Origin of the sequence: Roseburia sp. 1XD42-69 (genome assembly GCF_003612565.1) — a bacterium.
In the GTDB taxonomy this organism is placed as follows: Bacteria; Bacillota; Clostridia; order Lachnospirales; family Lachnospiraceae; genus Roseburia_B.
Window position 1 is genome coordinate 1 of the sequence record NZ_RAZG01000007.1, and the last position, 55,118, is coordinate 55,118.

Below are 55,118 nucleotides of genomic sequence, written 5' to 3' on the forward strand. Positions count from 1 at the left end.
GCTAAGTATGTACGATTATGTGTAGAGGAAGAGACAAAGAAACTTTCATACCCCGCTTTCATTCCCGCTTTAGCAGGAATGAAAGGCAAGTGCTGTGAGCGGCGACGTAGGAGCCGAGCACAGTGCTTGAGTGCTTGCACCGGGGTAGTTGATTATGAACCATATTGTCTCCATGGAGCGGGAGGAGATTACCATGGATAATAAAAGTACCGTGTATATTTCCAGAAGCAAAGTGGCTGAATTTAAAAAAGAATATTTTTCCTACTATTTTGACACAGGGGCAGCCATATAGCGGGAGCGGGAAACCAGAGGACAATCCCTGGTTTTTTGTCCCCAATTCTTTAGGAATTATCCCAACATATAGAATTCGGTTATGGACAATGGTATATTTGTATTAAAATATTATTAGGGAGGCAGATATTATGCAAAAACCAAAATTTTCAGGTCTCTCCCATGTCTGTATTTTTGTGGATGATGTGTTGGAGGCTATTCGGTATTATGAAAGGATTTTGGGGGCGGTGCCCAACCAGCATATTCCCCACTGGAAAAATAAAGGTTTTTTTCAGGCGGGAGGTTTTATTGAGGAGGCAGAGGAAGGGGAGGTTTCCATTGGGTTTATGGATGTGCCGGGAACGAGATTTACCATTGAGCTTATGTGTTACCACAATCCCAAAGGGCGCCAGGAGCCTGTGATTTTTAAAGCAAACGATATTTCCGGGGCCAGGCATGTGGCTCTTAAGGTCACGAATATTGAGGAGGCTTTTGAGTATATAAAATCTCAGCCGGATGTGATGATGATTAATACCACAGATGACTACAGGGTATACCAAATAAGCGAGACATCTTACACGGATTTTTACTTTTTTGACCAGGAAAGGCAAAATGACAAGGAAGAGAAGAAGAAATCAGCGGAGATTTTAAGCAATACAAAGTATTTTTATTTTATTGACAAATACGGCCTGCAGTGGGAATTTGAACAGGGGCATACGGATATCGGGGATTAAAGGGAAGTATTTCATAATAATGATAAGGATTCCAGGGGAGTTTATGGAATCCTTATCATTTTTGCCTGCCTTTTTTCAAACACCGTATAGTAACGGAATCCTGCCTTTTTTAGGAGCCCCGTCAGCCTGCAGTAGTCAAAAGCCACATGTTCCGGGGCGTGGGCATCTGCCCCCAGGGTTAAAATTTCTCCCCCTAATTCCCGGTATCTTAAGAGAATTTCTTCGGTGGGATTTGGGTGGGAAAGTCCGTATTTGTAGCCGGACATATTGAGTTCAATGCCTTTTCCCTTTTGGATGATTTTTATTAAAATTTCGTCAATAATATCCTGGTATTTCTTGTAGGTGTAATTGGCATTTTTATTGGGGCCGTAGCGCACTACGTAATCCAGGTGTCCATACACGTCAAAATCTTCAAAGATATCCAGATTTTCCAAGACACATTCAAAATACTCCCGGTAGGCCAAATCTTCGGTTTTTCCCACATAATATTCCGGGTAATAAGGGTCAAAACCGTGCACTACGTGGGAAGAGCCGATCACTTGGTCAAAATCGAATTGGGACACAAAAGCGGCGTATCTCTCTTTTAAATGGGGCTGCAGCCCAAGCTCCACGCCGATATGGATGTTTAATTGCTTTTTATATTTTTCTTTTAAAGCCCCCAGGACGTTAAAATATATTTCCCCGTCAAAGGAAAATGGGGTAGGGCCGGGGTAATCCCAGTCGATGTGGTCGGTAAAACAGATTCCATCCAGATTTTTTTCTATGGCGGAACGAATCATATCCTCCGGGTCTGCGGAGCTGTCCCCGGAAAAGTTACAGTGTAAATGGGTATCCCAAAACATAAAAAAATCCTCCTTACAGGGCAGTTTTCACAGTTAGCGCCCATGGTTCACAAATTTTTCTATGGCAAGGCCCACGCCCTCCCTCTCGTTTGTGTCGGTGACATAGTCCGCAAGTGCTTTAATTTCCGGGTCTGCATTTCCCATGGCAACGGAAAACCCCGCCACGCCCATAATATCTTTGTCATTTTCGCTGTCCCCGCAGACCATGGTGCATTCCAGGGGAATATTTAAATGTTCACACAAAAACGCCAGTCCTGCGCCTTTTGTCACCCCTGCACTGGTAAATTCCAGATTATTGTAGCCTCCGGAAACCACCTGGATTTCAGGATAGGAGAGAAGAAGCTCCTTTGTCTCCTCTCTGTCCACAAAATGGCCGTCAGATTCCACCTCGAAATTTATGGTAGCTTTCTCAAGGCGGAGGCGGTTTTTCCGAAAATAGCCACAGATATCTTCCACCTGTTCCCTGGTGGTTAAAATGTAATTTCTGGTGGATTCCGGCAGGGAGGAGTGGCGGATTACCTCTAAAGTGGAGGTCTGGGTGTAGGCATCACCGTGGACGAAAGCGTCTAAATGCACATGCTTTTTTAAAACTTCTTTTAAAATTTCACAGGAGAAATCCTCTGACATACATTTTTCATAGATACATGTCCTGGTGGGAATCTCATAGACAGCAGCGCCGTTTGTGGTAATGGCATAGCGGATGCCAAGTTCCCCTGCCTCTTCTAAGGGAAGCCCCACATAGGGACGGCCGGTGGAAATGACAACGGTAATGCCAAGGCTTACGGCTTTTTTTATCTGCTCTCTGGTAAACGGGGTAATCTGACGGTCGCGGTTAAAAAGGGTACCGTCTAAATCAAGGGCAATCATACGGATTTGTGGATTCATCTTAAGGTTCTCCTGTCGTTGTTTTTTGATGTGGGAAGTATAGCACAAAACAGGGAACAGCACAAGATTATCTGGTATTTCTGTTAATAAATGTGGTATGCATTTTGGAGTATACAATAATCTGGCTGTGATACAAACTGAAATATCCCGACAGTGCATAGCTGAATGCGCAGGCCAGGAGATAAAAAGGCATTCCCTCATAGCCGAACATTTCAAAGCTGATAAGGAGAGAGGAAATGGGACAGTTTGTTACACCGCAAAAGACGCTGACCATGCCAACCGCCGCACAGAGGCTGGGGGAAAAACCGATTAGATTCCCAAAGAGACATCCGAAAGTTGCCCCTACAAAGAAGGTGGGGACAATTTCTCCCCCCTTAAATCCTGCACCTAAGGTCACGGAGGTGAAAAGGATTTTTAGCAGGAAAGCGGCGGGAAAAGCAGTGCCGGCGAGGGCTTTTACAATAATCTGTACCCCTGTGCCGTTGTAGTCTTGTCCCCCTGTGAGGAGGGTGAGGACTGCAATGATTGTCCCGCCTGCAAAAGCTCTGTAATAGGGATTTTGGAAATACTTTTGAAACAGGGCGGAAAAGGTGTGCAAAGAGATGCACATAAGTCCGCTAACCAGTGCACAAAGCATTGCAAGAATCACAACGATCAGCCCTGTTTTTAAGGTGAAATCAGGCAGATTGGAGATACCGAAAATATGCTCGGACAACCCAAAATGGCTGGCAATGGCGTACCCTGCAAAGGAGGCCACCACACAGGGAACTAAAGCAGAGTAGTGCATAATGCCCACGCTGATAACTTCCATGGAAAAAACAGTGGCAGCCATAGGGGTGCCAAACAGCGCGGAGAAGGCGGCGCTCATGCCGCACATCATAATGAGATGGGTGTCAATATCCCGAAGTTTCATGGCGTGGCCCAGGGAGCTTCCGATGCTGCCCCCAAGCTGCAGGGCAGCGCCCTCCCGCCCGGCGGAACCCCCGAAGAGGTGGGTGATAATCGTGCCGATAAAGATGGAGGGAGCCATTTTTAAAGGCACATCATCTTTGGACTGGAGGGCGGCAATCACCAGGTTTGTTCCTGTATCCTGTTCATTGTGGAGCAAATGGTAGAGACCCACGATGAGAAGCCCTGCCAAGGGAAGAAACAGAATCAGCACCGGGCAGCTTTGGCGGACCGTGGTTACAAAGTTCATCAAAGCGGCAAATCCGCAGCTTACAAAGCCTACGATAATACCGCAGAGGATAGAATAAAAGAGTATTTTTATCATGCGCCGGCTGCTGGCCAGGACGTGATGGAATTCGTCTTTTAACAATTCATTCATAACTTTTCTCCTGATATGTAAATAATTTTATTTCTGCAGTCATGGTAGCATATTTTCCATTTTTTCTCAAGATAACTTAACATTTTATGAGCCGCTGGAAGTGTACCGTCTTACACCCAATTTCCACAGTGCCAGGGAGGGAAAGAGAAACCATGCGGCGGCAAGGGGGAGGACTACATACAGCGGGGAGGTGCGCCTTTCCAAAATATACAGGAGAGGATAATATTGGACCAGGCTGTAGGGGATAAGAAAAGTGGTAAATAAGAGCATTTTCCTGCCGTAAACTTCCATGGGATATTTGCCGAATTCCCTTGCCCCGTCTGTAAATATATTCATAATTTCAAGTCCCTCTAAGGTAAAAAAACATAGTCCCGCCTGAAGGATAAAAAGTCCGGTAAACAGGGACGTGCCCCCTAAAATCATAAAAAAGACGGTGAGGATTTTCAGAAGATTCCAGTCAATCCCGCTTTTTGAGACGCCGTAAACAAACATGACAAGGGCCTGCAGCATCCGGCCGATTCTTGTAAGCTCAAAGTTACTCCCTAATACCTGCAGGATTTCCCCCCGGGGGCGCACCAGGATGCGGTCAAATTCTCCCTGCCGGACCATTTCCGAAAAGGTGTCAAAGCCCCGTGCGAAAGATTCCGCCAGAGAAAATTCCAAAAGGAGGATGGAAAAACATAACAGGACCTGGCTGTAAGTAAATCCTTCCACTTTGGAAAATCTTTGAAACAGAAAGAAAATCCCCAGAAAAACATTGAAGGATATAAGAAACTGGCCCATGGCAGACAGAAAAAATGAGGTTTTGTACTGCATCATGCCCCGCAGGTTTATGGAGATATAGTGTTTATATAATTTTATGTCTGAAATTATTTTTTTCATTTTCTACCCCCCCTGCACCGTTATTTTTTTCTCTGCCCGGCGGCAGAGGATTTTTCCGGTAAAAATTAGTATGAATAGCCAAAAAAGCTGCAAAAGTATGGCTTTTTTCATCTCATCCGTCTCCATGCTCCCGCTGTAAATCCGCAAAGATACGTTCTGCATTGCCGCAAAGGGTAAAAGTTCCATAATTTTCTGCACAGGCTCCGGGAAAAAGGGGAGGGGAATCACCCCGCCGGAAAAGAAATCTGCGGCAGAGGTAAACAGTATCCGAAGCCCCTGAGGGGATATGGTATAAAAGGTCAATATGTAAATAAGCATACAAAAGGCAGCCGTCACCAAAAGTCCTAAGGCAAGGGTTAGGATAAAAAGGAAAAAATGCAGGCAGCTCTCTGGTTTTGCCAGGCCGTATGGGTCAGGGAGAAAGGCGGCCACAAGCAAAATGGGGAAACACCGAAGCATTGCCCGGGACAGCCTTACAGCCACGCTTTTTGAAAACCAGATGTTGTAAATGTCAATGGGACGGCAGAGTTCGTAGGCAATGTTTCCCTTTAAAATGGAGTCAAAAATTTCATTGTCCATCATCCAGGTGGCAAAAAAGGCCAGGAATCCCTGTCCCAGCCATATGTAGGAACATGTGGCGGATAAGCTCATGGGAAAGGCATTTTTATCACCCCGGTAAAAGGCGGCAAATATCATAACTTCCATAAAGCCCCAGGCAAACTGGGTGGCGATTCCTGCCAGTGCTGCCACACGGTACTGTAGGCCCAGGGTAAAACGCAGCCGGAAAAAAGAGAAATATTTTTTCATTACACCACCTCATAGGAGTGGTAAAGCTCCGCCACTGTTTCGTCAATGGCTGCACTCCCTTTCTTAATAGAATCAATATTACCGTCCATTAAAATCTGCCCTTTTCCAATCAGGATAATCCTGCTGGCAAGGGCTTCAATGTCCTGCATATCGTGGGTGGTGAGAATTACGGTAGTTCCCTTTTCCTTATTCAGTTGTAAAATAAATTCCCGGACGGCCAGCTTGGAAACTGCGTCTAAACCGATGGTGGGCTCGTCTAAAAATAATATCCTGGGATTGTGCAGCAAAGATGCAGCGATTTCGCATTTCATGCGCTGTCCCAGGGAAAGCTGCCTTACTGGGGAGCGCAGCAGTTCTTCCAAATGCAAAAGCGCTGTGAGTTCTTCCAGGCTTTTTTTATACTGGGGGGTGGGAACAGAGTAGATATCTTTTAAAAGTTCAAAAGAATCCATTACGGGAACATCCCACCAAAGTTGGGAGCGCTGGCCGAACACCACGCCGATTTGCCGTACATGCTCGATTCTGTTTTTCCAGGGGACTCTTCCGTCCACAGAAACAGTGCCCCCCTCCGGTGTCAATATTCCGCTTAGAATTTTAATGGTGGAGCTTTTTCCAGCTCCGTTGGGACCGATGTAGCCTACCATCTCACCATCGCTAATGGTAAAGCTCACATCCTTAAGAGCATGGATGATTTCATACTCACGGTGAAAAAGGGCTTTACATGCCGCTGTAAAGCCAGGGTTTCTTTTTGCAATTCTGTACGATTTGCACAGGTGATTCACGGTAATCATAATTGCTTCCTCCTGGTAGTTATATTTTCATATCTTGCCAAGCCGGTCTGGTTCCGCTGGATTTTGCCAGTCAGATACCGAAGGTAAAATATTCAGTTTGCTATTAGTATACTTCATAATTATCTTACAGTAAAGATGATTTTTTTATAGACTTTTTAATAAAAAAGATATATTATTATTAAGTACAATTGGGATGGAATTCAGAAAATATGGATAGATGTTAGAGCAACAGCAGGTATAGGAGGTAATATTATGGCAGAAAAAGAATTACAAATTTACGGACAGGCAGACACGGTGCATATCAAACCTTACGAACACCATGCGAAATATTATGAGACAGACCAGATGGGGATTATCCATCACTCCAATTACATCCGGTGGATGGAGGAGGCAAGGATGGACTTGATGGAGCAGATTGGGCTTTCCTATAAAGGGATGGAGGAGATGGAGATTATAAGCCCTGTGCTGTCTATTTCCTGTGAGTACAAAAGTATGGTGCATTTTGACGACACCGTTGTGATAGAAGCTAAAATTGTATCCTATAATGGAATAAAGATGACGGTGGAGTACAAAATGACAGATAAAAAGACAGGGGAGCTTAAGTGCGTTGCCGAAAGTGAGCACTGCTTTTTAAACCGCAGCGGAAAACCTCTTTCCCTGAAGCGCTCTTACCCCGAACTGGATACGAAATTTTTTGAATTTTATGAGGAGAATTAAGTTATGAATCCTGTAGTGAAAAGACTGAAAGATCTAAGAGAGTTAATGGAGCAGCGGGGCATTGATATCTATGTGGTGCCCACCTCGGATTTCCATGAGTCCGAGTACGTGGGGGAATATTTTAAGGCGAGAAAATTTATTACCGGATTTACCGGCTCTGCGGGAACGGCGGTGATAACAAAAACTCAGGCGGGGCTTTGGACGGACGGGAGATACTTTGTCCAGGCCAAAAACCAGTTAAAAGACAGCACCGTTACCCTGTTTCCCATGGGGGAGGAAAATGTGCCCACGGTGGCGGAGTTTGTAAAGGAAAATCTGCCCCCAAAGGGCTGCATTGGTTTTGACGGCAGGGTGGTAAACGGGAAAGCCGGGGAAGAATACAAAAACATTGCAGATGAGAAAAAAGGACGGCTCTATGTGGAGGAGGATTTGGTTGATTTGATTTGGGAGGAGCGGCCTCCCATGTCAAAAAAGCCCTTCTTTATCCTGGAAGAAAAGTACTCCGGAAAAAGCACAAAGGAAAAATTGCAGGAAGTCCGGGGGGAAATGGAAAAAGAAAAGGCTGACATCCACATTTTAACCTCCCTTTACGATATTGCCTGGCTTTTAAATGTCCGGGGGGGAGATATCGATTACGTCCCTGTGGTGTTATCCTATCTTGTCCTTTCAAAAGAGGAATGTGTCTGGTTTTTGCAGCAGGAGATTTTGACAGAAGAGCAGAAAAGCTATCTTAAGGATAACGGGATTGTCACAAAAGAGTATGAGGAAATTTATTCCTACGTCCCGGAAATCCCGGGGGATAAAAAGGCGCTGCTCCATAAAAGCGAAGTGAATTACCGGATTGTAAACGCCCTTAAGGATACGGTGGAAATAATCGATAAAGAAAATCCCACGGAGCTTATGAAGTCTGTGAAAAACAAGACGGAGGCAGAAAATACCATAAAGGCCCATGTCAAGGACGGGGTGGCCTTTACCAAATTTATGTACTGGCTGAAAAATTCCATCGGGAAAGAGGAGATTACGGAAATTTCCGCCTCTGATGTTTTGGAAAATTTCAGAAGGCAGCAGGAAAACTTTCTTGACTTAAGCTTTGACACCATTTCCGCCTACGGCGCCAATGCCGCTATGATGCATTACAGCGCCACGGAGGAGACAAATGCCCTGTTAAAGCCGGAGGGATTTCTTCTGGTGGATTCCGGGGGGCACTATCTGGAGGGGACAACGGATATTACAAGGACCATGGCCCTTGGGCCCATTACGGAGGAGATGCGCCTTCATTTTACCACGGTATTGTGTTCCAACTTAAACCTGGCTTCGGCCCGGTTTTTACATGGGTGTACTGGGAGAAACCTTGACATTTTATCCAGAGGCCCTTTGTGGAAACTGGGAATTGACTATAAATGCGGGACAGGACACGGGGTGGGACATATTTTAAATGTCCATGAAGGGCCCAATTCTTTCCGCTGGCAGAAAAGGGAGGGAGTCCCGGAAGCTGTTTTGGAGGAAGGCATGATTACCACGGACGAGCCCGGGGTTTACATTGAGGGAGCTTACGGCATCCGCACGGAGAATGAACTTTTGTGCAAAAAAGGGGTAAAAAATGAGTACGGGCAGTTTATGGAGTTTGAGACCATTACCTATGCCCCCATTGATTTGGACGCCATAGACCCAAATCTTATGACAGAGGAACAGCGGGCGGTTTTAAATGAGTACCACAAAAAGGTGTATGAGGTGTTATCTCCTTATATGACCCAGGAAGAAAATAAGTGGCTGAAAGAATATACGAGGGCAGTATGAGTAAAAAATTAGTATTGATTGACGGACACAGCATTTTAAACCGGGCTTTTTTCGGCCTGCCGGATCTGACCAATGCAGAAGGGCTCCACACTAATGCAGTGTACGGTTTTTTAAATATCATGTTTAAAATCTTGGATGAGGAGAAACCGGATTATTTTACTGTGGCATTTGACGTCCATGCCCCTACCTTCCGGCACAAAATGTTTGATGCCTACAAAGGCACCAGAAAGCCTATGGCGGAGGAGTTAAGGCAGCAGGTTCCTCTGATAAAAGAGATGCTTTCCGCTATGGGAGTTGTCATTGTGGAAAAAGAGGGATATGAGGCAGATGATATTTTAGGCACCATCTCCCGCATGGGGGAGGAGGCAGGGCTTGAAGTTTCCGTGGTATCCGGGGACAGGGATTTATTACAGCTTGCCACAAAGCATGTAAAAATCCGTATTCCAAAGACAAAGAAAACCGGTACGGAGATTGAGGACTACTACGAGGAAGAGGTAAAAGAGCGGTATCAGGTGACGCCAAGAGAGTTTATAGACGTAAAGGCCCTTATGGGGGATACGGCGGACAATATTCCCGGGGTGCCGGGGATTGGGGAAAAGACTGCCACAAATATTATTGCAGCCTATAAGACGATTGAAAACGCCTATGCCCATGCAGATGAGATAAAGCCCAAACGGGCATCGGAAAACTTAAAGGAATATTATGATCAGGCCAAACTTTCCAAAACCCTGGCCACCATTGATGTCCACGCCAAAATTGACTATGATGTGGAAAAGGCGGCCCTTGGGAATCTTTACACAGAGGAAGCCTTTCTTATGTGCAGGCGCCTGGATTTTAAAAATATCTTAAAGCGCTTTGAAACAGAGGTGCCGGGAAATCAGGCGGAAGAGAAGTTTTTGCTTCTTGAGGATTCTGATAAGGCGAAAGAGATTCTCGCAAAGGCGCAAGATGGGGCGGGGCTGTTCCTTGCTGCAGATTCCGAAAAACTCCTTGGGATTTCCTTAAGTTTTTCGGAGGAAGAAAATTATTTTCTTGCGGTAACAGGGGATTTTACAGAAGAGTTTGTGAAAAGGGAACTTAAGGATAAAATTTTAAATGGATTTTCTTTTTCCGTGATAGATTTAAAACAGGTGGTAAAGATTCTCTTACTGGCAAGGGAGACGGAAGAGATTAGGCACAATGGGTTTGACTGCGGCATTGCGGCTTACCTGTTAAACCCTCTTTTAAACAGCTATAATTATGAGGATATTGCAAAGGATTACCTGAATCTTTTGCTGCCCTCCGGTTTTGAACTTTTGGGGAAGCTTTCTCTCTCTGAGGCAATGGAGAAAAAGAGGGATGAATTTTTAAAATTCGTGTGCTACCATGCCTATGTGGCAAAAAAGTCCAGGGAGGAACTGCTCTGCAAACTGGAAGAGACAGGGATGAGAGAGCTGTATGACACCATAGAGCTTCCATTGGTCTATGTGCTCTCCGATATGGAGCAGGAGGGTATCCGGGCAGACAGGAAGGCACTAAAGGCATACAGCGAAAGCCTGGATGCAAGAATTGCCGAACTGGAAAAGATAATTTATGAAAAGTCCGGGGAAGAGTTTAATATCAATTCCCCCAAACAGCTTGGGACAGTGCTCTTTGAAAAACTGAAAATGCCCTATGGAAAAAAGACGAAGACCGGGTATTCCACGGCGGCGGATGTTTTGGAAAAGCTGGCCGGGGAATATCCCATTGTGGCGGATATTTTGGAGTACCGCCAGCTCACCAAGCTAAAGTCCACCTACGGGGAGGGCCTGGCGGGGTATATTGACGATACGGGGCGGATCCACAGCAGCTTCCATCAGACCATAACAGCCACCGGGCGAATCTCAAGCACAGAGCCTAATCTCCAGAATATTCCCATCCGCATGGAGCTTGGCAGGTTAATCCGAAAGGTATTTTTGCCCAAAGAGGGGTATGTCTTTGTGGACGCGGACTACTCCCAGATTGAGCTTCGGGTGCTGGCCCACATGTCCGGGGATGAAAGCCTAATACAGGCTTACCGGGAGGCAAAAGATATCCACAGAACTACCGCTTCCCAGGTGTTTCACATTCCCTTTGAGGAAGTGACAGATTTGCAGAGGAGAAACGCCAAGGCCGTAAACTTTGGGATTGTGTATGGCATCAGCTCCTTTGGCTTAAGCCAGGATTTAAGCATCAGTAAAAAAGAGGCGGCGGATTATATTGAACGGTATTTTGAAACTTATCCCAAGATAAAAGCATTTTTAGATTCCCTGGTAGGGGATGCAAAGGAGAAGGGGTATTCTGTTACCATATACGGCAGAAGGCGCCCCCTGCCTGAGCTTTCCTCCAGCAATTTTATGCAGCGTTCCTTCGGGGAGCGGGTTGCTATGAACGCCCCCATCCAGGGCACGGCGGCGGATATTATTAAAATTGCCATGATAAGGGTTCACGACAGAATGCAGCGGGAAGGGTTAAAGTCCAGGCTTTTACTCCAGGTACACGATGAACTTTTAATTGAGGCCGAAAAGAGCGAGCTTGAAAGGGTGCAAAAGATTTTGAAAGAGGAAATGCAGGGGGCGGCAAGCCTTGCGGTTTCCTTGGAAGTAGACATGCACACGGGAAATAACTGGTACGAGGCGAAATAATGGAATTTATAGGGATTACAGGGGGAGTCGGGGCAGGTAAGTCCCGGATTCTGCAATATATAGAAGAGAATTACAATGCGAAAGTCCTTTTGGCGGATGAGGTGGCCCATGGACTGATGAAGCCGGGGGAGGACTGTTATGAGAAAATTGTAAAGGCCTTTCCCGGGGAGGACATTTTTACCGGGGAAGGAACTTTCCTTGGGGAAAAGCTGGCGGAGGTCATTTTTTCTGACAGGGAGAAAAGAGAGCGGTTGAACGGTATTGTTCACCCGGCGGTAAAAGAAAATATTCTTGACATCTACCAAAAAGAGAAAGAAAAGGGAAAATTTTCTTATTTTATTTTGGAGGCAGCCCTTTTAATTGAGGAAGGTTATGATAAAATATGTGATAGATTGTGGTACATAGATACCAGCAGGGAAATCCGCAGGCAGAGGTTAAAGAAAAACCGAGGGTATTCCGACGAAAAGATTGACAGCATATTTGAAAGCCAGCTTCCGGAGGATACTTACAGGAAATATGCTGCGCTTGTTATTGACAATAACGGAACTTTAGAGGAGACAATATATCAGGTGAAACAGGCATTTGCCAGGTAAGGGATGGAGGAGATAAGCAAATATGGAGCGAAGAGAAGCAGGAGATGAATTAGTATTTGGTCTTGATATCGGGACCAGAAATGTGGTTGGGACGGTGGGCTTTAAGCAGGACAAGGAATTTATTGTCCTGGCCCAGTATTCCATGGAACATGAGACAAGGGCTATGCTGGACGGCCAGATTCACGATATCGGCAGGGTGGGAAATACCATCCGCATTGTGAAGGAAAAACTGGAAGAGCAGATTGGCCAGGAGCTGACTTCTGTGTGTATTGCAGCGGCGGGACGTGTGTTAAAAACCGTAACCACCCATATTGAGTATGAGTTTGAGACTGAGAGCGTTGTCCGGGCGGAGGATATCCATACATTGGATTTGCTTGGAATTGAGCGTGCCCAGGCGGAACTGAAAGAGAAAAACGATACAAAGTACAAATTTTACTGCGTGGGCTACTCTGTGGTGAAATACTATTTAAATGATGAGATTTTTTCCAATTTGGAAGGACATAAGGCGGAGAAAATTTCCGAGGATATCATTGTTACATTTCTGCCGGAGGATGTGGTGGACGGACTTTATGCCGCCGTTGCCATTGCGGATCTTAGCGTTGCCAATATGACCTTGGAGCCTATTGCCGCCATTGACGTTGCTATTCCTGAAAATTTCCGCATGTTGAATATTGCCCTGGTAGATGTGGGGGCGGGAACCTCCGATATCTGTATTACAAGGGACGGCAGCATTATCGCCTACGGCATGATTCCTTTGGCTGGGGACGAGCTGACAGAGCTCATTGTTCAGAGCTATCTGGTGGATTTTGCCATGGCGGAGCACATAAAACTTGCTTCCACAAAGGAAAAAGAGATTGAATACACGGATATTATGACATTAAAGCACACCCTGAAATCTGAGGAAGTTTGGAAATTGACGGAGGGGCTGGTGGATAGAATCACCACCGATGTGGCCAATAAGATTAAAGAGTTAAACGGGGATACCACAGTAAGCGCTACCTTTGTGGTAGGAGGGGGCGGAAAAATCCACGGATTTACGGAAATGCTTGCGGATAAACTGGAACTTCCCAATGAGAGGGTGGCTTTAAGGGGTGAGGAAGTGTTAAAAGAAATCACCTTTGAACAGCCGGATATCCAAAAAGACCCTCTTTTGGTAACGCCTGTGGGTATCTGCCTGAATTATTATGAGCAGAGAAACAGCTTTATTATGGTGCATTTTAACGGGGAGCGCATCAAGCTTTATGACAACGGCCGCCTGACTATTGTGGACGCAGCTATGCAGGCAGGTTTCCCCAACGAGTATTTATTCCCCAAACGGGGCAAAGAAATTAACTTTACGGTAAACGGAAGCCCCAGGATTGCCAGAGGGGAGGCGGGGGATTCCGCTATTGTTAAAGTAAATGACAAAGAGACAAATATCAATGCGCCTCTGGTGGCAAACAGCTATATTACGGTGGAGCCTTCCACAGCCGGGGAGGCGGCGGTGATAACCATTGACGATTTGGCGGAATATACCCAGGAGATAGTTACTTTTGAGGTAAACGGCAAAACCATCCATTGTCCTAAATTTGTGGAGGTAAACGGAAGTATTGAAGTTTCCTCCTACCATGTGCAGGAGGGGGATGTGATTGAGACAAGGAATTTCTACACGGTGGAACAGTTGGCGGAGTTTATGGATGTGGAGATTGACCAGGACCATGTAATCCGTGTAAATAACCGCCCTGCAGAGTTAAACACCCTTTTGTATGAGAACTTTACCGTGGAGTGGACGGCGCAGGCAAAGGGTACGGTGGATTTTGTGGAGGAGGATTCCGAAATTCCCTTACAGGAGCCGGAAGAGGAATATGAGGCTTTGCCGGAAAAAGAAGGGGAGGAAGGGGAAAGCGGCAGGGAGCTTAAGCTGCAGGAACCAGAAAAAGAACCGGAATCGGAAAAAGAGCAGGAACCCCAAATGTCGCCTTTTGAGTGGGCAAGCCAGGGAGGATTTTTTGACGAAGGGCCAAAACAGGAGGATGTGCCTTTGACGGAGGGAACCCAGGAGTCGGAGGAGAAAGACGAAAAAGAAGAACCCCAGCCAAAACCGGAAGAAAAACCGGCTGAGGATGTGCCAAAGCCAGCGCCGGGGCCTTTGCCCAAAGGGGCTATCCAGGTGGAGGTAAACGGAAATGAAATTCTCCTCACAGGGAAGAGGGAATATATTTTTGTGGACCTTTTTGACGCAATTACCTTTGACCTTAACGCCTCCAACGGACGTGCCATTGTCACCACGGTAAACGGGGAGGATGCAAGTTACATGCAGAAGTTAAACAATGGGGATGTCATTGAAATATATTGGGAAGAGAAGTAATGGATATGGAATTATGCAGTATTGCCAGCGGCAGCAGCGGAAATTGTATTATGACAGGGTATGACGGGTGCCGTCTCTTAATTGATGCGGGGGTCAGTGGAAAACGGATTGAACAGGGCTTAAATTCCCTGGGCTTAAAAACCTCGGAGATGGAGGGAATTTTAGTCACCCATGAGCATATAGACCACATTAGCGGCCTCGGCGTCCTTGCCCGAAGGTATGGACTGCCCATATATGCCACAGAAGGAACTATCCAGGCAATTTTACATACAAAATCCGTGGGAAAAATTGATGAGTCTTTATTTCATCCGGTAAGGGCCAATGAGACGTTCCTTATTGGGGAAATGGAAATCGAGCCGGTAAAAATTTCCCATGACGCAGCGGAGCCTGTGGCTTATATTTTAAGGCGCGGGAGCAAGTCTGTGGGGGTGATTACAGACCTGGGAAAATATGATGAGTATATGATTGAAAAAATAAAAGGGGTCAACGTCCTTCTCTTAGAGGCGAACCACGATGTAAATATGCTCCAGGCGGGGCCTTATCCCTATCCTTTGAAACAGAGGATTTTAGGGGAGAGGGGGCATTTGTCCAATGAGCTGTCGGGACAGCTTTTGGGGAGGATTCTCCACGATGGTTTCCAGGCAGTGGTATTAGGACATTTGAGCAAAGAAAACAACTATGCAAAACTGGCTTACGAGACGGTAAAACTGGAAATTACCTTGGGGGAAAACCCCTATAGGGGAGATGATTTTCCCGTGTATGTGGCAAAGCGGGATGAGGTTTCCGGACGGATACAGGTTTTGTAACCATTAGGATGCTGCGTGTTTGGAGAGGAGATAACCATGGAAAAAGCGGGAAAAACAATTATCACCGTTGTGGGAAAAGACACGGTGGGAATTATTGCCAGGGTGTGCACGTATCTGGCAGAAAATAAAATTAACATATTAGATATTTCACAGACCATTGTTCAGGGGTATTTTAATATGATGATGATTGCCGATATGGCAGGGGCGACAAAGCCCTTTGGAGACTGTGTGAGAGAGTTAGAGGAATTAGGCGGGGAGATTGGCGTTTCCATAAAATGCCAGAAAGAAGAAATCTTCCAGAAAATGCACCGCATATAGTGCATCTGTTAAGGAGAGACATATGATTAATATTGGAGAAGTCATAGAGACCAATGAGATGGTGGAACAGGAAAACCTGGATGTGAGGACCATCACTTTAGGAATCAGCCTTTTGGACTGTATAGACCCGGACCTTAGCACGTTAAAGAAAAAAATTTTTGAGAAAATTACCAGGGTGGCAAAAGATTTGGCAAAAACCGGGGAAGAAATTGAGCAGGAATTTGCCATTCCCATTGTAAATAAGCGGATTGCCGTGACACCCATAGCCCTTGTGGGGGGCAGCGCTTGTAAAACCCCGGAGGACTTTGCCTCTATAGCGGATATTTTAGACGAGGCGGCAAAGGCTGTAGGGGTGAATTTAATCGGAGGGTATTCCGCCCTGGTGTCAAAGGGAATGACAAAGGCGGACGAGCTTTTGATACGCTCCATTCCCATGGCCCTTACAAGGACAGAGCGGGTGTGCAGTTCCGTAAACCTTGCCTCCACCAAAACAGGGATAAATATGGACGGAGTCAGGCTTATGGGGGAAATCCTCTTAGAAGTGGCGGAAAGGTCAAAGGACAGGGACAGTGTGGACTGCATGAAGCTGGTAGTCTTTTGCAATGCCCCGGACGACAACCCATTTATGGCAGGGGCCTTCCACGGCGTCACGGAAGCAGATGCTGTGATTAACGTGGGCGTCAGCGGCCCGGGAGTGGTAAAGACGGCTCTGGAAAAAGTCCGGGGGGAGAGTTTTGAGGTTTTGTGCGAGACAATTAAAAAGACGGCATTTAAAGTCACAAGGGTAGGCCAGCTCGTGGCGAAAGAGGCATCAAGGATGCTTCAGATTCCCTTTGGAATTATTGATTTATCCCTTGCCCCAACCCCGGCGGTGGGGGACAGCGTGGCGGATATTCTCTGTGAGATTGGCCTGGAATATGCAGGGGCTCCGGGAACTACCGCAGCCCTTGCGCTCTTAAATGACCAGGTGAAAAAGGGGGGCGTGATGGCGTCCTCCTATGTGGGAGGCTTAAGCGGGGCGTTTATTCCCGTAAGCGAGGACCAGGGAATGATTGATTCTGTTTCTGCGGGAGCCATTACCTTGGAAAAACTGGAAGCTATGACCTGTGTGTGTTCCGTGGGCCTTGATATGATTGCAATTCCAGGGGATACAAAAGCAACCACAATTTCCGGCATCATTGCAGACGAGATGGCCCTTGGCATGGTAAATCAGAAAACCACTGCGGCCCGCCTGATTCCCGTTATCGGAAAGGGAGTGGGAGATACGGTGGAGTTCGGCGGCCTTTTTGGATATGCGCCTATTATGCCGGTGAATCAATTTTCCTGTGATGATTTCATTAACCGCAGGGGCAGGATTCCAGCCCCTATACACAGTTTTAAGAATTAAATATTAAAGGGTATATACCATATGGAGAGAGTGCATAGACGCTCTCTTCTTTTTTTGTACCATCTAAATCTTAATTTAGATTTAATGAACCATCTATACAATGTATCAGGATATAAAAGAAGTATGGGAAAGAAAGAGGTATCAGATTTGCAGACGATGAATCATTTAGAAGAGCTGGAAGCAGAATCTATTTATATTATGCGGGAGGTGGCGGCGGAGTGCGAAAAGCCGGTGATGTTATATTCTATCGGAAAAGACTCTTCCGTTATGCTGCATCTTGCCATAAAAGCTTTTTATCCGGAAAAGCCCCCCTTTCCTTTTCTCCACGTGAACACAACTTGGAAATTTAAGGAGATGATTGCGTTCCGTGACAGGAGGGCGGCGGAGCTTGGGATTGAAATGATAGAATATATTAACGAAGAAGGGGTAAAGCAGAACATCAATCCTTTTGACCACGGCAGCGCCTACACGGATATTATGAAGACCCAGGCGTTAAAACAGGCACTTACCAAGTATGGTTTTACCGCAGCTTTCGGGGGAGGCCGCCGGGACGAGGAAAAGTCCAGGGCAAAGGAGCGGATATTTTCTTTCCGGAACAAAGAACATGCCTGGAACCCCAAAAGCCAGAGGCCGGAGATGTGGAAACTGTTTAACACGGAAATTTATAAAGGAGAGAGTATCCGGGTATTTCCCCTGTCAAATTGGACGGAAAAAGATATCTGGCAGTATATTAAACAGGAGGAGATTCCAATTGTTCCATTGTATTTTGCCGCAGAGCGGCCGGTGGTCATGCGGGATAACAATATCATTATGGTGGATGATGAGAGGATGCGCCTTTTGCCCGGGGAAGTTCCTGTCATGAAAAAAGTAAGGTTCCGCACCCTGGGATGTTATCCCCTTACCGGGGGAATAGAATCGGAGGCGGAAACTTTAGATGAGATTATTGAGGAGACGCTGGCATCTGTGGAATCCGAGCGCACCAGCCGTGTAATTGATTCCGATGGGGGAGGGGCAAGTATGGAAAAGAGAAAGAGAGAGGGATATTTCTAATATGAACGGTTTACTTAAATTTATTACCTGCGGCAGTGTAGACGACGGAAAATCAACTCTTATCGGTCATATGCTCTACGATGCAAAACTGATTTTTACAGACCAGGAGAAAGCTCTGAAACTGGACTCTAAAGTTGGCTCCAGGGAGGGGAAAATTGATTATTCCCTGCTTTTGGACGGGCTTATGGCGGAGCGGGAACAGGGAATCACCATTGATGTGGCGTACCGGTATTTTACAACGGAAAAGCGCAGCTTTATTGTGGCGGACACTCCCGGGCATGAGGAGTATACCAGAAACATGGCGGTGGGAGCAGCCTTTGCGGATTTGGCGGTGATACTTGTGGATGCATCCCAGGGGGTTATGATACAGACGAAGCGCCATGCCAGAATCTGTTCCCTGATGGGAATCCGGCATTTTGTCATTGCCGTAAACAAAATGGATCTGGTAAACTATAGCAAAGAGCGGTTTGACAAAATAAAAAAGCAGATTCGCATTCTTCTGGCGGAATTTGAGTATGACTCTGTGGAGATTATACCTGTATCCGCAACAGAGGGGGATAATATTACAAAACCTTCCCGTTCTATGGTATGGTATAAGGGAAAAATTCTTTTGGAATACTTAGAAGAGATAAAAGTAAGGCAAAAAGACGGCACAGGATTTTTAATGCCGGTACAGAGGGTGGTTAGGCCAAACCATGCTTTCCGGGGGTTTCAGGGGCAGATTGAGAGCGGCAGCATTGCCCTTGGCCAGGAGATCACGGTTCTGCCGGGAAAAGAGAAGGCAAAGATTGGACGGATTTTAAGAGGGGATCAAGATGTGGAAAAAGCATTTTCGGGATGGCCTGTGACTCTTTGTACGGACAGGGAAGTGGATATTTCCAGAGGCTGCGTACTCTGCCGGGGGGAACTGCCCATGACGGGGAATATGTTTGAGGCGAAAATCCTGTGGATGGAGGATTCCCACCTGGTAGCGGGAAAGAATTATCTTTTAAAACTTGGGACAAAGACAATACCCGCAGCGGTAATGGCCATTCGGTGCCGGATTGACGTGAATACCGGGGAGGAAATTCCCGCCGACGAGATATTTAAAAATGAGATAGCGGAATGTGAGATTTCCGTGGGGGATACCCTTGTTTTTGACAGGTTTGATAACATCCAGGTTCTTGGCTCTCTGATACTCATTGACCGGGTGAGCCATATGACGGCGGCCTGCGGCGTAGTGGAAAATGCCCTGAACAGAAGCGGAAATGTGATTTACCATCAGATGGAGATTACCAAGGAGATCCGCTGCCAAAAATTAGGGCAGAAGTCTGGGGTAATCTGGTTTACCGGGCTTTCCGGGGCCGGAAAATCCACCCTTGCCAATGAGCTGGAAAAGCGCCTGGTGGCAGCGGGGAAACACACCATGCTTTTAGACGGGGACAATGTGCGTCTGGGCCTTAACAAAAATCTTGGATTTAAAGAACAGGACAGAATTGAAAATATCAGAAGGATTTCCGAGGTGGCAAAGCTTATGACAGAGGCGGGGCTCATTGTGCTGACGGCATCCATTTCCCCATACGCCTCCGACAGAAGGAAAGCCAGGGAAATTATCGGGGATGAATTTGTGGAAGTCTATGTGTCCACTTCCCTGGAGGAATGTGAGAAACGAGACGTGAAAGGTCTTTATGAAAAGGCAAGAAGAGGTGAAATCCCTAATTTTACAGGGATAACAAGTCCTTATGAGGTGCCGGTGAAACCGGAGATTGTGATAAACACAGAGGGAAGGACACTTTTGGAATGTGTGGATGAGCTGTATGAAAAGCTTTTAAAATTTTTGTAAGCAGGTGAGAACATGAAACTGTTAGTGGTGGAAGATGAGAAGGATTTAAACCGTATCATTGTGAAAAACCTTATAGCGGAGGGGTACAGCGTGGACTTTTGTTTTGACGGGGAAAGCGCCCTTGACTATCTTTTAGCCGCTGAATACGACGGGGTGGTGTTAGATGTTTTGCTTCCCAGGATGAACGGGTTTCAGGTTTTGAAGGAAATCCGGGGGAAGGATATCCAGACCCCGGTGCTGTTTTTAACTGCCTGTACCGACACGGAGGATGTGGTGACAGGGTTAGACGCCGGGGCGGATGACTATGTTACAAAGCCTTTTTCCTTTAGCGAGCTTTTGGCCAGAATCCGGGTGATGACAAGAAAGAAGGTGGAGATACGGGAAAATATGTATCAGTGCGGGGACCTTATCTTAAATTACAATGACAGGACAGTAAGGCGGGGGGAAAAGGAAATTAATTTATCCGCCAGGGAATTTGCCATATTGTTTTATATGATACGGAACCAGAATATTGTACTAACCAGAGACCAGATTGAAAATAATATCTGGAATATGGACTATGAAGGTTCTTCCAATATTATTGACGTTTATATCCGTTACCTGCGGAAAAAGGTGGACGACGGATATGATGAGAAACTGATACACACCATCCGGGGAGCGGGGTATATGTTGAAATGGGAAGACAAAAACAAAATTCAATCGTAAAATATGTGGCCAACTATTTTTTTGCATTATTAATGGTTCTGGCTTTAGTAATGATATGCTTTGTGGTATTTTTATCCAGGCAATTAACATTCAGCAGCATCCGCAGGGAGATGGGCGTTGAGCTGCGGCAGAACGCCAAATATATGCATGTGAAAGACGGCGGTTATGAGTTGGATGAGGAATTTCTATTCCAGGAAAGTGATTATATTTTTGTGATTCTGGACGATAAAGGAAAACTTTTAGAGGGGAGGTATCCCAAAGGCTTTCCGGAGGGGCTTGAGGTGAACAGCGGAAAGCTTCGCACAATGAAAGCCGGGGGCATAGATTACTACTTTCAGGACAGGCAGTCCCTGCATTCTTCCCTGGTTCTCCGGTGCGTGATAGAGCAATCTAAGGTGGACAGTGATTATGACAAATTTGTGTATTATACCTGGGGATTTGTGCTTTTTATTATGGGAATCAGCATTGGGATGTGGAAACTGCTGGAGAGACGGGAGATGCGTCAGATCAACCAGGTGGTAGAAGTGGTAAGGCAGATTGGCAGGGACAAAAGCTTGTCAAAACGTATTGAGTACGATGGCAGATTTGCGGAGATTGTAAGTCTTGTGCAGGCAAATAACAGGATGTTAGGGCAGATTCAGGAAATGTTTGAGACACAGAAGCGCTTTACCTCCGACGTGGCCCATGAACTGCGGACGCCAATTACCGTACTTATGGCTGAGTGTGAATATGCGGGACAGATGATGCCCAGAGACGGGGAAGTGTGGGAAGCCTTCCAGGTGATTGAGCGGCAGATTAGCAAAATGAATTGTATTATCGTTCAGATGTTAAACTTGTCTAGGCTGGATCAGGATAAAATGAAAGTGAATCTGGAATGGATTGACCTTGGGGAAATCGTGGAATCAGTCTGTGACGATATCAGCCTTCAGAATAAAAAAGAGGTGGAATTTAAAATAGACATTGCCCCTGAGTTTAATGTATATGCGGATATTGGGCTGATGACCATACTCATTCAAAATCTTTTGGACAATGCGGTAAAATACGGGCCTGACAGGGGAAGGGTATGGATATGGTCCCAGGAAACCGGGGAGGAATACCTGCTTCATGTTAAGGATGAGGGAAAGGGTATCAGCAAAGAAAACCAGGAAAAAATTTTCCAAAGATTTTTCCGTGTGGAAAAAAGCGAACTTATCGAAGGCTTTGGGCTGGGGCTTTCCCTGGTGAAAAGAATTGCAGAAAAGCATCATGGGATTGTCACCGTGGAAAGCGTCCTTGGCGGGGGAAGTACATTTACGCTCCACCTTCCCAGACATGTTGAGGAAGATTAAGAGTTTAATATTTCAGAAGGAGAAATGCATATGAGAAAATTTATACTCACAGGAAAATACAGAGACAGGAAGATTTTGGCTGCAGGGCTTTTGGCCTTTACCCTTGTTTTGGGGGGCTGCGGGGCAAAAGGAGGTTCCGATGCAGAGCTTACCCTGCATATGGGGTATTTCCCCAATGTAACCCATACCCAGGCATTGGTTATGAAGGCGGATAAAAGCCTTGAGGAAGCTTTGGGGGATAAGGCAAAGGTGGAGTGGGTTTCCTTTAACGCAGGTCCGGCGGAAGTGGAAGCTTTGTTTGCCGGGGACATCGATATAGGATATATCGGCCCTGTCCCTGCCATCAATGCCAATGTAAAATCCCAGGGGGAAGTGCGCATCATTGCCGGTGCTACAAAGGCCGGGGCGATTTTAGTGAAAAGACAGGGGGCAGAGATTTCTAATGTGGGGGATTTAGACGGTAAAAAGGTGGCTGTCCCCCAGTTTGGCAATACCCAGCATCTGTGCCTTTTAAGCCTTCTTTCCGAAAACGGCCTAAAACCCCTCTCGGATGGGGGCACGGTGGATGTGGTGGCTGTGGCCAATGCGGATGTGGCGAATATGATGGATTCGGGAAATATCGATGCGGCTTTGGTGCCGGAGCCCTGGGGAGCCACCCTTCTTTCCAAAGGGGCTCAGATGGTGCTTTCGGAGGATGAAGTGTACCTGGATGGAAATTACAGCGTGGCAGTTGTGGTGGTGCGGGAGGAATTTAAAAAGGAACATCCCGATATTGTAAAAATCTTTTTAGAGCAGCATGAAAATGCCACTCTTTATATCAATGAAAAACAGACGGAAGCCAGGGAGAAGGTAAATGAGGAGATTTATAAGGCTACCCAGAAAAAACTGGAGGATTCCATATTAGAGGATGCCTTTCAAAGAATCCGGGCAGATTCCGGCATGAACAGGGAATCTATGGAAGGATTTGCAGATATCGGCTTAGAGCAGGGATTTATCTCAGATTTGCCCGGAGATGACATGATAGAAGAGGTGAAGTAATGCTGGAATTAAGAAACGTGGGAAAAACATATCCCCACACGGTAAAGAGGACGTTAAAAGACATAAACCTTACGATAGAGGAGGGGGAGTTTATCTGTATTGTAGGGCCTTCCGGCTGCGGCAAGACTACTCTTTTAAATCTTGTGGCGGGACTGGAAGAGCCCACAAAGGGAGAAATCTTTTTGGACGGCATTCCGGTGAAAGGCCCCGGGGCAGATCGGGTAGTAATGTTTCAGGAGGCGGCCCTCTACCCCTGGCTGAATGTACTTGACAATGTAATGCTTGGCATGGAATTTTTGGGCATACCAAAAGAAGAGCGGAAAAACAGGGCCTTAAAATATTTAAAAATGGTGCATCTCTCCCAGTTTACAGAGTATCCTATCCATCAGCTTTCCGGGGGGATGCGTCAGAGAGCAGCCCTTGCAAGGGCGCTTTCCATGGACAGCAAGATTCTGCTTATGGACGAGCCTTTTTCTGCCCTGGACAAACAGACCACAAATATGCTCCGGGGGGAGCTGGAACAGATTTGGATGAATGACCACAGTAAAACGGTGCTGTTTGTCACCCACAGTGCGGAGGAAGCCGTGTATTTTGCGGACAGGATTGTGGTGCTTTCAGAAAATCCGGGACAGATAAAAGAAATCATATCCTGTGATTTAAAACGTCCCAGGCAGATTGACCAGGAAGAATTTGTCCATATGCGGCACAGGCTGTTAGAGTCCGTGAAGAAGGAGGTAGAAAAGTTTGCAAAAGAAGAGTACGACAAAAATTAAAAAGGGGCTGGAACTGGCCCTGTTTTTATTTCTGCTTGTTGTTTTGTGGCAGATTCTTTATATGCTCTTTGTAGATGTATTTAAAATCTGGAAACCTTACTCCGCCCCTTCCCCGGCTGGGGTGGCGTTTAGCTTTGCAAGTCTTTTAAAAAGCGGTGTTTTGCTGTCGGCCCTTTTAAAAAGCCTTGGCCGGGGGGTGGCGGGCTTTGCCATTTCGGTGATTGCAGGACTGATATTGGGGATACTTATCCATCATTTTTCCTATCTGAACAGGAATTTAAAGCCTGTGATTATGGGGATGCAGACTCTGCCCAGTATCTGCTGGGTGCCCTTTGCCATTTTGTGGTTCGGGTTAAATAACAGTGCTATTTTGTTTGTGGTAGTAATGGGCTCTGCTTTCAGCATAGCCCTTGGGGTGGATGACGGTATTAAAAATGTGCCTCCCTTATATATTAAGGCGGCGAAAACCATGGGGGCAGGCCAGGGGGATTTGTATTTAAAAGTGATTCTCCCGGCCTGTGTCCCCTCCTTTCTTGCGGCTTTAAGACAGGGCTGGTCTTTTGCATGGCGGGCCTTAATGTCCGGGGAAGTTATGTCCTCCACCATTGGCCTTGGCCAGACATTAATCATCGGAAGGGATATGGCGGATATCAATCAGGTCATGCTTGTGATGCTGGTGATTATATTTGCGGGGGTTGTGATTGATAAGTGTATTTTTACGGCTTTGGAGAACCGGGTGCTTCGGAAAAGGGGGCTGATGTAGTGTTGTTATAAAGCTGATTTTAAGCACAAGAAATAAAATGATTTTCTCTACTTGTAAAATAAAATATACTATGCTATACTCTTAACAAAGCGTAATAAATTTCTATTTTTCTAATTATTCCAATATCATTCAAAAATCAGAAAATCTATGCTTGAAACCCAATACAAAGCAGTAGATTTTTTCCTGGGTATATGGTATGCTTTTCCAAAAGGGGGGGGATATATCATGGATAATAACGAAAAACTTGATATTATCATTGCTAAACTTGATGAGGCGTTAAAGATAGACAATGAAAAAGAAATGATAGCTATCCGTGTAACCATTTTGGAGAATGAATTGCGGAGAGTAAAAGAGCGGGTAGAACAAATAGCGTAGCGGCAGGAGATATGGCACAGTGGGCTTACAGAAAGAAAATCATACATATATAAGAAACGAGTTTTTACAGGGCATAGGGGATGGCAGCGCCATAGGCATCGGCTATCTCTCTGTGTCCTTTACTTTTGGAATTGCGGCGGTGTCAAGCGGCCTTAACTGGTGGCAGGCCTTTGTGGTATCACTTATGAACCTTACATCTGCCGGTCAGTTTGCGGGGATAACCATTATGGCCTCCCTGGGTACCTACATAGAGATGGCGGTGTCCCAGTTTGTTATAAATCTGCGGTATGCCCTGATGAGCATATCCTTATCCCAGAAAGTGGACAGGAATTTCGGATGGCAGAAAAAAATGATTTTGGGATTTGCAGTGACAGATGAGATCTTTGCGGTGGCCCTTAGCCGTAAGGGGGAAGTTTCCGGCCGCTATTTTGCGGGGCTTACGGTTTTGCCCCTTTTGGGGTGGAATCTGGGAACTTTGGCGGGAGCGGTGCTTGGGGACATTTTACCTGAGAATCTGGTTTCCGCCTTGGGGCTTGCCATTTACGGAATGTTTATCGCCATTGTGGTTCCTGTGGTAAAAGAAAATAAAAAGATAAGAATCATTGTATTTTTTGCTGTGTTTTTAAGCTTCTGCCTTTACTATCTGCCGGGGTTAAAAAATATTTCCAGTGGGTTTGCCATTATCATAGCAAGCGTGATTGCTTCCGGGGCCGGGGCATGGCTGTTTCCTGTGGAGGAGGAAGAGGAGGTTAAGGGATGAATCATTTTTGGATTTATGTGATTATCATGTTTGGAGTTACTTATCTGGTGCGGGTGCTCCCTTTTGTGGTTTTCCGGGAGAAGATAAAAAGCAGGTATATCCGTTCTTTTTTGGCCTATATTCCCTATACGGTTTTGGGGGCTATGACCTTTCCGGCGGTGTTTTATGCCACAGGCTCCCTGCCGGGGGCAATGGCTGGCGTTTTTGTAGCACTTGTACTTGCCTACCGGGGGAAGGGACTGTTTCCCGTGGCAGTCTTTGCCAGCGGGACGGCTTTTCTGGCGGGGTGGTTTTTCATGTAATAGTTACTTGACTTTTCCCACAATTCATGATTAAATAAGAACAGTTATATGACTGACGGAACGTGGAAAGAACCACATGGAGTATAACGGAAATAAGCCGACCGTCTGGGCGATGTGCTCGGACGGTGGGCTTTTCTTTATCTTGTGGAAAGTATTCTGCATGTTCCGCCCACAAAATTACAGGAGGAATGTATCTATGGAAATAATGTCTCTGGCAGAACAGTTAAGTAAAAATCCTTATCCTGGGAGGGGGATTGTCATCGGCAAAAGTGAGGATGACAAATATGCGGTAACTGCTTATTTTATTATGGGAAGAAGCGCCAACAGCCGCAACCGGGTTTTTGTGGAGGATGGGGAGGGAATCCGTACCCAGGCATTTGACCCGGCGAAACTGGAAGACCCCAGCCTGATAATTTACGCTCCGGTACGGGTTTTGGGAAATAAAACTATTGTGACAAACGGGGATCAGACAGATACGGTGTATGAGCTGATGGACAGGCAGCAGACTTTTGAGCAGTCTTTGCGCACCCGGGAATTTGAGCCGGACGGCCCTAATTTTACCCCCAGGATTTCCGGTATTATGCATGTGGAAAACGGTATGTACAACTATGCCATGTCTATTTTAAAGAGCAACAACGGGGATTCGGATTCCTGCAACCGCTATACCTTTGCCTATGAGAATCCCAAAAAGGGCCAGGGACGTTTTATTCATACCTACATGGGTGACGGCAATCCTCTCCCAAGTTTTGAAGGGGAGCCAGAATGGGTAAACATAGAGGGGGATATCGATACCTTTACCAATATGATTTGGGAAAATTTAAATGAGGAAAATAAGGTTTCCCTTTTTGTACGCTACATTGAAATTTCCACAGGAAAATATGAGACGAGAATCGTAAACAAAAACCAGTAGGAGGCAGAAATACAATGAGAGAATTAGAGTTAAAATACGGGTGCAATCCAAACCAGAAACCTTCCCGGATTTATATGGAAGAGGGGGAACTGCCCATTGAAGTGTTAAGCGGAAAACCGGGATATATTAATTTTTTGGATGCTTTTAACGGCTGGCAGTTAGTGCGGGAGCTGAAAAATGCCACAGGACTTCCGGCGGCCACATCCTTTAAACATGTTTCACCAGCAGGGGCGGCAGTGGGACTTCCCTTATCGGATATTGAAAAAAAGATTTACTGGGTGGATGATATGGATATGGAATTTACCCCCCTTGCCAATGCATATGCCAGGGCCAGAGGTGCAGACCGCATGTCCTCTTTCGGGGATTTTATCGCCCTCTCCGATGTGTGCGATGAGGCCACGGCAATGATTATCAAACGTGAGGTATCCGATGGAGTGATTGCCCCGGGATATGAACCGAAAGCACTTGAAATCTTAAAATCCAAGAAAAAAGGCAATTATAATATTATTCAGATTGACGAGAATTATGTGCCGGAAAATATTGAGAAGAAACAGGTTTTCGGCATCACCTTTGAGCAGGGTAGAAATGAGCTGAAAATTGACGATGAATTTTTTGGAAATATTGTGACAGAAAACAAGGAGATTACAGACCAGGCGAAAATTGATTTGGCCATTTCTATGATTACTTTAAAATATACCCAGTCCAATTCCGTGTGTTATGTAAAGGACGGCCAGGCAATCGGCATCGGTGCAGGGCAGCAGAGCCGCATCCACTGTACCAGGCTGGCAGGGCAGAAAGCGGACAACTGGTTTTTGCGCCAGTCCCCAAAAGTTCTGGGACTCCAGTTTGTGGACAGTATCCGCCGCCCAGACAGGGACAATGCCATCGACCTCTATATCGGGGAGGATTATATGGATGTTTTGGCGGAAGGGGCATGGCAGAACATTTTTAAAGTAAAGCCGGAGGTTTTTACCAGGGAGGAAAAGCGGCAGTGGCTTGACCAGATGGAAAATGTCACCCTTGGCTCCGATGCGTTCTTCCCCTTTGGGGATAATATTGAGCGGGCGCATAAGAGCGGGGTGAAATATGTGGCTCAGCCGGGAGGATCTATCCGGGATGATAATGTGATTGAGACATGTAATAAGTATGGGATGGTGATGAGTTTTACGGGGATTCGGCTGTTTCATCATTAAAAGGGAGATAAAACCATAAATAAATTCCTTAAGCAGAAAAGGTTTGAAGGGAAACAAGCCTTTTCTGCTTTTTATGTACAGGCCCTCATAAGGAAATTTGACCACTTTTGACACATGTGCTATGCTTTAGCAGGAAAATTATAACATTAAAATAAGACGGAAGCATTTGGGAGAATAACAGTATGATAGCTTTAAGCGCCATCCCCACGGAGGAAGACAGGAATAAGTTTCGGGAAATTTATGAAGAAAATTATCTGAAAATGTACCATGTGGCTCTTGGAATGATAAAAAACCAGGCGGACGCGGAAAACGCCGTCCAGGAGGCTTTTTTGTCCCTGGCGGAAAAATTTGAAAAATATTTGCACTTATCTGGTAGTGAAATGACAGGTTTGTGCGTTTCTATAGTGAAGAACAAAATAATAGACATAATCCGGAGGGCGAATCACTACAGTGAGGAGGAATTGGAAAATCTAATACTTTATGATGAGTGCCAGGAGCACAATGCCTCTTTTATGGCGGAAAAGAAGGAGGAGGGAGCCTTTGTGCATCGGGCTTTAAGTCAGATACCGGAGGTTTTTCGGGAGGCATTGATTTTAAAATACTGCTATTGCCTGAGCAATCTGAAAATTTTTTGAAAAATTTGGTAGTGATTTAGCATCTTTCTGCGTTTACTATATAGGAACGCAGATAAGTTCCAAATATTGAGCGGAAGGAGGAAAAAGTTATGAAGAATTTTTGGAAGAGATTTTTGTGTTTGATGATGCTTGGGGCAGTGCTTTGCTTTTCACAGCCGAATCTGGTACAGGCACAGGAAAATATGGTTTCGATTATGTCTGTCCAGAATAACAGATGTATGCTTAATTTGTCATTTAATAGTAAGACTGCAAGTTGTCAGTTAGTTGTGAAAGGCAGAAACGGTACGTCCAGCATTTCCGGTACATTGAAACTGTATGATTCTACAGAGGGAAAAACCGTGAAGACCTGGAGCATTTCCAAATCGGGCAGTGTTTACAGCGGAACAAAAACCGCAGCGGTGAAAAAGGGACATAGTTATAAGCTGTCATTTTCCGGAAAAGTGTATGGGAAAAATGCTAAGTACGGCGAATCGGTATCGGCATCTGCCAGCAGGAAAAACTAAAACAAAGAACAGGGAAAAGATAGGAGGATTATAGCTATGAATATCAAAAAATCATTGGCATCTTTATTAGTGGCAGCAACTTTGGCAGGAACATTTTCAGCGCCGGTAAATGCAGCGTCTATAAGTGCCGTGGAAACAGGGGCAGGGATTACTGCTGTTCAGGCGAATTTGAACGGCGAACCTATTTCCTATGGGAAACCAATTTTGGAATCTACATATACGGATAAAGAGGGTACAGAAGTTACAGAAAAAATCTATTTTGTTCCAGCGAAGCCATCGAATAACATACAGAATTATACTACAAGATTTAATGACATGCCAGTGATGAGTGGGGAGGGCTGGTATAAAAAGGAAAAAGTGCATAAATGGAAGGGCGGTGCAGGCGAGACAAAATATTGGGTAAGAGGATATTTTGTATGGGGTAATGGCGAATCGAAATTAAAAACACCGCAATACGGTTATAAGAATACAGGCAAGTATATAAAGATTACAAATGAAAGTAAAACCAAAACAGGTAATAGCCTTAAATATAGTTTTACAGCTTCAAATGTAGTGTCACGAAAGCAGAAACTTTCTGTAAGTCTTAAAGTAAATAGCAGAGGAAGAGCAAGTTAATTTCGTATAGCCTGTTAATTGAAGATATTTAGCAAGGAGGATAATATGGAAAAAGAATCAATCGTTATAAGGATAAGCAAACATAACCTTTACAGGGGAATAGAAATTGCCCTTTCCCTGGCGGTTTTTATTTACTTTAGTTATTCATTATGGAACAAATATGAATATGGATTTTCCGATGATACGGTATATTTGTTATATATTGCAGGAAGCGGGGCCGCTTTAGCCCTTGCCGTCCTTTTGGGATTCTGCTTTGGCTGTTTTGATACTAAGGATGACTGGGACAGAAAAAAGCTTATGCTGGGGCAGGGATATATGTTTGCCGGGGCGGTTATCGTTCAGATTATGATGTATCTTATTTTATATTCTATGGGAAATTCCCTTTGGGTCTGGGAGAAATATGGGGCGTTTTTTTTCAAGGTTTATTGGGCAGTGATGCTGGCTGCCTTGCTGGGATTGGCTTTCCTTGTATTTAAGATGCGGAATAAGAAAGAATGGTTTTATATTTATCTTATACAGGGAATCGGCATTCTTTACAGCATGGTGATTTTTGATATGTTTATAGGAAATATGGATGTATATGAGCCATTTCATTTTATTGTCATACCTTATATTTGCTGTTTCCTTTTCAGCAACATGATTTACAGCTTAGTAAGAAGAAAAAAGAACTAATATCTTTATGTGCAGGTTTGCAACCGCATAGATTTTAAAGCACCTTATTCATATTTGGAGGACAGCGGTATGAAAGTATTAAATTGGAATGTGAAAAGGATTGACAGGCTGTATTTTTGGATAGCATGGATTACCCTGATGATTCTGGAGCATATGTTTCTGGCATTTTGGTTTGCTGTATGGCAGTCATATGGGTTTGGCGTATTCTTTTTTGCGCTGGCAGGTTTAAATGTATTTTTAGCCGTATACCGTTTTTTGTTGAGTGCGAAACGTTTCCATGATGCGGGATATAGTACCTGGTATCTTATTTTGTGCATATTGCTGTCCTTTGTTGTAGCGGGGATTGGAATGTGGTTTATGGTGGCAATAAAAGACAGTGCTCCAGATAATGAATGGGGCGTCAATGCTGAACGGGAGAAGTTTGAAAAAAACAGAGGACATTATGCAGATTGATAGGAAAAAGGAAGTTATTATTTCAACTCAGGAGGTACAGATAGATTATTTAGACAATGGAGGATAATTATGGAAAAAGAATCAATCGTTTTAAGGATAAGCAAACATAACCTTTACAGAGGAATAAAAATCGCCCTTTCCCTGGCGGTTTTCATTTTTTTTAGTTATGTATTGTGGAACAAATATGAATATGGATCTTCTGATGATACGGTATATCTGTTATTTATTGCAGGAAGCGGGGCTGCTTTAGCCCTTGCCGTCCTTTTGGGATTCTGCTTTGGCTGTTTTGATACTAAGGATGACTGGGACAGAAAAAAGCTTATGCTGGGGCAGGGATATATGTTTGCCGGGGCGGTTATCGTTCAGATTATGATGTATCTTATTTTATATTCTATGGGAAATTCCCTTTGGGCCTGGGAGAAATATGGGGTGTTTTTTTCAAGGTTTATTGGGCAATGATGCTGGTTGCTGCTGGTTTGGTTTTGGGAATTCGCTCCCTGAAAGCTGTTGAAAATGCATGAATAGGTGAAAGAATTTTATAAATTACCCTTGACATTCCCGTACATATACTGTATATATAATTATATACAGTATATGTACGGGAATTGTTTTATCTGAAATTTACATAAGGGGGATCCATGGTACAGCTGACAAATGTAAAGAAAAAAATAGGCCAATTCTTTTTGGAGGACATTACCTTTTCTCTGCGGGAAGGTTATATTATGGGCCTGATAGGGGAAAACGGCGCAGGGAAATCCAGCATTTTAAAACTTCTTTTGGGAATACTTACGCCGGAAGAAGGCCAAATCTCTATCTTTGGCACAACTTATGAGGAAAATGAAAAGGGAATAAAGAACAATGTGGGATATGTTCTTGCCGAGGACGGATTGTTTTTAGGGGAAATGAATCTTTTGGAAAATGCCAGGCTGTTTGGCAAATATTATGAAAATTTCAGTGAGTCTCTCTTTTGTAATTATGCCAGTGAGTTCGGGTTAAAGAATATAAAAGTAAAAAAACTTTCCAGAGGAGAATATCTGAAATTTCAGTTTGCTTTTGCTCTTTCCCATAAACCTAAGCTTTTGCTTTTAGATGAGCCTACGGCCAATTTTGACCCGGAGTTTCGCAGAAAATTTCTATGTATTATAACGGATTTTATCAAAGACGGCAGAAAAAGCGTAATTCTTGCCACGCATCTCACAGAGGATTTGGAGCAGATTGCAGATTATGTTACTTTTATAGATCATGGAAGGCTTTTATTTTCTATGGACAGGGAAAGTATCAATAAGTATTTTCGTATGGCCGCAGGAGAGGAGTATAAGATTAACCTCCTGCCAAAGGAAAATATAATCTATAAAGAGGCCGGGAAGTATGGAACCAGGGCTTTGGTAAAGCATGGCAGGTGGAGCCAATATGACGATGCATTAAATATTACCTATCCATTGTTGGAGGAACTGATGTACTTTATTCTGAAAGGAAAACACTAAAATGAGAAATAACAATAAAAATTTAACTATTTTGCATCTCGTGATTTTAGACTATGCAGGGGAAATCAAAGAGGGATGGAAAAGGGTGAAAGGTGCGGATATAGTACTGTGGTTTTGGGACTTTTTATTTATTGGTATTATGTGGGCGCCTTGGTTTATGGACTTTGCATGGGAATATTTTCTCCAGGCAGAATTGTTTGTGTACGGGTATACCATTGGCGTTCTGTCTCTGGGTTTTTTCATCTCGCGGATGTATCCGGAAAAATTGGAAAAGACGCTTCTTTTATGCCCTCTTACCCAGGCAGAAAAAATTCAGTATGTCAAAACAGGGTATCGGTTAAAGGTTGGGGTGCCTATGCTTTTTTATGTCCTGGCAGGGACTGTCTGGCTGTTTTTGCAGGTGATATCTCCGTTTTTTATAATAGAAATTGGCTTGTGGATGTTTTTTTATTTTAGGTGTATCAATATTTATTGTATGCCGGAAACAGGAAGGGATGATTCTATTCGCCGGTATCCGGTAAAAGGAATGGAAATTTTCCAGATTGCAGTCCAGCTTTTGGAAGTTGGTCAAATTATGGGTATGGCTCTCTATTTTGAGGGAAGCCGATGGGTACCGATTTACATATATGAGGGGACAATTACTCTGTTACAAGTTCTGTTGTATATAATTATGAAAAAGAACTTATATCCAATAATTATGGAGCGTGCACTATGTTATGAAGATAATTATTAATCCCAAGGGGACTCTGGCTATTTATGAACAAATTGTAAACCACATTAGAAATTCCATTCTGACAGGGGAACTTTCCCCCGGAGAGTGCCTCCCCTCCATCCGTTCTCTGGCCAGTGAATTGGAAATCAGCGTAATAACAACAAAACGTGCCTATGAGGAGTTAGAAAAAGAAAACCTGATTCACTCTGTGGCAGGAAAAGGTTTTTATGTCTGCGAAAATAACAGGGAGTATTTGAAAGAGAAAAACTACCGACTTTTGGAAAAGCGGATGGAAGAACTTTTAAGGGACTGCACCAGTGCCGGTATGAGTAAAAAAGAGATACTTACCATGGTGGAAGAACTTATTTTTTGAAAATTAAATCATCATAAAATTTTGTGGAAGGAGAAAGTAAATGTATATTGAATTTTCTCATGTGACTACGCATTGCAAGGGGTTTTCCCTGAAGGATATTTCTTTTCTTGTGCCTGAGGGGTTCATCACAGGGCTTGTAGGGGAAAACGGTGCGGGAAAAACCACATTATTTCATCAGATTATGGATGAAAATGCCAGATATTCCGGAGAAATATACATAAACGGAGTGCCGCTGCGGGAGCACAGACAGGAATTTATGCAGGAAATCGGGTTTATCTCCCAGGAACAGAAATTTTTTAAAAATTATACGCCAATGCAGAATGTTGATTTATTAAAGGGATTTTACGATAAGTTTAATTGCGATTTGTTTTGCTCAAAATTGGAGGAGTACCACGTGCCTGGAAGAAATTTATCCGGCCTTTCCAGGGGGGAGTTTATAAAATTTCAGATGGCCTTTGCACTGGCCCATGAAAGTAAATTGTTTCTTATGGATGAGGTTACGGCGGGGATGGACTCGGTTTTCAAAAAGGAATTTTTTAAAGAGCTTCACCGATTGATTGCCGGGGAAGACACGGCAGTTTTCATGAGTACCCACATTGAGGAGGAAGTTATCCGTCATATGGATTATGTGGTGGGACTTAGCCGGGGAAAGGCGGAGTACAGAAAGGAGACGGAGAAATGGAAGCGGTAAGAAAATTTGATGCGGAGTGGAAAAAGCAAAACGCCTGGGAGTTTTTGATGAGGCGTGTTTGCCTTGTGCTGTTTTATTCCATCGGTTCCTGCCTGATGCTTTTGCCTTTCGGTTCGTCTGCCTGGGCCCTGGTAAGTTCCGTGATGCTTTTTCTAGGGGCAATGCACTTTTACATCGCCCCTTATATGAGATGTGTGGAAAACGGAAAAAGCGTCAGCCTTTACGTGAAATTAAAGTGGATGCCGGTTTCCAAAAGGGAATTTTTGGCAGTGCGCAGGGGGTATCTGCGTAAGTTTTGTGTGGGGACAGGAGTATTCCTCTGGATTTTACAGCAGATTGGTGCATGCCTTGCCCGTACCTGGGGGGCGGAAAATGCATTGTTTCCACTGGCTTTTACCGCTGCTTTATATTTGGTAGGCATTTTTGATATTAATAGGAAATTGTTTCAGTAAAATTTAGACAATATTAACAATTTAATCCTTGCAAAGAAGCTTGAAATATGCTATTCTTTTAAAGTACAAGCAGTTCATGAGGTTTTATTTTTTTTTAACACTTTGTTAAAAAATTAACAGCTTTAGAACAATTAAGAATGATAAGGAGACGAGAAAATGGCAAAGAAAGTAGTTTTAGCAGGCGCATGCCGTACAGCAATCGGAAAAATGGGCGGAGCTTTGGGAAGCACTCCAGTAGCTGATTTAGGTGCTATTGTTATCAAAGAGGCATTAAACAGAGCCGGTGTGAAACCTGAGCAGGTAGACGAAGTTATGATGGGATGTGTTATTCAGGCTGCACAGGGACAGAACGTTGCACGTCAGTCTGCAATCAAAGCTGGTTTACCCATTGAAGTACCTGCATTTACATTAAACGTAGTATGTGGCTCAGGTTTAAAATGTGTAAATGAAGCTGCTAATATGATTATGGCCGGTCAGGCAGATATCGTTGTTGCCGGAGGTATGGAGAATATGTCAATGGCTCCATATGCAATGACAAAGGCTCGTTTTGGATATCGTATGAACAATGCAACTATCATTGATACCATGGTAAATGACGCTTTGACAGACGCATTCAACCATTATCACATGATGATTACAGCAGAAAATGTTTGTGATAAATACGGAATTACCCGTGAGGAATTAGACGAGTTCTCAGCAAACAGCCAGCAGAAATGTGAGAAGGCTCAGGCAGAGGGCAAATTTGACGATGAAATCGTTCCGGTTCCTGTTAAAGTTAAGAGAGAGACTGTTATGTTTGCAAAGGATGAGGGCCCCCGTGCTGGCACCACAAAAGAGTCTTTGGCAAACTTAAAATGCTGCTCCGGAAAAGAGGGCGGAATGATTACAGCAGGCAACGCTTCCGGAATCAATGACGGAGCTGCAGCTATGGTTGTTATGAGTGAAGAGAAAGCAAAAGAGCTGGGTGTAAAACCAATGGCTACATGGATTGCAGGAGCACTGGGCGGCGTTGCACCAGAAATTATGGGTGTGGGACCCGTTGCTTCCACAAGAAAAGTTCTGGAGAGAACAGGATTTACCATCGACGATATGGACTTAATCGAGGCAAATGAGGCTTTTGCTGCTCAGTCTATCGCAGTTGCAAGGGACTTGAACTTTGATATGTCTAAAGTAAATGTAAACGGTGGTGCTATCGCACTTGGACATCCGGTAGGAGCCAGCGGATGCCGTATCTTAGTTACACTGTTACACGAGATGCAGAAGAGAAATGCAAACAGAGGTCTTGCTACCCTGTGTATCGGCGGTGGAATGGGATGCTCAACTATCGTTGAGAAATATTAATCGTTCTAACATGAATTAGGATTTATATTTAATTAACCTAAAATTAAATCATGATATATTAAGGAGGAACTACAATGAAAGTAGGAGTTATCGGTGCAGGAACCATGGGACAGGGAATTGCCAAAGCATTTGCCCAGGTTGATGGATATGAAGTTGCACTCTGCGATATCAAACAGGAGTGGGCTGACAATGGAAAAGCAAAAATCCAGAAGGGTTATGCAAGGCTTGTGGAGAAAGGCAAAATGGATCAGGGTAAGGTTGACGCTATCCTTGGAAAAATTACCGCAGGTTTAAAAGAAGATTTATGTGCAGACTGCGACCTTATCGTAGAGGCAGCTTTTGAAAATATGGAAGTGAAAAAGACTACTTTCTCAGAGTTGGATAAAATTGCAAAACCTGAGTGTATCTTTGCTTCCAATACATCCAGCCTTTCCATCACAGAGATTGGCAACGGATTAAGCCGTCCAATGATTGGTATGCATTTCTTTAATCCTGCAGACCGCATGAAACTTATCGAGGTTATTGCAGGTGTGAACACACCGGCTGAGACCGTTGACGCTATCAAGAAAATTTCCGAGGAAATCGGCAAGACTCCGGTACAGGTAAATGAGGCGGCAGGTTTTGTTGTAAACCGTATCTTAATTCCTATGATTAATGAAGCTGCATTTATCAAAATGGAAGGTGTTTCCGATATCGCCGGCATTGACACAGCTATGAAGCTTGGTGCAAACCACCCAATGGGACCCTTGGAGTTAGGCGACTTTATCGGTCTTGACATCTGTCTTGCTATTATGGACGTACTGTACAATGAGACTGGGGACAGCAAATATCGTGCATGCCCGTTAATCCGCAAAATGGTTCGCGGTGGAAATCTCGGCGCTAAGAGCGGAAAAGGATTCTACATTTACAATGCAGACCGTACAAAGACACCGGTTGACGCTCAGTAGGACGACAGGCAAGAGATACTTAATTGTGTAAATTTATAGACATGGAGGAATAGTAATCATGGATTTCGGTTTAGATAAAAAACATGAAATGGCGAGATCTTTATTTAAAGAGTTCGCTGAAAACGAAGTGAAACCTCTGGCTCAGGAAGTAGATGAAACTGAGAAATTCCCAAGAGGAACAGTGGAAAAAATGCAGAAATTAGGATTTATGGGAATTCCGGTTCCAAAGGAGTACGGCGGACAGGGCTGTGACCCGTTGACCTATATTATGTGTGTGGAGGAACTCTCTAAAGTCTGCGGTACTACAGGCGTTATCGTTTCCGCACATACCTCTCTCTGCGTAGATCCCATTATGACCTACGGTACAGAAGAGCAGAAACAGAAATATGTCCGTGCCCTTGCAACAGGAGAAAAGTTAGGTGCATTTGCACTGACTGAGCCCGGCGCAGGTACAGACGCCCAGGGATGCCAGACAAAAGCCGTTTTGGACGGCGACCAGTGGGTGTTAAACGGAAGCAAATGCTTTATCACAAACGGTAAAGAGGCAGACGTTTACATTGTAATCGCTATCACAAGCGTGACAGAGGATAAGAGAGGCAGAAAGAAAAAGAACTTCTCCGCATTTATTGTAGAAAAAGATGCTCCCGGATTCTCCTTCGGAACAAAGGAAAAGAAAATGGGTATCCGCGGATCTGCTACATATGAGTTGATTTTTGAAGACTGCAAAATTCCGAAAGAGAATCTCTTAGGACCGGAAGGAAAAGGATTCCCAATCGCTATGCATACCCTTGACGGCGGACGTATCGGTATTGCCGCACAGGCTCTTGGTATTGCAGAGGGTGCATTAGAGGCAACCATCGCCTACACCAAAGAGAGAAAACAGTTTGGCCGTTCCATTGCAGCTCAGCAGAATACCCAGTTTGAGCTGGCTGACATGGCTGCTAAGATTGACGCAGCGAAATTCCTGGTTTACAGGGCTGCTATGGCAAAAGCTACACAGAAAGTATACTCTGTGGAAGCTGCAAAGGCAAAATTATTTGCTGCTGAGACAGCGATGGATGTTACCACAAGATGTGTTCAGCTCTTCGGCGGATATGGATATATCAGAGAGTACGATGTAGAGCGTATGATGCGTGATGCCAAGATTACTGAGATCTACGAAGGAACTTCTGAGGTTCAGAGAATGGTTATCTCTGGCGCATTATTAAAGTAGACGTGATTTCAGCGGATTGAGAATGGATTACGAATAAACAATATTATAAGGAGTGAATACCGTGAAAATAGTTGTATGTGTAAAACAGGTACCAGATACCAAAGGCGGCGTTAAATTTAACCCGGACGGTACATTAAACAGAGCTGCCATGCTTACCATCATGAATCCGGATGACAAAGCAGGTTTGGAAGCAGCTTTAAGATTAAAAGAGCAGTATGGAGCAGAGGTTACAGTAGTTACCATGGGACTTCCCAAGGCAGATGAAGTTCTCCGTGAAGCTATGGCAATGGGCGCAGATAAAGGTGTTCTTGTAACAGACAGAGTTTTGGGCGGAGCTGATACATGGGCTACCTCCACAACTATTGCAGGAGCAATCCGCAATCTGGAGTATGATTTGATTATCACAGGACGTCAGGCTATCGACGGTGATACCGCACAGGTAGGACCTCAGATTTCCGAGCACTTGGATATTCCGGTTATCTCTTATGCACAGGATATTAAAATTGACGGGGATTATGTGATTGTTCAGCGTCAGTATGAGGATAGATATCATGAGTTAAAAGCAAAGATGCCGTGTTTAATTACAGCACTTTCTGAATTAAATGAGCCTCGTTATATGACACCCGGAGGAATCTTTGATGCATATGACAAAGAAGTTACCGTTTGGGGAAGGGCAGACTTAAAGGATGTAGACGATTCCAATATCGGCCTTAATGGCTCACCTACCAAGATTGCAAAGGCTTCTGATAAAGTCCGCAAAGGTGCAGGTGAAAAAATTGTTGCCCAGGATGCAGAGGAAGGCGTATCTTACATTATGGGTAAATTAAAAGAGAAACATGTCATTTAATTCTTTTGGATTCCCGCGAGGGACATTTCCCGCTGCTTTGCAGCGAGAGGATGACTTGCAAAAAGATGTTGCATGAATAAACACGGATTAACCGTTTAAATTAAGGAAAGTGGTGAACAAAATGGGTTTAGAAGAATATAAAGGAGTATTTGTCTTTGCACAGCAGGTAGACAACGTATTAGATGGCGTTGCATTTGAATTGCTTGGAAAAGGCAAAGACTTGGCAAAAGATTTAAATACTGAGGTAACAGCAGTATTAATCGGTTCCGGCGTAAAAGGTCTGGCAGATCAGTTGGCAGAGTACGGCGCAGACAAGGTTATCGTCGTGGACGATCCGGAACTGAAAGACTACAGAACAGAGCCGTACACACACGCACTGGCATCCGTAATCAATACATACAAACCGGAGATTATGCTGGTTGGCGCTACAGCTATCGGCCGTGACCTTGGACCTAGGGTTTCCGCCCGTGTTCAGACAGGTCTTACCGCTGACTGTACCGTCCTTGAGATTGGTGATTTCCCATTAAACCCTGTACCGGGAAAAGAAGACGAGCAGAAACACAATCAGCTTTTGATGACACGTCCTGCTTTCGGCGGAAATACCATCGCTACCATTGCCTGCCCGGATAACCGTCCTCAGATGGCTACCGTTCGTCCAGGCGTTATGCAGAAAATCGAGCCAAACAAAGGCGCAAAAGCAAATGTGGAAGAGTACAATCCTGGATTTACTCCAAACAACAAATATGTGGAAATCTTAAACATTGTAAAGGCAGTAAAAAATACAGAAAATATCATGGAAGCTAAGATTTTGGTATCCGGCGGACGTGGTGTAGGTTCTGCAGAGAACTTTAAGATTCTTCAGGATTTGGCAGATGTGCTTGGAGCAACTGTAAGCTGCTCCCGTGCAGTAGTTGAGAACGGATGGAAACCGGTAGATGTACAGGTAGGACAGACAGGTAAAACCGTACGTCCAAACGTATACTTTGCCATCGGTATCTCCGGAGCAATCCAGCACGTGGCTGGTATGGAAGAGTCTGACATTATCATTGCTATCAACAAAGACGAGGATGCTCCTATCTTTGATGTGGCTGACTATGGTATCGTTGGGGATTTAAATAAAATCGTTCCGGCACTTACCACAGCATTAAAGGCTGAGTTGGGCTAATTCTACGATTAAATACAATTAAAAGCAGAAAGGCCGTCTGGTTTCCAGGCGGTCTTTTTTCACGCACAGTGGCACGTCATAATTCCTTTGCGAAATTGTCCTTGCTTTTGGGGGGAGGGAATCATATAATGGTAAGTACAGACCAAAACCAACGGAGGAAAAAACATTGGATCAGAGCAAAATCCGCAATTTTTGTATTATCGCCCATATCGACCATGGAAAGTCCACCTTAGCGGACAGAATTATCGAGCATACCGGGCTTTTAACCAGCCGTGAAATGCAGGCTCAGGTATTGGACAATATGGATTTGGAGAGAGAGCGGGGGATTACCATAAAATCTCAGGCTGTGCGCATCATATATAAGGCAAAGGACGGGGAAGAATATGTTTTTAACCTGATTGACACCCCGGGGCATGTGGACTTTAATTATGAGGTTTCAAGAAGCCTGGCCGCCTGCGACGGGGCTATTCTTGTAGTGGATGCCGCCCAGGGGGTGGAAGCCCAGACACTGGCAAATGTTTACCTGGCCCTTGACCATGATTTGGACGTAATGCCTGTGATAAACAAAATAGATCTGCCCAGCGCCCAGCCGGAGGCGGTGATAGAGGAGATAGAAAATGTTATTGGAATTGAAGCGGAGGATGCCCCCAGGATTTCCGCTAAGACAGGCTTAAACATTGATGAGGTGTTAGAGCAGATTGTCACAAAAATTCCCGCTCCCACAGGAGATGCATCCGCACCTTTGCAGGCCTTAATTTTTGATGCTGTCTACGATGCCTATAAAGGGGTGATAGTTTTTTGCCGGATTATGGAAGGAACAGTGAAAGTGGGGGACAGTATCTGTATGATGGCCACCGGCGCAAGGGATGACGTGGTGGAAGTTGGGTACTTTGGAGCCGGGCAGTTTATTCCATGCGAGGAATTAAGTGCAGGGATGGTAGGCTATATCGCCGCAGGAATAAAAAATGTGGGAGACACCAGGGTGGGGGATACGGTTACCCATGCGGACAAGCCCTGCAAAGAGCCTCTGCCGGGATACAAAAAGGTAAATCCTATGGTGTACTGCGGCATGTATCCTGCAGATTCTGCAAAATATCCCGACCTTCGGGATGCACTGGAAAAATTGCAGATTAATGATGCTTCCCTGCAGTACGAGCCGGAAACTTCCCTTGCCCTGGGATTTGGGTTCCGGTGCGGATTTTTAGGGCTTTTGCACTTAGAGATTATCCAGGAGAGACTGGAGCGGGAATTTAACCTGGATTTGGTGACTACCGCGCCGGGGGTAATTTATAAGGTGCACAAAACCAACGGAGATGTGATGGATTTAACCAATCCCTCCAATCTTCCCGATCCTTCGGAGATAGATTTTATGGAGGAGCCCATGGTGTCGGCGGAGATTATGGTGACCAGCGAATATGTGGGGGCCATTATGAAGCTTTGCCAGGAGCGCCGGGGGATTTATATCAGTATGGAATATATCGAGGAGACAAGGGCCTTAATTAAATATGACCTGCCCTTAAACGAGATTATCTATGACTTTTTTGACGCATTGAAATCCCGTTCCAGGGGATATGCTTCTTTTGACTATGAATTAAAAGGCTATGTAAGGTCGGAACTTGTAAAACTGGATATACTGATCAACAAGGAGACCGTGGACGCCCTGTCCTTTATTGTGTTTAAAGACAGCGCCTATGACAGAGGCAGAAAAATGTGTGAAAAATTGAAAGGCGAGATTCCAAGGCATCTCTTTGAGATTCCCATCCAGGCGGCTGTGGGAGGAAAAGTCATTGCCAGGGAAACCGTAAAGGCAATGCGAAAAGACGTATTGGCCAAGTGCTACGGCGGGGATATCTCAAGAAAGAGAAAGCTTTTGGAGAAACAGAAGGAAGGCAAAAAGAGGATGCGCCAGGTGGGCAATGTAGAAATCCCCCAGGAGGCATTTATGAGCGTGCTGAAATTAGACGAGGATTAAAATATGAGAGAATTGGAATTGTATATCCACATTCCATTTTGCATGAGAAAGTGTAACTACTGCGATTTTTTATCCGCCCCGGCAGATGAAAAATCGCAGTCTGCGTATGTGGAGGCATTAAAAAAAGAAATAAAATTTTATGGAAAAGAATTGAAAGCGGGGGAATTGTCCACTATATATATTGGCGGGGGCACTCCCTCCTGGCTCCAGGAACATTATATGGCTTCGATTATGGAGACTGTGCATAAGTTTTTTTCCATAAAAAAAGATGCGGAGATAACCATTGAGTGCAATCCAGGCACATTGACCAGGGCAAAGCTTAATAGCTACAAAGATTTTGGCATCAACCGTTTAAGCCTTGGGCTGCAGTCTGCAGATGACGAGGAATTAAAAGTTCTTGGGAGGGTCCATACCTTCCAGCAGTTTTTGAGAAATTATGAGCTGGCAAGGGAGTGTGGTTACGACAATATTAATATAGACCTTATGTACGCCCTGCCCAGACAGAACACGGAAAAGTTTTATCACACTTTAACAAAAACAGCAGGGTTAAAGCCGGAACACATTTCCGCCTATGCCCTGATGATTGAAAAAGGCACGCCTTTTTATGAGAAGTACAAATTTGACGCAGTGAGACAGGAGGCCGGATTTCAGCCGGAAGTTCTTCCCCATGAAGATGTGGTGTACCAAATCGGGAAAATGACGGAGGATGTGCTAAAAGAGGCAGGATATGAGCGGTATGAGATATCCAATTATGCAAAAAAAGGATTTGTCTGCAGGCATAATATCGGTTACTGGCAGAGGGAAGAATACCTGGGAGTGGGCCTTGGTGCCGCTTCTCTCATAGGAGGAAACCTGCGCTACAATAATCTGCGGGATTTGGATACCTATATCTTAAAGGCGGACAACATTAAGGAGTGTTTGTTTATAGACGAAAAAACGGAAAAGAAACTGCCGGCAGTAACTCTCCATGAAAAAGCGGAGGAGTTAAAGAGAAATGCCCAGATGGAGGAGTTTATGTTCCTGGGACTTCGGATGATACAGGGCATAGAGCGGAGCCGGTTTTACCAGTCCTTTGGCTTTACCGTGGACAATATCTATTCCAGGGTAATTGCAAGGCTTGAAGCGGAGGAACTTTTGCAGCAAAATCCTGAGCGGGTGTGGCTCACCGAAAAGGGCCTGGATTTAAGCAACTACGCCCTTGCCCAGTTTTTATTAGATTAGTCCTGGAATTCTAAATAAATTATAAAAAACGCTTCATTGTAAAATGAAATGCGACAAGAGTTAATAAACTCTATCGCATTTCTTTTTTTATACGCTTTTATAGGGAATGTGTCAAGGGTTTAGGACTTTTGGCACATTCCTTTTTTATTTTGGAGCGATAGGAGGTGTAGAAAGCGTGAGAAAAGGTAATAGGCGATTGAACTATGAGGACAGGAAACGGATTGAAAAAATGAAAGAGCAGGGGGCGAGAGTGATTGTAATTGCTGACACTATCGGGGTCCACCGTGCGACTATCTACAACGAGTTAAAGCGTGGAGGTACACCCTATCGGGCGGAAGTCGCACAAAGGACGGTATAGGTATGGAAATGGTAGGGGAAGCGTTGCAGGAAAAGGCTAGGGAATTGGCGGATATGGTCGGTAGCGTGGTAGTAGATGAAGCGTTGCCGTTGGAGGTATTGGAAGCCGTGGCGGATTGTCTGAAAGAGGATTGCAGGCAGATTAGGCAGGCGGTACAGGATATGCAGGAAGAGCAGCAGGCAATAGAAAGAATGACCGCAGGAAAGGAGGGGTAGCGTGGCGAGTAAAACGGAAAAGCACACGGTAGCGTACAGGAACGTGAAAAAGTGTGAGTTTCATAATATCGGGTCGCATATCGTGGCGACAAGCATAATCGGCGGTACTACGTTTTGTGCGTTCTTTGATTCGGGATTGCATACAGAGGAAAGCATAAGGCGGAGAGGAAGCATAAAGTTACATTCAATTTATTCTAAAAAGTAGGAGGGAGGGCATGGGTAAATATCCGTGGTCCGGGAAACGGACATTAGAACATTGTGGACTGATTACCAAAATGGGGGTCAAGCCACGGCAGCAGGGCGGGAAGTGTGACGGATTCCAAAAGTCGGCAGATAATGACGAGCCTTGCAATATCTGTATGAAATGCAAATTAAATACTTTTTATGAAGAATAGGAGGAAATGAGGAAATGAGAGAAGCAATCAAGCACAACAACGTAGTGATTTTTGATGATAGGGGGATTCCCTCTATTATGGTCCGGTTTGAGAATCCGAGGGCAGCAGTTACCCCGGAAATGTTCATTATCGGAGGGAAAGAGGTAGACGCTATCTATATTTCCAAGTACCCCAATAAGGTAATCAAGGGCAGGGCGTACAGTCTGCCAATGGTAGACCCGACAACGGAAATTACCTTTGATGAAGCCTTGGCAGCTTGCCGGACAAAGGGCGAGGGGTGGCACTTAATGACCGCTACCGAGTGGGAATATGTGTTAAATGAGAGCCGGAAGAAAGGCACGTTGCCCCACGGTAATACGGATTGGGGAAATGATTATTACCACAAGGAAGAGCAGGGGGAGCGTGAGGGTTGCGGATACGGCAGGACGCTTACAGGGAGCGGCCCGGATACATGGAATCACGACCACACCGTATACGGCGTATCAGACCTTAACGGCTTGGTATGGGAATGGTTGGCAGGGGTGCGTATCGTAAACGGCGTATTGGAGTACATACCGAACAATGACGCAGCCTTGGCAGGGTGCGACCTTTCAAGGGATAGCAAGAAGTGGCAGGGGATTACCACGGACCAGGGCGGAAAAACCGCCGTGAGGGTCAATGTCGAGGGCGGGGAAATCACGATTACCGACAAGGCAGCAGGCGAGGACTACACCCCGGACTATGACGGCGTATCTTGGGAGGATTTAAAGGTTGACTTGCAGGAGATACCGCAGGCGTTATGCTACTTGGGAATCCTGCCCGAAAACGGCGTAAAAGAGGAAAAGGATACCTATGTATGGTTTGACGCTACCGAGGGGGAATATCTGCCTATCCGGGGGTCGAGTTTCTTCAGTACGTCCGGTTCGGGGCCGTCCGCCCTCGGCTTGAATGATCCCCGTTCCTACTCTAGCGGCGACGTGGGTTTCCGCTCCGCTTTTTATGAGGTAAACGGCAAACTGATTACTGAATAACTGTTTAGGGGTGCGGTAGCACCCCATGAGAAGAAAGGAGAGGTAAGCGTGGCGGATAAAATCAGATGTGCGGATTGCGAGCATTGCAAGGGGTTTAGGAAAGCGAGTAATACCAGGTCGAGTTTTTCTTGCGAACACCCCGACCAAAAATATATTTTGGATTATTTCAAAGACCATAGGATACAGAAAATGCCCGGTTTCCTTGGGTACGGTAAGCCGTTTTCAAGCGAAGTGCCTATAAAAACGTCCCCGGCGTGGTGTCCTAAGAAAAAGCAGGAGGGCGGAAAGTGAAAGTAATATCACAGGTAAGCGATTTTGGGTTGACCGAGGGCAGGGAGTACGAGGTATTGGAAGAAAGTGCAGGATTCTACAAAGTGCAGCTTGACAACGGCAATATCTCATATAGGAACGGCTATTTATTCAATAAAGGCAAGGGAGGGGCGGAAGATGAAGTATAGGGCGTTGGCGTACAACAAGGCGGAGGACAGATTTTATTATGTTTACGGTCTGCCCTCTTACGGATTCGATACGGAAGAAATCGGGGAAATGGGAACGCCGGACGGCGATTTTACGGAAATCAACCCCACAACCCTTGGCAGGGGGACCGGCTACACGGACATAACAGGCACGGAAATTTTCACGGGCGATATTACGGAGTTGGAAGTAGACGGAGAAAAACGGCGGTTTACGGTAATCGAAACTACGGTTGACCGGGAATATAACACACTGCCCGGATTTGACGGTAAGACCGTGAAAGTGAGGTTGCAGGGGGTAATAGCCTTTGAGTGGCAGCAGGACGGAAAAGACTATATCCTGCTACCGTGCGTGGATAAGAAAGGCGTGTGCGATACGGAGCGTATGCGGATTGTCGGGGATATTCACACAAGGGCGGAAAGGGGCGGTAATGGAAGCAAGGGCAAAGAGTAGCGGTACGCCCTACCCTATATGGGTGTACGGCGAATATCTGACAGAACCGCCAAAACGACCAAACGGGGCGTTACGCCCCGTGGGTCACTACATAGACAAGGGCGGTTATCCGGGTGCGAATGTGTACGCCGTGGATATTTCCACCCTCTGCAAAGGCACGGCAGCGGTTGACGGCAGGGGCAGCAGGATATACACGCAGGACATTCTTTTACACGAAGCAGAGGACGAAATAGGGTACTTTGTCGTGGAGGACGAAGAAACGGCGGTTGATGTGGTTTGGGGCGAAATAGTGGCACTAGGACGCTTGCAGGCAGGGGATATAAGCATAGTCGGCAACACGGTAGATTACCCGGATTTTATAGAGGGTATGAGATACCACGTTGAAAACGGTCTGAATGTGCCTTATCTGCCCTCACTGGACGTAATGGCTACGCCGTTACCGTTTCTGAAAATGACTTGCTTAAAATGCGGATATGTTACGCTTGGTTGCTGTTATGTGGCACGGCATAAGGATTGTGGCGGATTCTTTACAATGGATTTTGCAACGAAGATTTACAGGAAAGGAGAAAAAGAAAAGGCGTTTGCATAGTGGCATACGCAAACGCCTTTCATTGCCTTATAGCAAATAATTAAACCTACTCAAATTATACTATAAGGCTTATGGAAAGTCAATAAGCAACCTCTGAAAACGTGTAAGAAATGGCACGTTTCGGACCTTGTATGGGGTATTAACATCAAGGGCAATACTATATTATATACTTATATAAGTACATATAGTTATATAAGTATATGGTTAGGTTGATGTACCCTTTATGAGGGGAGGGGTTGGGTAGTATAAGGAGAGTGCAGGAATGGCAAGAAAAAAATTCATAAGAGAGAAAAGGATTTATTGCGGGGAGGAATATTTAGAGGTTGATATAGTACCCGTTACCAATATGCCGGAAGCAGGCAAGGAAAAAAAAGGGAAGTCCTCACAGGCTCAAAAGAATCTGAATGACAAGCGGAGTAAAAGGCGTTTCGTGCAGATAGCCAATACCAACTTTGGGGCAGATGATTTACATATATCAGCAACCTATAACGAAGAGCATTTGCCTATAACCTTGGAGGAAGCGGAAAGGAACGTACACAACTATCTTGACAGGGTAAAAAGGAGAATGAAGAGGGTCACAGGGCAGGACTTAAAATATATGCTTGTCACGGAGTATACGCCGGAAGAGGAAGAGGGGCAGTTGACCCTAGAGGGCATGGAGGATAAGCAGACAAGGGCGGTTAGAATCCACCACCATATTATCTTGAATGGAGGGTTGAGCCGTGACGATTTGGAATTGATGTGGAGTGCGACCCGGATTAACTGGAAAAAGGCACAGAATGACACGGAATATAGGAAAACCGTAGATTATTTGGGATTCGTGAATTGTGACAGATTGCAGCCAAACGAGAACGGTATAGAGGGGTTAGTAAACTATATCAACAAGAGGAAAAAGGGGTGCAAAAAGTGGTCTACCTCTATGAATCTGAAAAAGCCAAAAGAGAAGAAGAACGACCATAAATACAGTTTCCGAAAGTTGCGGACATTGGCACAGACCCCGGAAGATAAAGAGATATGGCGTAAGCAATATAAAGGGTATGAGCCTACAAAGATAGATTTTCAGTATAACGAATATACCGGGTGGAGCGTCTACCTACGGTTACGGAAAATAAGGAAGTGACGGTATGCAGCAGGATATAAAGCAGTTGATAAGAGAAAAGATAAAAATGCAAGGGGTAAAAATGGAAATTAGACCAATAACCCTAAAGCAGGCAAGCGATTTTATCAACCAATATCACAGACATCATAAAGCTACAATAGGCTGCAAGTTTGCCGTTGGATTATATAAAGGAGATACGATTATAGGTTGTGCGGTATGTGGCAGACCTGTAAGCAGATATTTAGATAACGGCTTTACTTGTGAAATAAATAGACTATGCACAGACGGAACAAAAAACGCTTGTTCAATGCTATATGGTGCTTGTTGCAGGATAGCAAAGGAAATGGGGTATAGGAAAATTATCACTTATATTCTGCAAAGTGAGGACGGAGCGAGTTTGAAAGCAAGTAATTTTATTTGCGAGGGGGCAGCAGGGGGAACGCATTGGACAGGGGCAAGGGATAGAGGGCAGGAGATACCGCAGGAGTTAAAAACACGGTGGGTAAGGATATTGAGGAAGTGAGGAATAAAGATTGATTATTGGACTACATGACAGTGAAAAAGAGCATTTCAAACACAAAAAGACGTTCCCTAACTACGCCCTTATGAAAATATCCGCATACCACAAGGCAAAGGGGGATTCCGTGGAGTGGTGGGACCCTGCAAAAGATTACGATTTGGTCTATTCGTCAAAGATATTCGATTTTACGGAGGAAAACAAAGACCTACCGCCGGATACCATAAAAGGCGGTACAGGCTACGACATAGAGAAGAAACTACCGCAGGAAATAGATGATATGTACCCGGATTATTCCATATACCCCGATTGTGATTATGCGATAGGCTACATTACTAGGGGTTGCCCCAATAAATGCCCTTGGTGCTATGTTCCGAGGAAAGAGGGCAATATAAAGCCTTACAGGCGGTGGACGGAGTTAGTGCGGTACGATACGCCGGATTTAATTTTAATGGATAATAACATATTGGCAAGCGAATACGGAATATCGCAGCTAAAGGATATGGCAGGCAAGGGGTGGAGAATCGACCTCAATCAAGGAATGGACGCACGGTTGGTAACGGAGGAAATAGCGGACGTATTGGCAAGCCTGCAATGGATAAAGTATTTTCGTTTTTCTTGCGATACCGTAAGCCAAGTAAAGCACATTAACAGGGTGGCGGGATTATTGGCGGAAAGGGGAATCAAGCCGTATCGGCTCTTTGTCTATCTGCTTGTGAGGAAAGACCTAGACGAAGCAGATTATAGGGTGCAGCAGTTGAGGAAACATAAGGGCATACACCTATACGCCCAGGCGGAGCGTAACGAGGGTTTGGGTATCCGTCCGAACAAAGCACAGCTTGAATTTACCAACCGCTACATATATGGAAATCTGTATAGGAAAGAAACTTGGAAAGAGTACATAAATAAAAGACCTTGGGTAAAGCAGAGATTGGAGGTATCAAATGATTGTAACGATTGATTTTGAAACAACGGGATTCAGAGCAGGAAAGGACGAAGTTTTACAAGTGTCTATCATAGACGAAGAATTTAATACCCTGCTTAATGCGTATTGCAGACCGAACAATAAGGACAGTTGGGAGGACGCACAGAGGGTACACGGAATCACACCGCAGAAAGTAAAAGCCTGCTGCCCCTTTTCCTGCTATGTGCAGGCGGTAACGGAAATTCTGAATAAGGCGGATAACGTGATAGCCTACAATGCGGATTTTGAAAACGGATTCTTGAAAGCCTACGGTATCTATATAGACCCCGGAAAATGGATTGACCCTATGGTAATCTTTGCGAGAATCTACGGAGAATACGACAGCTACCACGATTCGTACAAATGGCAGAAACTTAGCAAATGTGCGGACTACTACGGATACGAGTTTAAAGCACATGATTCTTTAGAGGACGCAAAAGCAACCCTTTATTGCTATAAGAAAATGGAAGAGGGGAGGGAAAAGAAATGTTGACCCTGCCAACAATAGGTAAATGGTTTTATATGATTCTGTCCGGGGGAAAGGGGGAGGAATACAGGGAGATAAAGCCGTATTACACAAGTCGTTTCAAGAAAATATTTGATATGTTCCCTCATTCAAATATACCGTGTGGGACCGATAAAAGGGAAATCAAATTTAGGAATGGATACGGAAAAGATAAGCCGGAATTTGTAGCACGTTGCACCTTGGATATTAAAACAGGTCGGGAAGAGTGGGGAGCAGAGCCGGGGAAAGAGTATTACACACTGAAAATACATGAGATTACAGAAAGGAGCGGTTGTTGATATGCAGGCAGCAGGATTTGTAGCACATTCTCCTTATGAGGTAGGGGATAAGGTCAATATAACATTACATGGCGGTATAGGGATAGTCGGCGGACCGGTTACGGCAAGGTCCGCAGAGGTAACAATAACGGATATATTTGCGGTACATTCCGTTAAAAGGAATCAAGTAACCTTTATGTACGAGATTAACGATACAAAGGTACTGAAATTAGTTGATTGGGAGGTATTAAAGCGTGAGAAATAGCGGATTTGTGACCGATTCGGACACGGAAAGAGAATTGCGGAAATGGCAGCAGGCAAGGGATATGCCAATAGACGCAGAGAAAATAAGGCAGCAGTATAAAAACAAGCAGAACAACGCCCAAGGGCAGCATTTTGAGCGTGAAATACTTGCAGGGTGCAGGATGTACGAGCAGAAAGGCATAGCCACGATAGACAAAACGCCGGAGCCGTTCCGTGTGACAAGCAAGAACCATAGGACGGGGGAATTTACGGGGCGTTTCAGCACACACGCACAACCCGACTTTCAAGGGACCTTATACGGCGGTCGCTCTATCATGTTTGAAGCGAAGAGGACCGGGAAAGACAGGATAACCCGGAACGTCCTTACAGATACGCAAATGGATGTATTGGAGAAGCACAACCGATTAGGGGCGTTGTGCGGTGTCTGTATCTGTATACAAGATGATTTTTTCTTTATCCCTTGGAATGTGTGGCGTGATATGAAAGAAATGTACGGACGGCAGTATTTGAAAGCAGATGATATAGAGGAATACAAGGTAAGGTTTGACGGTGCGGTACATTTCTTGCAGAACATAGACACGGGAATATTTACGGAGGGGCAGGCATGAGCGATAAGGATATGATTATAGAGTTGTTGGGGATTGCGGAGGTTGCAGAGGACGGAACGGTAGATTTTACCGACCGTGCAAAAGAAATCATTATGGACTTGGCGGAGAAGTACAGAAAAACGCCCATATATGAGCAGGCGAAGAAAGAAACGCCGGATTGGGTCAACACCGCAACGGCAGCAGAGATTTACATACAAATGTGTGACCGTATCGTAGAAGCACCTACCGTAACGCACATGATTTTTTCTACAAAGATACTGATACCGATTCTTTGGAAAAAGATACAGGAGGAAGAGGGAAAGGTATATTTCCGCAAGACGGCAGCAGTCGGTAAAACGGAATCGCTCTTAAATCAAATGGGCGAGATATTGGAATCTTAAGAGGTAGCCTATGGCAGCAGTTGACAGGATATTGAGCGGTTGTATTCCCTGCTACGGCATGATGAAAAAGGCAATGCCTGGACCGGAAAAGAAGAGCAGAAAGAACTATGAAAACCGCAGGCTTACGGAGGTTGACCCCAAGACCAAAAAGCCAAGGCTGAAAGCAGGAGTAAGCACGGAAAGGGCGGTTGAAGTCCTCTATATGTTTGAGAATACGGACGTATTGCCCTATCAGATTGAGGAAATGAAAGTAACCATAGCAAACTTGCAGGCGAGGGTTAAGAAATTGGAGGATTGGCAGGAATGAAATATTATCACGCAGCACCAAGGGAAATAATGGTAAAGATTGCAGGTGAGGGGATAATCAAGAAATCGTGGGACGGAATGGTATACCTCTGCAAAGAAGCGGTTGATTCGTGCAAATTTCTTATAATGCGAGGAATGAAAGAAATGAGCGTTATAGAAATTGAGTTGGACGAAAACGAGGTTGCAGAATCTTACGACCATTCGGAAGCATTTTTTAAATGCAAGGCTTATATGCACAATGGAGATATAAAACTGACAGGAAAAGAAAGAATATGGGATTATTCTTTTAATGTGTAAGGGGGGAGAGTATGGAAGCAGGATTAACGCTTGGCAGCCTATTTGACGGTATCGGCGGTTTCTGCTACGCAGCACAGCTAACGGGCAGGATAACGCCGATATGGGCCGCAGAGATTGAGCCGAGTTGTATTGACATAACACGCTACCGATTCCCGGAAGTTATGCACGTTGGGAGCGTGACGGAGTTAAAAGGCGACGAAATACAACCCGTGGATATAATCACTTTCGGGAGTCCGTGCCAAGATTTAAGCATAGCAGGGCAGAGAAAGGGGTTAAAGGGCAACCGTTCCGGGTTGTTCATGGAAGCAATCAGAATCATAGAGGAAATGAGGTTAGCAACAAATGGTAAATATCCAACTTTCATTATTTGGGAGAACGTACCCGGTGCTTTTTCATCAGCAGACGGAGCAGATTTTAGAGCCGTGCTTGAAAAAGTCACAAAAACCAGTATTCCAATGCCTGCAAGTGGCAGGTGGGCAACCGCAGGAATGGTTAGAGGGGGAGAGGTTGACGCAGCTTGGAGAGTGCTTGACGCTCAATTTTGGGGAGTACCCCAACGTAGAAAGAGAATCTACCTTGTCGGAGATTTTGGAGGACAACGTGCCGGAGAAATACTCTTTAAGTCCGAAAGCCTGCTTGGGTATCATACGAAGAGCAAAGGCGAAAGGGCGGAAGTTGCCGGAGAATCTACGGATAGCCTTAGAGCAGAAAATAGCGGAATAGGGGGGGAGATAATCGGGTTGGACTTTGCACACGCTGACAGCGTAGTAAGGACTTTCGAGGATAAGACCCCTACGTTATTACAGAATATGGGGAGTGCAGGCGGTCAAATACCTTGCGTAATGCACGAAAGGCGGACGGTGGCAGGCTTTACATATAACCAAGGCGGAGAGGGCAAGGGGTTAGGATTCGAGGAAGAAAAAGCACCTACCATTATGACAGGTGGCAGAGGGGCGGTATTCATGGAAAAGAAAAGTGTTATCCCCTTGCGTGATGAAGTGACCCGGAATAAGGCAAGCAACGGATTAGGCGTTGGGGAAGTCGGGGGACCATGCCCGACACTTACCACGGCGGACGTACACAGCGTTTTCTACGAAGCCTATCAGCACCACGGATATAGGGAAAGCAGCACAAGCGGTACGCTTACGGCAGACCAAAACAGCACCATAAGGGGCGATACGCCTTTAGTCTGCAAAGAGGTTAAATACTATGAGGGGCAGCAGTTCGGAAACTATAAGGAATCGGACGTTGCAGGAACGGTATTAGCAGGGCAGGCAAAAATAGTAAATAACGGTACGGGGATAATCGTTGAAAAGAATAGAAAAGCCTTTGAATTGAATCAGCATGGCGGATACAGGGAAACGGACGCAAGCGGAACATTGAGGGCAGCAGGGGGGGATTACGGCGGAGGGTCGGAAACAATCATAACCGAGAGCCACAGGACAAAGGAGAATACCCCTAGCAAGCCAAGAAGCATAAAGGACATTCTGAAAAAGGCGGTGCAACGTGTTATCTATGTTATACGCCGATTGACCCCGGTAGAGTGTGAGAGGTTGCAGGGATACCCGGATAACTGGACGAAATACGGCGCAGACGGCACGGAAATAGCCGATACGGCACGTTATAGGGCAATAGGTAATAGTATATGTGTCTTTTGTGCGGAAAGGGTGTATTTGGGGATTTTAGACGCATTGACGGAGGTATCAGAAAGTGAAAGAGAAAAGGAAAACATTTTATAAGACCGTGTTTCGGTATTGGACCAGGGAGAAGTTAAAGCCGTTTTTAATCAAGTTGTTTATTGTATCGTTGGTTGTTGCGGTTGGATTCTTTGCCTTTGCATGGTTAATGGCTTATTTGTTGGCGTGTGGGGAAGCAGCAGGATTAGGGCAGGGGTTGAGGGTATGAAAAAATGTAGTATTTGCGGTAAGCCTGCCTTGGAGGTCGTGGAAGTCTGCCCGGAATGTTTGCAGAGGGCAGCAGTTGACCCACGACAGATAAAGCGGTTAAAGCAGATTAGCAGCATTTTAAGCATTACGGCAGGGACCGACACGAACATAAAGGAGTGCATGGAAAGCATATTGGAGATTGCGGAGGGTTTGGAAAGGAGCGGTAGCATTGGCAAAGAAGAGCAGGAGGAAAAAGGGGCAGCAGTTCCCGAAAAGCAATAAGGTTACATACAACAAATACAAGCCGAACAGGCAGGCAAGGCGGTTAGGGATAAAGGCGGAAGAACCGCCAAAGCAGGAAGAGCCTAAGAGTGTATCCAAGGCGGAGGTATTGAGGGATAGGGTGCAGCAGGCAAAGGAAGCGGAAAGGCGGATAGTACCGCAGGGCATGACATACGGGGAATATCTGCAATATCTGAACGGAAAACGGCAGGAGTTGGAGGGGAAAAGGGCAAAATCCGAATAATACTTATATAAGTATACAGATTGTACAAAGAACGGCTATACTTATACAAGTATATTTGTGGATGTTTCCGGGTTGTATTTATACTTATATAAGTATATAATAGAATCATCAAAGGAAAGCAAACGGAGGTAGCCGGATATGAAGAAAGAATACACATTCGAGGAATTGGGATATTTTGCAGAAAGGGAATGTAAGGCAATCAAGGACAGCTTGCAGGGGTACAGTTACATGAATTTTGATATTTCTTGGAGTAATTGGGCGGGTAATTGCACTCTGATAGTTGCCACCGATTACGAAGCAGAGGAAAAGGAAATAAAGGATTTCTTCTTACATTGTGCTTTAGGCATGATATTTCAGATTAAAAGGACGGTTGAATAGCCGAAATAGCGGTTTATCCGCTATCAAGACAGGTCGGCAACCTGTTTTCTGACGAGGGCAAGCCAATAGCCGTAGCAGGGATAGAGTGAAAAAATAGCAGCGGGCACACCAAGCTAGAGAGTGTGTAGACGGTCAACAGGTTTTTCGTAATTTTTT

68 protein-coding genes and 1 riboswitch are annotated in these 55,118 nt (G+C 45.1%); of the genes, 62 read left to right on the plus strand and 6 right to left on the minus strand.

All coding sequences use genetic code 11. The features are described 5' to 3' along the window. Window positions 1-154 precede the first annotated feature (154 nt). On the plus strand, window positions 155-292 hold the full coding sequence (locus D7Y06_RS25610; protein ID WP_147415587.1) for a LytTR family transcriptional regulator: 138 nt from the start codon (window positions 155-157) through the stop codon (window positions 290-292). A gap of 130 nt (window positions 293-422) precedes the next feature. Continuing rightward, on the plus strand, window positions 423-1,004 hold the full coding sequence (locus tag D7Y06_RS04890) for a VOC family protein (protein WP_120406716.1): 582 nt from the start codon (window positions 423-425) through the stop codon (window positions 1,002-1,004). Between the two features lie 41 nt (window positions 1,005-1,045). On the opposite strand, the gene D7Y06_RS04895 is transcribed toward D7Y06_RS04890, so the two are convergent. The 6 genes from D7Y06_RS04895 to D7Y06_RS04920 all read right to left on the minus strand — a co-directional run bounded on the left by D7Y06_RS04895 (window position 1,046) and on the right by D7Y06_RS04920 (window position 6,538). Then, the gene (locus D7Y06_RS04895) at window positions 1,046-1,846 is read right to left on the minus strand and encodes a histidinol-phosphatase HisJ family protein (RefSeq protein WP_120406717.1); all 801 of its coding nucleotides are present in this window, start codon (window positions 1,844-1,846) and stop codon (window positions 1,046-1,048) included. Window positions 1,847-1,879: 33 nt separating this feature from the next. Then, complete coding sequence (locus D7Y06_RS04900) at window positions 1,880-2,731, minus strand: Cof-type HAD-IIB family hydrolase (RefSeq protein WP_243119090.1); 852 nt, start codon at window positions 2,729-2,731, stop codon at window positions 1,880-1,882. Between the two features lie 67 nt (window positions 2,732-2,798). Beyond that, complete coding sequence (locus tag D7Y06_RS04905) at window positions 2,799-4,058, minus strand: chloride channel protein (RefSeq protein ID WP_120406718.1); 1,260 nt, start codon at window positions 4,056-4,058, stop codon at window positions 2,799-2,801. 84 nt (window positions 4,059-4,142) lie between these two features. Next, entirely contained in the window at window positions 4,143-4,940 is a 798-nt protein-coding gene (locus D7Y06_RS04910) for an ABC transporter permease (protein WP_199714633.1), read from the minus strand. Between the two features lie 3 nt (window positions 4,941-4,943). Further along, window positions 4,944-5,747 (minus strand): ABC transporter permease, encoded by an 804-nt coding sequence (locus D7Y06_RS04915; RefSeq protein WP_120406719.1) that lies wholly within the window; start codon window positions 5,745-5,747, stop codon window positions 4,944-4,946. Then, a complete protein-coding gene (locus D7Y06_RS04920; protein ID WP_120406720.1) occupies window positions 5,747-6,538 on the minus strand; it encodes an ABC transporter ATP-binding protein in 792 nt (263 codons plus the stop codon). Before D7Y06_RS04920 ends, D7Y06_RS04915 begins: the two co-directional genes overlap by 1 nt. Before the next feature lie 252 nt (window positions 6,539-6,790). Here D7Y06_RS04920 and D7Y06_RS04925 point away from each other — a divergent pair, with 252 nt between their 5' ends. From D7Y06_RS04925 to D7Y06_RS05225, 60 genes are all read left to right on the plus strand, one after another. Further along, window positions 6,791-7,255, plus strand: coding sequence for an acyl-CoA thioesterase (locus D7Y06_RS04925; protein ID WP_120406721.1), 465 nt, complete (start codon window positions 6,791-6,793; stop codon window positions 7,253-7,255). A 3-nt stretch (window positions 7,256-7,258) separates the two neighbouring features. Then, window positions 7,259-9,052 carry an aminopeptidase P family protein gene (locus D7Y06_RS04930; RefSeq protein WP_120406722.1) on the plus strand — a complete coding sequence of 598 codons (1,794 nt, stop codon included), beginning with the start codon at window positions 7,259-7,261 and terminating at the stop codon, window positions 9,050-9,052. Next, entirely contained in the window at window positions 9,049-11,694 is a 2,646-nt protein-coding gene (polA, locus tag D7Y06_RS04935) for a DNA polymerase I (RefSeq protein ID WP_120406723.1), read from the plus strand. The genes D7Y06_RS04930 and polA overlap by 4 nt, the downstream gene beginning before the upstream one ends. Continuing rightward, window positions 11,694-12,287, plus strand: coding sequence for a dephospho-CoA kinase (gene coaE / locus D7Y06_RS04940; protein ID WP_120406724.1), 594 nt, complete (start codon window positions 11,694-11,696; stop codon window positions 12,285-12,287). Before polA ends, coaE begins: the two co-directional genes overlap by 1 nt. 22 nt (window positions 12,288-12,309) lie before the next feature. Next, window positions 12,310-14,634, plus strand: a complete 2,325-nt coding sequence (locus tag D7Y06_RS04945; RefSeq protein ID WP_120406725.1) for a cell division FtsA domain-containing protein — start codon at window positions 12,310-12,312, stop codon at window positions 14,632-14,634. Window positions 14,635-14,639: 5 nt separating this feature from the next. Next, on the plus strand, window positions 14,640-15,440 hold the full coding sequence (locus D7Y06_RS04950) for an MBL fold metallo-hydrolase (protein ID WP_120406855.1): 801 nt from the start codon (window positions 14,640-14,642) through the stop codon (window positions 15,438-15,440). Window positions 15,441-15,476: 36 nt separating this feature from the next. Beyond that, on the plus strand, window positions 15,477-15,758 hold the full coding sequence (locus D7Y06_RS04955; protein ID WP_120406726.1) for an ACT domain-containing protein: 282 nt from the start codon (window positions 15,477-15,479) through the stop codon (window positions 15,756-15,758). Window positions 15,759-15,780: 22 nt separating this feature from the next. After that, window positions 15,781-17,145, plus strand: coding sequence for a PFL family protein (locus D7Y06_RS04960; protein ID WP_120406727.1), 1,365 nt, complete (start codon window positions 15,781-15,783; stop codon window positions 17,143-17,145). 123 nt (window positions 17,146-17,268) lie between these two features. Continuing rightward, window positions 17,269-18,195 carry a sulfate adenylyltransferase subunit CysD gene (cysD, locus tag D7Y06_RS04965; RefSeq protein WP_120406728.1) on the plus strand — a complete coding sequence of 309 codons (927 nt, stop codon included), beginning with the start codon at window positions 17,269-17,271 and terminating at the stop codon, window positions 18,193-18,195. Window position 18,196: 1 nt separating this feature from the next. Continuing rightward, a complete protein-coding gene (gene cysC / locus D7Y06_RS04970) occupies window positions 18,197-20,017 on the plus strand; it encodes an adenylyl-sulfate kinase (protein ID WP_120406729.1) in 1,821 nt (606 codons plus the stop codon). A 12-nt stretch (window positions 20,018-20,029) separates the two neighbouring features. Then, window positions 20,030-20,722: a response regulator transcription factor gene (locus D7Y06_RS04975; protein ID WP_120406730.1), complete on the plus strand. Its 693-nt coding sequence runs from the start codon at window positions 20,030-20,032 to the stop codon at window positions 20,720-20,722. Further along, entirely contained in the window at window positions 20,692-22,050 is a 1,359-nt protein-coding gene (locus D7Y06_RS04980) for a sensor histidine kinase (protein ID WP_120406731.1), read from the plus strand. The genes D7Y06_RS04975 and D7Y06_RS04980 overlap by 31 nt, the downstream gene beginning before the upstream one ends. Window positions 22,051-22,080: 30 nt before the next feature. Beyond that, window positions 22,081-23,088, plus strand: a complete 1,008-nt coding sequence (locus D7Y06_RS04985) for an aliphatic sulfonate ABC transporter substrate-binding protein (protein ID WP_120406732.1) — start codon at window positions 22,081-22,083, stop codon at window positions 23,086-23,088. Continuing rightward, complete coding sequence (locus D7Y06_RS04990; protein ID WP_120406733.1) at window positions 23,088-23,861, plus strand: ABC transporter ATP-binding protein; 774 nt, start codon at window positions 23,088-23,090, stop codon at window positions 23,859-23,861. The genes D7Y06_RS04985 and D7Y06_RS04990 overlap by 1 nt, the downstream gene beginning before the upstream one ends. Beyond that, the gene (locus tag D7Y06_RS04995) at window positions 23,833-24,624 is read left to right on the plus strand and encodes an ABC transporter permease (protein WP_243119092.1); all 792 of its coding nucleotides are present in this window, start codon (window positions 23,833-23,835) and stop codon (window positions 24,622-24,624) included. The genes D7Y06_RS04990 and D7Y06_RS04995 overlap by 29 nt, the downstream gene beginning before the upstream one ends. Before the next feature lie 225 nt (window positions 24,625-24,849). Continuing rightward, window positions 24,850-24,999, plus strand: coding sequence for a hypothetical protein (locus tag D7Y06_RS25840; protein ID WP_158591252.1), 150 nt, complete (start codon window positions 24,850-24,852; stop codon window positions 24,997-24,999). Window positions 25,000-25,018: 19 nt separating this feature from the next. Further along, window positions 25,019-25,759, plus strand: a complete 741-nt coding sequence (locus tag D7Y06_RS05005; protein WP_243119094.1) for an AzlC family ABC transporter permease — start codon at window positions 25,019-25,021, stop codon at window positions 25,757-25,759. Continuing rightward, the gene (locus D7Y06_RS05010) at window positions 25,756-26,061 is read left to right on the plus strand and encodes an AzlD domain-containing protein (RefSeq protein ID WP_120406735.1); all 306 of its coding nucleotides are present in this window, start codon (window positions 25,756-25,758) and stop codon (window positions 26,059-26,061) included. Before D7Y06_RS05005 ends, D7Y06_RS05010 begins: the two co-directional genes overlap by 4 nt. 38 nt (window positions 26,062-26,099) lie before the next feature. Next, a riboswitch (ZMP/ZTP riboswitch) is annotated at window positions 26,100-26,179 on the plus strand. A gap of 78 nt (window positions 26,180-26,257) precedes the next feature. Beyond that, the gene (locus D7Y06_RS05015) at window positions 26,258-26,971 is read left to right on the plus strand and encodes an IMP cyclohydrolase (RefSeq protein WP_120406736.1); all 714 of its coding nucleotides are present in this window, start codon (window positions 26,258-26,260) and stop codon (window positions 26,969-26,971) included. Window positions 26,972-26,985: 14 nt separating this feature from the next. Then, window positions 26,986-28,164 carry a phosphoribosylaminoimidazolecarboxamide formyltransferase gene (locus D7Y06_RS05020; RefSeq protein ID WP_120406737.1) on the plus strand — a complete coding sequence of 393 codons (1,179 nt, stop codon included), beginning with the start codon at window positions 26,986-26,988 and terminating at the stop codon, window positions 28,162-28,164. A gap of 182 nt (window positions 28,165-28,346) precedes the next feature. Continuing rightward, window positions 28,347-28,799, plus strand: a complete 453-nt coding sequence (locus tag D7Y06_RS05025; RefSeq protein ID WP_120406738.1) for an RNA polymerase sigma factor — start codon at window positions 28,347-28,349, stop codon at window positions 28,797-28,799. An 89-nt stretch (window positions 28,800-28,888) separates the two neighbouring features. Further along, window positions 28,889-29,302: a hypothetical protein gene (locus D7Y06_RS05030; RefSeq protein ID WP_120406739.1), complete on the plus strand. Its 414-nt coding sequence runs from the start codon at window positions 28,889-28,891 to the stop codon at window positions 29,300-29,302. A 36-nt stretch (window positions 29,303-29,338) separates the two neighbouring features. Continuing rightward, window positions 29,339-29,917 carry a hypothetical protein gene (locus D7Y06_RS05035; RefSeq protein ID WP_120406740.1) on the plus strand — a complete coding sequence of 193 codons (579 nt, stop codon included), beginning with the start codon at window positions 29,339-29,341 and terminating at the stop codon, window positions 29,915-29,917. Window positions 29,918-29,962: 45 nt separating this feature from the next. Continuing rightward, complete coding sequence (locus D7Y06_RS05040) at window positions 29,963-30,589, plus strand: hypothetical protein (protein WP_120406741.1); 627 nt, start codon at window positions 29,963-29,965, stop codon at window positions 30,587-30,589. A 69-nt stretch (window positions 30,590-30,658) separates the two neighbouring features. After that, entirely contained in the window at window positions 30,659-31,042 is a 384-nt protein-coding gene (locus D7Y06_RS05045) for a DUF805 domain-containing protein (protein WP_120406742.1), read from the plus strand. A gap of 69 nt (window positions 31,043-31,111) precedes the next feature. Next, window positions 31,112-31,501, plus strand: coding sequence for a hypothetical protein (locus tag D7Y06_RS05050; protein ID WP_120406743.1), 390 nt, complete (start codon window positions 31,112-31,114; stop codon window positions 31,499-31,501). 179 nt (window positions 31,502-31,680) lie between these two features. Continuing rightward, complete coding sequence (locus tag D7Y06_RS05055; protein ID WP_120406744.1) at window positions 31,681-32,526, plus strand: ABC transporter ATP-binding protein; 846 nt, start codon at window positions 31,681-31,683, stop codon at window positions 32,524-32,526. 1 nt (window position 32,527) lies between these two features. Beyond that, on the plus strand, window positions 32,528-33,259 hold the full coding sequence (locus tag D7Y06_RS05060) for a hypothetical protein (RefSeq protein WP_120406745.1): 732 nt from the start codon (window positions 32,528-32,530) through the stop codon (window positions 33,257-33,259). After that, window positions 33,243-33,611 (plus strand): GntR family transcriptional regulator, encoded by a 369-nt coding sequence (locus D7Y06_RS05065; RefSeq protein WP_120406746.1) that lies wholly within the window; start codon window positions 33,243-33,245, stop codon window positions 33,609-33,611. The genes D7Y06_RS05060 and D7Y06_RS05065 overlap by 17 nt, the downstream gene beginning before the upstream one ends. A 40-nt stretch (window positions 33,612-33,651) precedes the next feature. Beyond that, a complete protein-coding gene (locus tag D7Y06_RS05070; RefSeq protein WP_120406747.1) occupies window positions 33,652-34,302 on the plus strand; it encodes an ABC transporter ATP-binding protein in 651 nt (216 codons plus the stop codon). Further along, window positions 34,290-34,754 carry a hypothetical protein gene (locus D7Y06_RS05075; protein WP_120406748.1) on the plus strand — a complete coding sequence of 155 codons (465 nt, stop codon included), beginning with the start codon at window positions 34,290-34,292 and terminating at the stop codon, window positions 34,752-34,754. Before D7Y06_RS05070 ends, D7Y06_RS05075 begins: the two co-directional genes overlap by 13 nt. 156 nt (window positions 34,755-34,910) lie before the next feature. After that, on the plus strand, window positions 34,911-36,095 hold the full coding sequence (locus D7Y06_RS05080) for an acetyl-CoA C-acetyltransferase (RefSeq protein ID WP_120406749.1): 1,185 nt from the start codon (window positions 34,911-34,913) through the stop codon (window positions 36,093-36,095). A gap of 74 nt (window positions 36,096-36,169) precedes the next feature. After that, window positions 36,170-37,042 carry a 3-hydroxyacyl-CoA dehydrogenase family protein gene (locus D7Y06_RS05085; RefSeq protein WP_120406750.1) on the plus strand — a complete coding sequence of 291 codons (873 nt, stop codon included), beginning with the start codon at window positions 36,170-36,172 and terminating at the stop codon, window positions 37,040-37,042. A gap of 58 nt (window positions 37,043-37,100) precedes the next feature. Then, complete coding sequence (locus tag D7Y06_RS05090; protein ID WP_120406751.1) at window positions 37,101-38,255, plus strand: acyl-CoA dehydrogenase; 1,155 nt, start codon at window positions 37,101-37,103, stop codon at window positions 38,253-38,255. Between the two features lie 61 nt (window positions 38,256-38,316). Beyond that, window positions 38,317-39,102: an electron transfer flavoprotein subunit beta/FixA family protein gene (locus D7Y06_RS05095; protein WP_120406752.1), complete on the plus strand. Its 786-nt coding sequence runs from the start codon at window positions 38,317-38,319 to the stop codon at window positions 39,100-39,102. Between the two features lie 121 nt (window positions 39,103-39,223). Beyond that, window positions 39,224-40,267: an electron transfer flavoprotein subunit alpha/FixB family protein gene (locus tag D7Y06_RS05100; protein WP_120406753.1), complete on the plus strand. Its 1,044-nt coding sequence runs from the start codon at window positions 39,224-39,226 to the stop codon at window positions 40,265-40,267. Between the two features lie 166 nt (window positions 40,268-40,433). Further along, on the plus strand, window positions 40,434-42,239 hold the full coding sequence (lepA, locus tag D7Y06_RS05105) for a translation elongation factor 4 (protein ID WP_120406754.1): 1,806 nt from the start codon (window positions 40,434-40,436) through the stop codon (window positions 42,237-42,239). A gap of 3 nt (window positions 42,240-42,242) precedes the next feature. Then, the gene (hemW, locus tag D7Y06_RS05110) at window positions 42,243-43,460 is read left to right on the plus strand and encodes a radical SAM family heme chaperone HemW (protein WP_120406755.1); all 1,218 of its coding nucleotides are present in this window, start codon (window positions 42,243-42,245) and stop codon (window positions 43,458-43,460) included. Window positions 43,461-43,635: 175 nt separating this feature from the next. Continuing rightward, entirely contained in the window at window positions 43,636-43,818 is a 183-nt protein-coding gene (locus tag D7Y06_RS05115) for a helix-turn-helix domain-containing protein (RefSeq protein ID WP_172540882.1), read from the plus strand. Window positions 43,819-43,820: 2 nt separating this feature from the next. Beyond that, window positions 43,821-44,033, plus strand: a complete 213-nt coding sequence (locus D7Y06_RS05120) for a hypothetical protein (protein WP_120406757.1) — start codon at window positions 43,821-43,823, stop codon at window positions 44,031-44,033. Window positions 44,034-44,248: 215 nt separating this feature from the next. After that, window positions 44,249-44,428: a hypothetical protein gene (locus D7Y06_RS05130; RefSeq protein WP_120406759.1), complete on the plus strand. Its 180-nt coding sequence runs from the start codon at window positions 44,249-44,251 to the stop codon at window positions 44,426-44,428. Window positions 44,429-44,442: 14 nt separating this feature from the next. After that, window positions 44,443-45,438: an SUMF1/EgtB/PvdO family nonheme iron enzyme gene (locus tag D7Y06_RS05135; protein WP_120406760.1), complete on the plus strand. Its 996-nt coding sequence runs from the start codon at window positions 44,443-44,445 to the stop codon at window positions 45,436-45,438. A gap of 287 nt (window positions 45,439-45,725) precedes the next feature. Beyond that, window positions 45,726-45,896 carry a hypothetical protein gene (locus D7Y06_RS25845; RefSeq protein ID WP_158591254.1) on the plus strand — a complete coding sequence of 57 codons (171 nt, stop codon included), beginning with the start codon at window positions 45,726-45,728 and terminating at the stop codon, window positions 45,894-45,896. Then, on the plus strand, window positions 45,886-46,365 hold the full coding sequence (locus tag D7Y06_RS05145; RefSeq protein ID WP_120406762.1) for a hypothetical protein: 480 nt from the start codon (window positions 45,886-45,888) through the stop codon (window positions 46,363-46,365). The genes D7Y06_RS25845 and D7Y06_RS05145 overlap by 11 nt, the downstream gene beginning before the upstream one ends. Further along, window positions 46,343-46,954 (plus strand): hypothetical protein, encoded by a 612-nt coding sequence (locus D7Y06_RS05150; protein ID WP_120406763.1) that lies wholly within the window; start codon window positions 46,343-46,345, stop codon window positions 46,952-46,954. Before D7Y06_RS05145 ends, D7Y06_RS05150 begins: the two co-directional genes overlap by 23 nt. Window positions 46,955-47,216: 262 nt before the next feature. Beyond that, complete coding sequence (locus D7Y06_RS05155) at window positions 47,217-48,074, plus strand: hypothetical protein (RefSeq protein ID WP_120406764.1); 858 nt, start codon at window positions 47,217-47,219, stop codon at window positions 48,072-48,074. 4 nt (window positions 48,075-48,078) lie between these two features. Next, window positions 48,079-48,576 carry an XF1762 family protein gene (locus D7Y06_RS05160; protein ID WP_243119096.1) on the plus strand — a complete coding sequence of 166 codons (498 nt, stop codon included), beginning with the start codon at window positions 48,079-48,081 and terminating at the stop codon, window positions 48,574-48,576. Window positions 48,577-48,586: 10 nt separating this feature from the next. After that, window positions 48,587-49,531, plus strand: a complete 945-nt coding sequence (locus D7Y06_RS05165; RefSeq protein WP_120406765.1) for a radical SAM protein — start codon at window positions 48,587-48,589, stop codon at window positions 49,529-49,531. Beyond that, on the plus strand, window positions 49,515-50,027 hold the full coding sequence (locus D7Y06_RS05170) for a 3'-5' exonuclease (RefSeq protein WP_120406766.1): 513 nt from the start codon (window positions 49,515-49,517) through the stop codon (window positions 50,025-50,027). The genes D7Y06_RS05165 and D7Y06_RS05170 overlap by 17 nt, the downstream gene beginning before the upstream one ends. Beyond that, on the plus strand, window positions 50,021-50,338 hold the full coding sequence (locus D7Y06_RS05175; protein ID WP_120406767.1) for an ASCH domain-containing protein: 318 nt from the start codon (window positions 50,021-50,023) through the stop codon (window positions 50,336-50,338). Before D7Y06_RS05170 ends, D7Y06_RS05175 begins: the two co-directional genes overlap by 7 nt. A gap of 1 nt (window position 50,339) precedes the next feature. Further along, window positions 50,340-50,582, plus strand: coding sequence for a hypothetical protein (locus D7Y06_RS05180; protein ID WP_120406768.1), 243 nt, complete (start codon window positions 50,340-50,342; stop codon window positions 50,580-50,582). Then, window positions 50,572-51,189, plus strand: a complete 618-nt coding sequence (locus D7Y06_RS05185; protein WP_243119104.1) for a Holliday junction resolvase RecU — start codon at window positions 50,572-50,574, stop codon at window positions 51,187-51,189. Before D7Y06_RS05180 ends, D7Y06_RS05185 begins: the two co-directional genes overlap by 11 nt. Beyond that, on the plus strand, window positions 51,186-51,569 hold the full coding sequence (locus D7Y06_RS05190; RefSeq protein WP_120406769.1) for a hypothetical protein: 384 nt from the start codon (window positions 51,186-51,188) through the stop codon (window positions 51,567-51,569). The genes D7Y06_RS05185 and D7Y06_RS05190 overlap by 4 nt, the downstream gene beginning before the upstream one ends. A 10-nt stretch (window positions 51,570-51,579) precedes the next feature. Further along, window positions 51,580-51,876: a hypothetical protein gene (locus D7Y06_RS05195; RefSeq protein WP_120406770.1), complete on the plus strand. Its 297-nt coding sequence runs from the start codon at window positions 51,580-51,582 to the stop codon at window positions 51,874-51,876. After that, window positions 51,864-52,172 carry a hypothetical protein gene (locus tag D7Y06_RS05200; RefSeq protein WP_147415588.1) on the plus strand — a complete coding sequence of 103 codons (309 nt, stop codon included), beginning with the start codon at window positions 51,864-51,866 and terminating at the stop codon, window positions 52,170-52,172. Before D7Y06_RS05195 ends, D7Y06_RS05200 begins: the two co-directional genes overlap by 13 nt. Window positions 52,173-52,183: 11 nt before the next feature. Beyond that, window positions 52,184-53,911, plus strand: coding sequence for a DNA cytosine methyltransferase (gene dcm, locus D7Y06_RS05205; protein ID WP_120406772.1), 1,728 nt, complete (start codon window positions 52,184-52,186; stop codon window positions 53,909-53,911). Further along, complete coding sequence (locus tag D7Y06_RS05210; RefSeq protein WP_120406773.1) at window positions 53,883-54,077, plus strand: hypothetical protein; 195 nt, start codon at window positions 53,883-53,885, stop codon at window positions 54,075-54,077. Before dcm ends, D7Y06_RS05210 begins: the two co-directional genes overlap by 29 nt. Further along, the gene (locus D7Y06_RS05215) at window positions 54,074-54,340 is read left to right on the plus strand and encodes a hypothetical protein (protein WP_120406774.1); all 267 of its coding nucleotides are present in this window, start codon (window positions 54,074-54,076) and stop codon (window positions 54,338-54,340) included. Before D7Y06_RS05210 ends, D7Y06_RS05215 begins: the two co-directional genes overlap by 4 nt. Further along, window positions 54,288-54,584, plus strand: coding sequence for a hypothetical protein (locus D7Y06_RS05220; protein ID WP_120406775.1), 297 nt, complete (start codon window positions 54,288-54,290; stop codon window positions 54,582-54,584). The genes D7Y06_RS05215 and D7Y06_RS05220 overlap by 53 nt, the downstream gene beginning before the upstream one ends. A 138-nt stretch (window positions 54,585-54,722) precedes the next feature. Then, window positions 54,723-54,962, plus strand: coding sequence for a hypothetical protein (locus D7Y06_RS05225; RefSeq protein WP_120406776.1), 240 nt, complete (start codon window positions 54,723-54,725; stop codon window positions 54,960-54,962). The last annotated feature ends 156 nt before the right edge of the window (window positions 54,963-55,118 follow it).

What these genes read in the sequence shown, in the direction of transcription:
- D7Y06_RS25610 (WP_147415587.1), top strand. Translation starts at nt 155, where the DNA reads ATGAACCATATTGTCTCCATGGAGCGGGAGGAGATTACCATGGATAAT.
- D7Y06_RS04890 (WP_120406716.1), top strand. Translation starts at nt 423, where the DNA reads ATGCAAAAACCAAAATTTTCAGGTCTCTCCCATGTCTGTATTTTTGTG.
- D7Y06_RS04895 (WP_120406717.1), bottom strand. Translation starts at nt 1,846, where the DNA reads ATGTTTTGGGATACCCATTTACACTGTAACTTTTCCGGGGACAGCTCC.
- D7Y06_RS04900 (WP_243119090.1), bottom strand. Translation starts at nt 2,731, where the DNA reads ATGAATCCACAAATCCGTATGATTGCCCTTGATTTAGACGGTACCCTT.
- D7Y06_RS04905 (WP_120406718.1), bottom strand. Translation starts at nt 4,058, where the DNA reads ATGAATGAATTGTTAAAAGACGAATTCCATCACGTCCTGGCCAGCAGC.
- D7Y06_RS04910 (WP_199714633.1), bottom strand. Translation starts at nt 4,940, where the DNA reads ATGAAAAAAATAATTTCAGACATAAAATTATATAAACACTATATCTCC.
- D7Y06_RS04915 (WP_120406719.1), bottom strand. Translation starts at nt 5,747, where the DNA reads ATGAAAAAATATTTCTCTTTTTTCCGGCTGCGTTTTACCCTGGGCCTA.
- D7Y06_RS04920 (WP_120406720.1), bottom strand. Translation starts at nt 6,538, where the DNA reads ATGATTACCGTGAATCACCTGTGCAAATCGTACAGAATTGCAAAAAGA.
- D7Y06_RS04925 (WP_120406721.1), top strand. Translation starts at nt 6,791, where the DNA reads ATGGCAGAAAAAGAATTACAAATTTACGGACAGGCAGACACGGTGCAT.
- D7Y06_RS04930 (WP_120406722.1), top strand. Translation starts at nt 7,259, where the DNA reads ATGAATCCTGTAGTGAAAAGACTGAAAGATCTAAGAGAGTTAATGGAG.
- polA (WP_120406723.1), top strand. Translation starts at nt 9,049, where the DNA reads ATGAGTAAAAAATTAGTATTGATTGACGGACACAGCATTTTAAACCGG.
- coaE (WP_120406724.1), top strand. Translation starts at nt 11,694, where the DNA reads ATGGAATTTATAGGGATTACAGGGGGAGTCGGGGCAGGTAAGTCCCGG.
- D7Y06_RS04945 (WP_120406725.1), top strand. Translation starts at nt 12,310, where the DNA reads ATGGAGCGAAGAGAAGCAGGAGATGAATTAGTATTTGGTCTTGATATC.
- D7Y06_RS04950 (WP_120406855.1), top strand. Translation starts at nt 14,640, where the DNA reads ATGGAATTATGCAGTATTGCCAGCGGCAGCAGCGGAAATTGTATTATG.
- D7Y06_RS04955 (WP_120406726.1), top strand. Translation starts at nt 15,477, where the DNA reads ATGGAAAAAGCGGGAAAAACAATTATCACCGTTGTGGGAAAAGACACG.
- D7Y06_RS04960 (WP_120406727.1), top strand. Translation starts at nt 15,781, where the DNA reads ATGATTAATATTGGAGAAGTCATAGAGACCAATGAGATGGTGGAACAG.
- cysD (WP_120406728.1), top strand. Translation starts at nt 17,269, where the DNA reads ATGGGAAAGAAAGAGGTATCAGATTTGCAGACGATGAATCATTTAGAA.
- cysC (WP_120406729.1), top strand. Translation starts at nt 18,197, where the DNA reads ATGAACGGTTTACTTAAATTTATTACCTGCGGCAGTGTAGACGACGGA.
- D7Y06_RS04975 (WP_120406730.1), top strand. Translation starts at nt 20,030, where the DNA reads ATGAAACTGTTAGTGGTGGAAGATGAGAAGGATTTAAACCGTATCATT.
- D7Y06_RS04980 (WP_120406731.1), top strand. Translation starts at nt 20,692, where the DNA reads ATGGGAAGACAAAAACAAAATTCAATCGTAAAATATGTGGCCAACTAT.
- D7Y06_RS04985 (WP_120406732.1), top strand. Translation starts at nt 22,081, where the DNA reads ATGAGAAAATTTATACTCACAGGAAAATACAGAGACAGGAAGATTTTG.
- D7Y06_RS04990 (WP_120406733.1), top strand. Translation starts at nt 23,088, where the DNA reads ATGCTGGAATTAAGAAACGTGGGAAAAACATATCCCCACACGGTAAAG.
- D7Y06_RS25840 (WP_158591252.1), top strand. Translation starts at nt 24,850, where the DNA reads ATGGATAATAACGAAAAACTTGATATTATCATTGCTAAACTTGATGAG.
- D7Y06_RS05010 (WP_120406735.1), top strand. Translation starts at nt 25,756, where the DNA reads ATGAATCATTTTTGGATTTATGTGATTATCATGTTTGGAGTTACTTAT.
- D7Y06_RS05015 (WP_120406736.1), top strand. Translation starts at nt 26,258, where the DNA reads ATGGAAATAATGTCTCTGGCAGAACAGTTAAGTAAAAATCCTTATCCT.
- D7Y06_RS05020 (WP_120406737.1), top strand. Translation starts at nt 26,986, where the DNA reads ATGAGAGAATTAGAGTTAAAATACGGGTGCAATCCAAACCAGAAACCT.
- D7Y06_RS05025 (WP_120406738.1), top strand. Translation starts at nt 28,347, where the DNA reads ATGATAGCTTTAAGCGCCATCCCCACGGAGGAAGACAGGAATAAGTTT.
- D7Y06_RS05030 (WP_120406739.1), top strand. Translation starts at nt 28,889, where the DNA reads ATGAAGAATTTTTGGAAGAGATTTTTGTGTTTGATGATGCTTGGGGCA.
- D7Y06_RS05035 (WP_120406740.1), top strand. Translation starts at nt 29,339, where the DNA reads ATGAATATCAAAAAATCATTGGCATCTTTATTAGTGGCAGCAACTTTG.
- D7Y06_RS05040 (WP_120406741.1), top strand. Translation starts at nt 29,963, where the DNA reads ATGGAAAAAGAATCAATCGTTATAAGGATAAGCAAACATAACCTTTAC.
- D7Y06_RS05045 (WP_120406742.1), top strand. Translation starts at nt 30,659, where the DNA reads ATGAAAGTATTAAATTGGAATGTGAAAAGGATTGACAGGCTGTATTTT.
- D7Y06_RS05050 (WP_120406743.1), top strand. Translation starts at nt 31,112, where the DNA reads ATGGAAAAAGAATCAATCGTTTTAAGGATAAGCAAACATAACCTTTAC.
- D7Y06_RS05055 (WP_120406744.1), top strand. Translation starts at nt 31,681, where the DNA reads ATGGTACAGCTGACAAATGTAAAGAAAAAAATAGGCCAATTCTTTTTG.
- D7Y06_RS05060 (WP_120406745.1), top strand. Translation starts at nt 32,528, where the DNA reads ATGAGAAATAACAATAAAAATTTAACTATTTTGCATCTCGTGATTTTA.
- D7Y06_RS05065 (WP_120406746.1), top strand. Translation starts at nt 33,243, where the DNA reads ATGAAGATAATTATTAATCCCAAGGGGACTCTGGCTATTTATGAACAA.
- D7Y06_RS05070 (WP_120406747.1), top strand. Translation starts at nt 33,652, where the DNA reads ATGTATATTGAATTTTCTCATGTGACTACGCATTGCAAGGGGTTTTCC.
- D7Y06_RS05075 (WP_120406748.1), top strand. Translation starts at nt 34,290, where the DNA reads ATGGAAGCGGTAAGAAAATTTGATGCGGAGTGGAAAAAGCAAAACGCC.
- D7Y06_RS05080 (WP_120406749.1), top strand. Translation starts at nt 34,911, where the DNA reads ATGGCAAAGAAAGTAGTTTTAGCAGGCGCATGCCGTACAGCAATCGGA.
- D7Y06_RS05085 (WP_120406750.1), top strand. Translation starts at nt 36,170, where the DNA reads ATGAAAGTAGGAGTTATCGGTGCAGGAACCATGGGACAGGGAATTGCC.
- D7Y06_RS05090 (WP_120406751.1), top strand. Translation starts at nt 37,101, where the DNA reads ATGGATTTCGGTTTAGATAAAAAACATGAAATGGCGAGATCTTTATTT.
- D7Y06_RS05100 (WP_120406753.1), top strand. Translation starts at nt 39,224, where the DNA reads ATGGGTTTAGAAGAATATAAAGGAGTATTTGTCTTTGCACAGCAGGTA.
- hemW (WP_120406755.1), top strand. Translation starts at nt 42,243, where the DNA reads ATGAGAGAATTGGAATTGTATATCCACATTCCATTTTGCATGAGAAAG.
- D7Y06_RS05120 (WP_120406757.1), top strand. Translation starts at nt 43,821, where the DNA reads ATGGAAATGGTAGGGGAAGCGTTGCAGGAAAAGGCTAGGGAATTGGCG.
- D7Y06_RS05130 (WP_120406759.1), top strand. Translation starts at nt 44,249, where the DNA reads ATGGGTAAATATCCGTGGTCCGGGAAACGGACATTAGAACATTGTGGA.
- D7Y06_RS05135 (WP_120406760.1), top strand. Translation starts at nt 44,443, where the DNA reads ATGAGAGAAGCAATCAAGCACAACAACGTAGTGATTTTTGATGATAGG.
- D7Y06_RS05145 (WP_120406762.1), top strand. Translation starts at nt 45,886, where the DNA reads ATGAAGTATAGGGCGTTGGCGTACAACAAGGCGGAGGACAGATTTTAT.
- D7Y06_RS05150 (WP_120406763.1), top strand. Translation starts at nt 46,343, where the DNA reads ATGGAAGCAAGGGCAAAGAGTAGCGGTACGCCCTACCCTATATGGGTG.
- D7Y06_RS05155 (WP_120406764.1), top strand. Translation starts at nt 47,217, where the DNA reads ATGGCAAGAAAAAAATTCATAAGAGAGAAAAGGATTTATTGCGGGGAG.
- D7Y06_RS05160 (WP_243119096.1), top strand. Translation starts at nt 48,079, where the DNA reads ATGCAGCAGGATATAAAGCAGTTGATAAGAGAAAAGATAAAAATGCAA.
- D7Y06_RS05170 (WP_120406766.1), top strand. Translation starts at nt 49,515, where the DNA reads ATGATTGTAACGATTGATTTTGAAACAACGGGATTCAGAGCAGGAAAG.
- D7Y06_RS05175 (WP_120406767.1), top strand. Translation starts at nt 50,021, where the DNA reads ATGTTGACCCTGCCAACAATAGGTAAATGGTTTTATATGATTCTGTCC.
- D7Y06_RS05180 (WP_120406768.1), top strand. Translation starts at nt 50,340, where the DNA reads ATGCAGGCAGCAGGATTTGTAGCACATTCTCCTTATGAGGTAGGGGAT.
- D7Y06_RS05190 (WP_120406769.1), top strand. Translation starts at nt 51,186, where the DNA reads ATGAGCGATAAGGATATGATTATAGAGTTGTTGGGGATTGCGGAGGTT.
- D7Y06_RS05195 (WP_120406770.1), top strand. Translation starts at nt 51,580, where the DNA reads ATGGCAGCAGTTGACAGGATATTGAGCGGTTGTATTCCCTGCTACGGC.
- dcm (WP_120406772.1), top strand. Translation starts at nt 52,184, where the DNA reads ATGGAAGCAGGATTAACGCTTGGCAGCCTATTTGACGGTATCGGCGGT.
- D7Y06_RS05215 (WP_120406774.1), top strand. Translation starts at nt 54,074, where the DNA reads ATGAAAAAATGTAGTATTTGCGGTAAGCCTGCCTTGGAGGTCGTGGAA.
- D7Y06_RS05225 (WP_120406776.1), top strand. Translation starts at nt 54,723, where the DNA reads ATGAAGAAAGAATACACATTCGAGGAATTGGGATATTTTGCAGAAAGG.